Annotated in this window: 58 protein-coding genes, 9 tRNA genes, 1 other RNA gene and 2 pseudogenes (1 of these 70 running past the window's edge); 12 read left to right on the top strand and 58 right to left on the bottom strand. The window is 45.7% G+C overall.

The window, feature by feature from the left end; all coding sequences use genetic code 11:
* On the top strand, positions 1-73 hold the 3' end of the coding sequence (locus tag ASG93_RS15995) for a hypothetical protein (RefSeq protein WP_156410923.1). It extends 287 nt beyond the left edge of the window; the window shows 73 of its 360 coding nt (coding positions 288-360); the start codon falls outside the window, past its left edge; the stop codon is at positions 71-73.
* Between the two features lie 41 nt (positions 74-114).
* A complete protein-coding gene (locus tag ASG93_RS15990; RefSeq protein ID WP_063891888.1) occupies positions 115-492 on the top strand; it encodes a hypothetical protein in 378 nt (125 codons plus the stop codon).
* 335 nt (positions 493-827) lie between these two features.
* Here the strand turns inward: ASG93_RS15990 and ASG93_RS15985 are convergent, their stop codons facing one another.
* The 3 genes from ASG93_RS15985 to ASG93_RS15975 all read right to left on the bottom strand — a co-directional run bounded on the left by ASG93_RS15985 (position 828) and on the right by ASG93_RS15975 (position 2,334).
* Complete coding sequence (locus ASG93_RS15985; RefSeq protein WP_056833553.1) at positions 828-1,268, bottom strand: DUF6526 family protein; 441 nt, start codon at positions 1,266-1,268, stop codon at positions 828-830.
* Positions 1,265-1,492, bottom strand: coding sequence for a hypothetical protein (locus tag ASG93_RS15980; RefSeq protein ID WP_056833552.1), 228 nt, complete (start codon positions 1,490-1,492; stop codon positions 1,265-1,267). Before ASG93_RS15980 ends, ASG93_RS15985 begins: the two co-directional genes overlap by 4 nt.
* Before the next feature lie 86 nt (positions 1,493-1,578).
* On the bottom strand, positions 1,579-2,334 hold the full coding sequence (locus ASG93_RS15975; protein WP_056833649.1) for a GTP pyrophosphokinase family protein: 756 nt from the start codon (positions 2,332-2,334) through the stop codon (positions 1,579-1,581).
* Between the two features lie 248 nt (positions 2,335-2,582).
* Here ASG93_RS15975 and ASG93_RS15970 point away from each other — a divergent pair, with 248 nt between their 5' ends.
* From ASG93_RS15970 to ASG93_RS15960, 3 genes are all read left to right on the top strand, one after another.
* Positions 2,583-3,389: a hypothetical protein gene (locus ASG93_RS15970; RefSeq protein WP_056833551.1), complete on the top strand. Its 807-nt coding sequence runs from the start codon at positions 2,583-2,585 to the stop codon at positions 3,387-3,389.
* A 103-nt stretch (positions 3,390-3,492) separates the two neighbouring features.
* On the top strand, positions 3,493-3,756 hold the full coding sequence (locus ASG93_RS15965) for a hypothetical protein (protein ID WP_056833550.1): 264 nt from the start codon (positions 3,493-3,495) through the stop codon (positions 3,754-3,756).
* On the top strand, positions 3,756-4,157 hold the full coding sequence (locus ASG93_RS15960) for a type II toxin-antitoxin system death-on-curing family toxin (RefSeq protein WP_056833549.1): 402 nt from the start codon (positions 3,756-3,758) through the stop codon (positions 4,155-4,157). Before ASG93_RS15965 ends, ASG93_RS15960 begins: the two co-directional genes overlap by 1 nt.
* A 310-nt stretch (positions 4,158-4,467) precedes the next feature.
* Here ASG93_RS15960 and ASG93_RS36800 read toward each other — a convergent pair whose 3' ends face one another.
* Both ASG93_RS36800 and ASG93_RS36795 read right to left on the bottom strand, forming a co-directional pair.
* Positions 4,468-4,581: a hypothetical protein gene (locus ASG93_RS36800; RefSeq protein WP_268796024.1), complete on the bottom strand. Its 114-nt coding sequence runs from the start codon at positions 4,579-4,581 to the stop codon at positions 4,468-4,470.
* A 59-nt stretch (positions 4,582-4,640) separates the two neighbouring features.
* Positions 4,641-4,817 (bottom strand): annotated as a pseudogene (locus tag ASG93_RS36795) (ATP-binding protein); the annotation flags it as partial.
* 306 nt (positions 4,818-5,123) lie between these two features.
* Here ASG93_RS36795 and ASG93_RS15950 point away from each other — a divergent pair.
* Together ASG93_RS15950 and ASG93_RS35130 are read left to right on the top strand one after the other, a co-directional pair.
* Positions 5,124-5,657: a hypothetical protein gene (locus tag ASG93_RS15950; RefSeq protein ID WP_162262858.1), complete on the top strand. Its 534-nt coding sequence runs from the start codon at positions 5,124-5,126 to the stop codon at positions 5,655-5,657.
* Between the two features lie 114 nt (positions 5,658-5,771).
* Positions 5,772-5,948, top strand: coding sequence for a hypothetical protein (locus ASG93_RS35130; RefSeq protein ID WP_156410922.1), 177 nt, complete (start codon positions 5,772-5,774; stop codon positions 5,946-5,948).
* Between the two features lie 177 nt (positions 5,949-6,125).
* Here ASG93_RS35130 and ASG93_RS33645 read toward each other — a convergent pair whose 3' ends face one another.
* The 21 genes from ASG93_RS33645 to ASG93_RS15845 all read right to left on the bottom strand — a co-directional run bounded on the left by ASG93_RS33645 (position 6,126) and on the right by ASG93_RS15845 (position 28,062).
* A complete protein-coding gene (locus ASG93_RS33645) occupies positions 6,126-7,595 on the bottom strand; it encodes a tetratricopeptide repeat protein (RefSeq protein WP_063891887.1) in 1,470 nt (489 codons plus the stop codon).
* A gap of 59 nt (positions 7,596-7,654) precedes the next feature.
* Entirely contained in the window at positions 7,655-8,083 is a 429-nt protein-coding gene (locus tag ASG93_RS15940) for a hypothetical protein (RefSeq protein ID WP_056833546.1), read from the bottom strand.
* Positions 8,084-8,105: 22 nt separating this feature from the next.
* A complete protein-coding gene (locus tag ASG93_RS15935; RefSeq protein ID WP_162262857.1) occupies positions 8,106-8,546 on the bottom strand; it encodes a UPF0158 family protein in 441 nt (146 codons plus the stop codon).
* 72 nt (positions 8,547-8,618) lie between these two features.
* Positions 8,619-8,882, bottom strand: a complete 264-nt coding sequence (locus ASG93_RS15930) for a hypothetical protein (RefSeq protein WP_056833544.1) — start codon at positions 8,880-8,882, stop codon at positions 8,619-8,621.
* Positions 8,883-9,011: 129 nt separating this feature from the next.
* Entirely contained in the window at positions 9,012-9,914 is a 903-nt protein-coding gene (locus ASG93_RS15925; protein WP_056833543.1) for a hypothetical protein, read from the bottom strand.
* 275 nt (positions 9,915-10,189) lie between these two features.
* Entirely contained in the window at positions 10,190-10,327 is a 138-nt protein-coding gene (locus ASG93_RS35125; protein WP_156410921.1) for a hypothetical protein, read from the bottom strand.
* Between the two features lie 244 nt (positions 10,328-10,571).
* Entirely contained in the window at positions 10,572-10,967 is a 396-nt protein-coding gene (locus tag ASG93_RS15915) for a retropepsin-like aspartic protease (protein ID WP_056833541.1), read from the bottom strand.
* A complete protein-coding gene (locus tag ASG93_RS15910) occupies positions 10,964-11,221 on the bottom strand; it encodes a hypothetical protein (protein ID WP_056833540.1) in 258 nt (85 codons plus the stop codon). Before ASG93_RS15910 ends, ASG93_RS15915 begins: the two co-directional genes overlap by 4 nt.
* 533 nt (positions 11,222-11,754) lie before the next feature.
* Entirely contained in the window at positions 11,755-14,622 is a 2,868-nt protein-coding gene (locus tag ASG93_RS34180) for a PAS domain S-box protein (RefSeq protein ID WP_056833538.1), read from the bottom strand.
* A gap of 386 nt (positions 14,623-15,008) precedes the next feature.
* Positions 15,009-15,372: a transfer-messenger RNA gene (gene ssrA, locus ASG93_RS33635) on the bottom strand.
* 166 nt (positions 15,373-15,538) lie between these two features.
* Positions 15,539-16,021, bottom strand: a complete 483-nt coding sequence (gene smpB / locus ASG93_RS15895; protein WP_047679001.1) for an SsrA-binding protein SmpB — start codon at positions 16,019-16,021, stop codon at positions 15,539-15,541.
* Positions 16,022-16,115: 94 nt separating this feature from the next.
* A complete protein-coding gene (rnr, locus tag ASG93_RS15890) occupies positions 16,116-18,980 on the bottom strand; it encodes a ribonuclease R (protein ID WP_082614923.1) in 2,865 nt (954 codons plus the stop codon).
* A gap of 37 nt (positions 18,981-19,017) precedes the next feature.
* Complete coding sequence (locus ASG93_RS15885) at positions 19,018-19,821, bottom strand: alpha/beta hydrolase (RefSeq protein ID WP_235550862.1); 804 nt, start codon at positions 19,819-19,821, stop codon at positions 19,018-19,020.
* 76 nt (positions 19,822-19,897) lie between these two features.
* Positions 19,898-20,134, bottom strand: coding sequence for a preprotein translocase subunit SecG (secG, locus tag ASG93_RS15880; protein ID WP_029196004.1), 237 nt, complete (start codon positions 20,132-20,134; stop codon positions 19,898-19,900).
* Positions 20,135-20,241: 107 nt separating this feature from the next.
* Positions 20,242-20,952: a M50 family metallopeptidase gene (locus ASG93_RS15875; RefSeq protein WP_056833537.1), complete on the bottom strand. Its 711-nt coding sequence runs from the start codon at positions 20,950-20,952 to the stop codon at positions 20,242-20,244.
* A 47-nt stretch (positions 20,953-20,999) separates the two neighbouring features.
* Complete coding sequence (gene eno / locus ASG93_RS15870; RefSeq protein WP_056833536.1) at positions 21,000-22,292, bottom strand: phosphopyruvate hydratase; 1,293 nt, start codon at positions 22,290-22,292, stop codon at positions 21,000-21,002.
* 34 nt (positions 22,293-22,326) lie between these two features.
* Positions 22,327-23,865: a 2,3-bisphosphoglycerate-independent phosphoglycerate mutase gene (gene gpmI / locus ASG93_RS15865; RefSeq protein ID WP_056833535.1), complete on the bottom strand. Its 1,539-nt coding sequence runs from the start codon at positions 23,863-23,865 to the stop codon at positions 22,327-22,329.
* A gap of 1 nt (position 23,866) precedes the next feature.
* Positions 23,867-24,619 carry a triose-phosphate isomerase gene (gene tpiA / locus ASG93_RS15860; RefSeq protein ID WP_056833534.1) on the bottom strand — a complete coding sequence of 251 codons (753 nt, stop codon included), beginning with the start codon at positions 24,617-24,619 and terminating at the stop codon, positions 23,867-23,869.
* 23 nt (positions 24,620-24,642) lie between these two features.
* The gene (locus ASG93_RS15855; RefSeq protein WP_056833533.1) at positions 24,643-25,824 is read right to left on the bottom strand and encodes a phosphoglycerate kinase; all 1,182 of its coding nucleotides are present in this window, start codon (positions 25,822-25,824) and stop codon (positions 24,643-24,645) included.
* 122 nt (positions 25,825-25,946) lie between these two features.
* Positions 25,947-26,954 (bottom strand): type I glyceraldehyde-3-phosphate dehydrogenase, encoded by a 1,008-nt coding sequence (gene gap / locus ASG93_RS15850; protein ID WP_056833532.1) that lies wholly within the window; start codon positions 26,952-26,954, stop codon positions 25,947-25,949.
* An 85-nt stretch (positions 26,955-27,039) separates the two neighbouring features.
* Positions 27,040-28,062, bottom strand: a complete 1,023-nt coding sequence (locus ASG93_RS15845; protein WP_056833531.1) for a sugar-binding transcriptional regulator — start codon at positions 28,060-28,062, stop codon at positions 27,040-27,042.
* A gap of 306 nt (positions 28,063-28,368) precedes the next feature.
* Here ASG93_RS15845 and ASG93_RS15840 point away from each other — a divergent pair.
* Positions 28,369-28,440, top strand: a tRNA-Arg gene (locus ASG93_RS15840).
* A 398-nt stretch (positions 28,441-28,838) separates the two neighbouring features.
* The gene (gene clpP / locus ASG93_RS15835) at positions 28,839-29,420 is read left to right on the top strand and encodes an ATP-dependent Clp endopeptidase proteolytic subunit ClpP (RefSeq protein ID WP_056833530.1); all 582 of its coding nucleotides are present in this window, start codon (positions 28,839-28,841) and stop codon (positions 29,418-29,420) included.
* A gap of 515 nt (positions 29,421-29,935) precedes the next feature.
* On the opposite strand, the gene ASG93_RS15830 is transcribed toward clpP, so the two are convergent.
* From ASG93_RS15830 to ASG93_RS36365, 24 genes are all read right to left on the bottom strand, one after another.
* On the bottom strand, positions 29,936-31,705 hold the full coding sequence (locus ASG93_RS15830; RefSeq protein WP_056833647.1) for a stalk domain-containing protein: 1,770 nt from the start codon (positions 31,703-31,705) through the stop codon (positions 29,936-29,938).
* Positions 31,706-31,912: 207 nt separating this feature from the next.
* A complete protein-coding gene (locus ASG93_RS15825) occupies positions 31,913-32,182 on the bottom strand; it encodes an HPr family phosphocarrier protein (RefSeq protein ID WP_028555561.1) in 270 nt (89 codons plus the stop codon).
* A gap of 149 nt (positions 32,183-32,331) precedes the next feature.
* On the bottom strand, positions 32,332-33,264 hold the full coding sequence (gene whiA / locus ASG93_RS15820) for a DNA-binding protein WhiA (protein ID WP_056833529.1): 933 nt from the start codon (positions 33,262-33,264) through the stop codon (positions 32,332-32,334).
* Between the two features lie 5 nt (positions 33,265-33,269).
* On the bottom strand, positions 33,270-34,253 hold the full coding sequence (locus ASG93_RS15815) for a gluconeogenesis factor YvcK family protein (RefSeq protein WP_029195993.1): 984 nt from the start codon (positions 34,251-34,253) through the stop codon (positions 33,270-33,272).
* Positions 34,254-34,284: 31 nt separating this feature from the next.
* A complete protein-coding gene (rapZ, locus tag ASG93_RS15810) occupies positions 34,285-35,172 on the bottom strand; it encodes an RNase adapter RapZ (RefSeq protein WP_056833528.1) in 888 nt (295 codons plus the stop codon).
* A 76-nt stretch (positions 35,173-35,248) separates the two neighbouring features.
* A complete protein-coding gene (locus ASG93_RS15805; protein WP_056833527.1) occupies positions 35,249-36,196 on the bottom strand; it encodes an ROK family glucokinase in 948 nt (315 codons plus the stop codon).
* Between the two features lie 223 nt (positions 36,197-36,419).
* Positions 36,420-37,367 (bottom strand): thioredoxin-disulfide reductase, encoded by a 948-nt coding sequence (trxB, locus tag ASG93_RS15800; RefSeq protein WP_056833526.1) that lies wholly within the window; start codon positions 37,365-37,367, stop codon positions 36,420-36,422.
* A gap of 179 nt (positions 37,368-37,546) precedes the next feature.
* Positions 37,547-39,283, bottom strand: coding sequence for a tetratricopeptide repeat protein (locus ASG93_RS15795; protein WP_056833525.1), 1,737 nt, complete (start codon positions 39,281-39,283; stop codon positions 37,547-37,549).
* 320 nt (positions 39,284-39,603) lie between these two features.
* Positions 39,604-40,554, bottom strand: a complete 951-nt coding sequence (locus tag ASG93_RS15790) for a ribose-phosphate diphosphokinase (protein WP_056833524.1) — start codon at positions 40,552-40,554, stop codon at positions 39,604-39,606.
* Between the two features lie 75 nt (positions 40,555-40,629).
* On the bottom strand, positions 40,630-41,436 hold the full coding sequence (gene hisJ, locus ASG93_RS15785; protein WP_056833523.1) for a histidinol-phosphatase HisJ: 807 nt from the start codon (positions 41,434-41,436) through the stop codon (positions 40,630-40,632).
* Between the two features lie 26 nt (positions 41,437-41,462).
* Complete coding sequence (hisIE, locus tag ASG93_RS15780) at positions 41,463-42,116, bottom strand: bifunctional phosphoribosyl-AMP cyclohydrolase/phosphoribosyl-ATP diphosphatase HisIE (RefSeq protein WP_056833522.1); 654 nt, start codon at positions 42,114-42,116, stop codon at positions 41,463-41,465.
* The gene (hisF, locus tag ASG93_RS15775) at positions 42,113-42,871 is read right to left on the bottom strand and encodes an imidazole glycerol phosphate synthase subunit HisF (protein WP_056833521.1); all 759 of its coding nucleotides are present in this window, start codon (positions 42,869-42,871) and stop codon (positions 42,113-42,115) included. The genes hisIE and hisF overlap by 4 nt, the downstream gene beginning before the upstream one ends.
* 39 nt (positions 42,872-42,910) lie before the next feature.
* Positions 42,911-43,516 (bottom strand): imidazole glycerol phosphate synthase subunit HisH, encoded by a 606-nt coding sequence (gene hisH / locus ASG93_RS15770; protein WP_056833520.1) that lies wholly within the window; start codon positions 43,514-43,516, stop codon positions 42,911-42,913.
* A gap of 2 nt (positions 43,517-43,518) precedes the next feature.
* The gene (gene hisB, locus ASG93_RS15765; protein ID WP_056833519.1) at positions 43,519-44,127 is read right to left on the bottom strand and encodes an imidazoleglycerol-phosphate dehydratase HisB; all 609 of its coding nucleotides are present in this window, start codon (positions 44,125-44,127) and stop codon (positions 43,519-43,521) included.
* Complete coding sequence (gene hisD, locus ASG93_RS15760) at positions 44,127-45,413, bottom strand: histidinol dehydrogenase (RefSeq protein ID WP_056833518.1); 1,287 nt, start codon at positions 45,411-45,413, stop codon at positions 44,127-44,129. The genes hisB and hisD overlap by 1 nt, the downstream gene beginning before the upstream one ends.
* 456 nt (positions 45,414-45,869) lie before the next feature.
* The gene (gene hisG, locus ASG93_RS15755; protein WP_029198931.1) at positions 45,870-46,505 is read right to left on the bottom strand and encodes an ATP phosphoribosyltransferase; all 636 of its coding nucleotides are present in this window, start codon (positions 46,503-46,505) and stop codon (positions 45,870-45,872) included.
* Positions 46,506-46,628: 123 nt separating this feature from the next.
* A complete protein-coding gene (locus ASG93_RS15750) occupies positions 46,629-47,846 on the bottom strand; it encodes an ATP phosphoribosyltransferase regulatory subunit (protein ID WP_056833517.1) in 1,218 nt (405 codons plus the stop codon).
* Between the two features lie 206 nt (positions 47,847-48,052).
* Positions 48,053-48,544 carry an acyltransferase gene (locus ASG93_RS15745; RefSeq protein ID WP_056833516.1) on the bottom strand — a complete coding sequence of 164 codons (492 nt, stop codon included), beginning with the start codon at positions 48,542-48,544 and terminating at the stop codon, positions 48,053-48,055.
* Positions 48,541-49,200, bottom strand: coding sequence for a pyrophosphatase PpaX (gene ppaX / locus ASG93_RS15740; RefSeq protein WP_056833515.1), 660 nt, complete (start codon positions 49,198-49,200; stop codon positions 48,541-48,543). Before ppaX ends, ASG93_RS15745 begins: the two co-directional genes overlap by 4 nt.
* Positions 49,178-50,152 (bottom strand): prolipoprotein diacylglyceryl transferase, encoded by a 975-nt coding sequence (gene lgt, locus ASG93_RS15735; protein ID WP_082614922.1) that lies wholly within the window; start codon positions 50,150-50,152, stop codon positions 49,178-49,180. The genes ppaX and lgt overlap by 23 nt, the downstream gene beginning before the upstream one ends.
* Before the next feature lie 41 nt (positions 50,153-50,193).
* Positions 50,194-51,135: an HPr(Ser) kinase/phosphatase gene (gene hprK, locus ASG93_RS15730; protein WP_056833514.1), complete on the bottom strand. Its 942-nt coding sequence runs from the start codon at positions 51,133-51,135 to the stop codon at positions 50,194-50,196.
* 175 nt (positions 51,136-51,310) lie between these two features.
* The gene (locus ASG93_RS15725; RefSeq protein WP_056833513.1) at positions 51,311-52,441 is read right to left on the bottom strand and encodes an ABC transporter ATP-binding protein; all 1,131 of its coding nucleotides are present in this window, start codon (positions 52,439-52,441) and stop codon (positions 51,311-51,313) included.
* Positions 52,442-52,551: 110 nt separating this feature from the next.
* Positions 52,552-53,316, bottom strand: a complete 765-nt coding sequence (locus ASG93_RS15720; protein WP_235550861.1) for a PucR family transcriptional regulator — start codon at positions 53,314-53,316, stop codon at positions 52,552-52,554.
* Between the two features lie 20 nt (positions 53,317-53,336).
* The gene (locus tag ASG93_RS36365; protein WP_235550860.1) at positions 53,337-53,666 is read right to left on the bottom strand and encodes a hypothetical protein; all 330 of its coding nucleotides are present in this window, start codon (positions 53,664-53,666) and stop codon (positions 53,337-53,339) included.
* Between the two features lie 309 nt (positions 53,667-53,975).
* On the opposite strand from ASG93_RS36365, the gene ASG93_RS15715 reads away from it, so the two are divergent.
* The 3 genes and pseudogenes from ASG93_RS15715 to ASG93_RS15705 all read left to right on the top strand — a co-directional run bounded on the left by ASG93_RS15715 (position 53,976) and on the right by ASG93_RS15705 (position 56,528).
* Positions 53,976-54,572: a gluconate 2-dehydrogenase subunit 3 family protein gene (locus ASG93_RS15715; RefSeq protein ID WP_200984488.1), complete on the top strand. Its 597-nt coding sequence runs from the start codon at positions 53,976-53,978 to the stop codon at positions 54,570-54,572.
* A 31-nt stretch (positions 54,573-54,603) separates the two neighbouring features.
* A pseudogene (locus ASG93_RS15710) lies at positions 54,604-56,131 on the top strand (GMC family oxidoreductase).
* Between the two features lie 94 nt (positions 56,132-56,225).
* Entirely contained in the window at positions 56,226-56,528 is a 303-nt protein-coding gene (locus tag ASG93_RS15705; RefSeq protein WP_056833512.1) for an MTH1187 family thiamine-binding protein, read from the top strand.
* Between the two features lie 83 nt (positions 56,529-56,611).
* Here the strand turns inward: ASG93_RS15705 and ASG93_RS15700 are convergent.
* The 8 genes from ASG93_RS15700 to ASG93_RS15665 all read right to left on the bottom strand — a co-directional run bounded on the left by ASG93_RS15700 (position 56,612) and on the right by ASG93_RS15665 (position 57,470).
* A tRNA-Lys gene (locus ASG93_RS15700) sits at positions 56,612-56,684 on the bottom strand.
* A gap of 9 nt (positions 56,685-56,693) precedes the next feature.
* Positions 56,694-56,775, bottom strand: a tRNA-Tyr gene (locus ASG93_RS15695).
* A 46-nt stretch (positions 56,776-56,821) separates the two neighbouring features.
* Positions 56,822-56,894, bottom strand: a tRNA-Phe gene (locus ASG93_RS15690).
* A 44-nt stretch (positions 56,895-56,938) separates the two neighbouring features.
* Positions 56,939-57,015 (bottom strand) — tRNA-Asp (locus tag ASG93_RS15685).
* 77 nt (positions 57,016-57,092) lie between these two features.
* Positions 57,093-57,168: transfer RNA gene (locus ASG93_RS15680), tRNA-Thr, on the bottom strand.
* Between the two features lie 14 nt (positions 57,169-57,182).
* A tRNA-Val gene (locus ASG93_RS15675) sits at positions 57,183-57,258 on the bottom strand.
* Between the two features lie 16 nt (positions 57,259-57,274).
* Positions 57,275-57,351: transfer RNA gene (locus ASG93_RS15670), tRNA-Met, on the bottom strand.
* Positions 57,352-57,378: 27 nt separating this feature from the next.
* Positions 57,379-57,470, bottom strand: a tRNA-Ser gene (locus ASG93_RS15665).
* Positions 57,471-57,671 lie beyond the last annotated feature (201 nt).

Raw genomic sequence — 57,671 nt, 5'->3', positions numbered from 1 at the left:
CGTAAATAAAGCCAAAAATTCGAGATCCTTAAGTCGTTCAGATAGTTGGCACATGACTTTTGTTCGGCGTTAAGCATGATGACCAAATGTTTGATCCTTAGAAAAGAGGATACAATGAAGAGGAAACAAATGCTCATGATCCATACAATGGCCCTTACCCTAAGCATGGGTGGAACCAGATGGATTGATCCTTTAAGAGCTAATCCAATTGCAAATAAACAGAATACTGTTCCTATAAAAGAAGATCTGCTGCATGTACTGGGGCTATCCTCAGAGGAAGACATTTACATTGCCCAGTATAATGGGCTATCTCTTGCAGATATGGCCAAGGCCAACCAGGTTGATGTCCAGAAAGTCATTGAGCTTCAATTAGCAGAGTTAACGGAACAATTAAACTTAAGGCTGTCCAGCGGCAGCATTACGCCTGAGCAATATGAAGCACAACGTGCAGAATTACCTGAAATTATTATCAAAAGTGTATACGCGATGTAATTTACAGGGAAAGCAAAAAAGGATGCAAAACCGATTCACGGTTTGCATCCTTTTTTGCCTAGAATTTTTTGCGGGGTGATTAGAGCTACTTCTTTTGCGCTTCCCCTCGCTGATTGGGCTTATAATGAGCTGAAGTTACAACAACTCTCATCATGCTCCACAGCAGACGCCTAATGAAATTGTACTAGAAGTCCTAGGATTAAATAACTAAGTTAATGAGAGAACCTCTATCGAGGACAATCAAAGGTGATGAGCGACCGCGTTTAATAAGGAGAGAATGTGGTCAAAAAAAGAGACACAGTCCGTTACGGATGTGGCTCTATCTTTTCAAAAAACTATATTCGATAATTGTCGCTTCTCCAGCTCTTGATCGACTTTTTAATCGCGTCAGGTAACAACTGCTCCGCAGCAGCCTTCTTACAAAGTGTAGGAAACTCCTGATCGGAAGCAAAGCGCAAAGCCGCAATTTGCCCTATCGTGAGCTTAGAATCCAACAGCTTCTGGGTCAACACATAGTGTCTGAGACTCTCTTCGGCCCGTATCGCGCGATCCTGCGCTTTCAACGGGTAGGACCGGACAAGTAGGAATACAATGACTAAATTGATAGAAATGAGCAGAAAAATAGTCGCGGGCAGCACGTCTATCCCGGATTGCACTGACCTAACGAGCTGGATAAGTGATAGGATCACTAAACCCAGCGCCAGTACACTGTAAACAAAGTGAAACAGCGGATGCATTCTACGATGATTCGCATAATTTTGATGTCCGTTACTCATAGTTTCCCCACGATCTCATCAATCTCACTTTTTAATAAAAGGTAGCGATGAACACTTCTCATAATTGGCACTTTGGTTAACTTGTTTTTGTCCACATAGAGTTTCATTTGATCTTTGGAGAGACCCAATGATTCTCCTGCCTCCATAACCGTTAATACGACTTCATTACTAGTAGCGTTGAACGTTGTCTTTACTTTTTGATTCCAGTCTTCAAAAGTATTCATTTACTCGCACCCTTCTAATTCCGTTCCTTTGATTATACCACAGAAATTAAAAGGGGCGTCATCCAATTAGCGGATATTAGCGGATACTACTTCACCTCCTCATCATTTAAAAGCTCCAGCAATGCTTGTGGCAGAGCAAATTGCTGATTGTTAATGATAATTCGATTCAACTTATCGTCCATGGATTCCGATTGCTCTTCTTTAATAACTTCAATTTCGGCATGCAAGCGTTCCATTTGCAGATCCAAAGCTGACGCGGCTGCAGCCGCTTGCTTTAATTCATCCAGAAGCCGCGCGGGTACAGCTTGATTGCCTTCATTGAATTTATAATAGATTTTATGCTCCAAACTTGCCCAAAAGTCCATCGCAATCGTTCGAATTTGAACTTCGATGCACACACTTTCTAGTCGATCTGACATATGTACAGGCACTTCGATGATCAAATGAAGACTCTGGTAGCCATTAGGTTTCGGATTCTTAATATAATCCTTCTCATCTAGTACTTTAAGGTCGCTTTGACTCTTCAGCATCTGGCTTATGACATAAATATCAGAGACGAATGAACACGTAATCCGCATCCCTGCGATGTCCTTAACACTCTCCTTAATCCCTGAGAACGAGAGATCGCCGCCCTTTCTGTTGAGCTTATGAAAGATACTTTCCGGTGACTTCAAGCGAGATTTGGTATGTTCAATCGGATTATATTCATGCAGCATTTCGAATTCCTGTACGAGAATTTCAATTCTGGTCTCTATCTCATCCAGCGCGAATTTATACGTCATCATAAATCGTGTCAGTTCGTTCTTGAATCGTTTTAAATCATTCATCGAAAGTTGATTCATCATAAGTCGTTCCATCCTTTGGTCGTGGTTATTTTACCAGTCTTAGCTAGTGTAATTCACAGGTATCGCTCGGTGCAAATTTGGTGTTCTTATTGACACCTGCCGTGGTGGCTTGGTATAGTATTCTTATCATATTCGAGTGAACACTTACGACGGAAGCACCCGTAAGATAAGGCCGATGGCCTTTCTTGCAGGTGCTTTTTTTGTTGTATTCACATCCTATTTTCAAACTTGAAGGAGGTTGTCTATTGAGAAATTTCACTGCTTTGCTCATCGCTTTAGCCCTCGCCTCAGCTATTCCAGCTGAATTGGCATCAGCCGCTTCGTTCGAAATCACAACCACGATTCAAGCCTCTCTCGACAAAACGATTGCCGGCGCAACTCAAACACAAGCGAATAGAATCAATTCGCTTTACACCGAGTTCCTTACCCTACAGAAACAAGAGCAGGACTGGGACACCAAGATCAATACGCTGCATAACAGAAATAAAGACACTTCGGCAGAGCTGGGCAACCAGGCCAAAGAAATCGATTCCGCCAAATTGGCGAAATTGGAAGAGGACATCACGCAAACGAGAGCTCGGCATCAGCCATTATTATCTCAATATACCGCGCTAAACAAACAAATCGAAGCCGCCCGATTGCTGAACAGTAAAAGCTTGAACGTCCTGCTAAGAATTCAAGCTGCTGCTATGAGAATCCCCGTACAACTAGCTCGCATCGACATCAGCGCCAAGGTAAAAGCGTTGCAAACTGCTAAGGACAAAGCATCCAAAGCAACGAAAAAAGTCCGCACTAGTCTGAATGACATAGACCCCATAAATGTTCAGATCAAAGCTAAGCAAGGTGCTATCAAAACAATCCAAACCAGCCTCTCCCCGATATGGACCGCTTTTAAACAAGGAGCAAAAAAAGAAGATACGAATGCTGTTCAAAGCTCACTCACCTCCATAGCTTCTTTATCCCGTCAAACGAATGCGGAAAAAGAAAGCATCTTTAAGCTTGAAATGAAGATAAGTGATGCACTTACTGGGATTAAGGCTCAGATGCCGTAGGATGGATTCATTGATAATGCGCACTTAGGGCTATTCCATTATAATTTGTATAATTGTATAATTGTTATAACAACTGAATAAGATAGTAAGGAGTTGATTATACATGAGCAAGGTGATGGACATGGAGCGTAAGGTTTCGAAATTTGGCAATAGCCTCGGCATAACGATGACGGATGCTCTTAAGCAAATTGGTCTCGAAGTTGGTGATACCGTAAGAATTGATGTGCGAGAAAACGATGGAGAAATCGTCATCAAGAAAGTAAATAAAGTAGCTCTTCCCACAGGGATTAGTCCCGATTTTCTTGACACACTCTCCCAAGTTATGGAGGAATACGACGAAACATTGAAGGGTTTAAAAGATAGATAATGAACATAATTCGCTATTTGACCACCCAAGAAGCTATAGCAATTAATGTTGCTGTCATTCAAAAATATAGTCCTGGCGAACATATAGGTGTAAAAGATAGCCATTTGCTGGAGTCTGCTTTATTGCGCCCGCAATCATCAGCCTTTGGAGACGATGCTTATCCCACTATTTTTCAAAAAGCAGCAGCATTATTCGAATCCTTGGGGCAAAATCCCCCCTTTCAAAATGCGAACAAACGTACAGCCTTTACTGCGCTAGTCATCTTTCTCCATTACAACGGTTATCGTTTCTCAATGGATAACAAGGCTGCGGAAGATTTGACAGTAGACATGGTTAATCATATATATTCTTTCGATGAGGTAGCTGAGATTATCAGGAGACATTCAGTGCCCATTGACTAATGGTGCAGCCTAAAAGTAAATAAACTCACTTATTGTGCAACAAATGAGGTGGCAAATTTCTTGCCTTCTCATTTTTTGTTTTCTGCCGATTAAGGAAAGTCACTTGGCCTTTGTCAGGGAACGTCGATTCGCTATTTTGGGAAATCTGCGCTTGAAATCGAATGAGAGGAACGTGAGTGCGCTATTTGATCAAAAGAATGATCTAAAGGCAAAAAACGGCGAAATAACGCATCGTCGTTCCTCTTCATCATGATTTTGGGTGTTTTCGTCCAAATAACGCATCGTCGTTCCCTCGGTAACTTCTGGATACCTACAAAGGAATACGAACCATGAACGCACTGCCCTCCCCAACCGTACTTTCCACATGAATAGTGCCCCGACCGGCATTCTTAGCGATCGCAAGTCCAAGACCATGACCGCCAATTTGACGCGTTCGCGATTTATCCTGGGGCGGTAGAAACGGTCGAAGATGCGAGGAATTGCTTCGGCCGCAATGCCGATTCCATTATCCTTCACTTCGATCGTGAAATAGTGAGCCCCTTTTTCCTTGCCCTCTGCAATCGTTACTTGTACCGTTCCCTTGTCCGACGTATATTTTATCGCATTATCGATTAGCAGGATGAGCAACTGCGTCACTTTCTCTGCGTCCCAATTCACCATCAGCTCATGAGGAGTATAAAGCTCAATTGTCAAGGTCCTTGGCTTGCGCTAATGGTTGAAGCTTACTAATCACTCTAGCAGCTATCTTACTAACTCCGCTTGGAAAGACGGGCATTTCACATGCATAGACAAGCTAAATGAATCATATTTATCAAAGAGAATTCTCAGGAAGGATGCGATTTACTACGTATGGAGCACCTTTTACCACCACAAATAGAACTAATTCTACAGTTTGGCATCGTCTTTTTTTGGACAATCGCTTATATATGGATCATTTATAAAGGGTTTCGGGATCGAACCTGCGGAATGCCAATAGTGGCCCTATGTGCCAATATCACTTGGGAATTTCTATTCTCCCTCGTCATGCCTTTCCATCCACTCCAGCAAATCGTAACCCTGCTATGGTTTTTATTAGACTGCATCATCCTGTTTCAATTTCTCTATTATTCAAAAAACCAATCTCCAATATGGCCTATAAAACCTATCGTCCTCTCCCTACTAGTCATTGCACTGCTGCTTCACTACGGAATAGCTGCCGAATTTCACGATCCTGAGGGCAAGTATTCCGCATTTGGCATCAATCTAATGATGTCTATCCTATTTATAACAATGCTGCTGAAACAAGATTTACATGGCCAATCCATTGTCATTGCCTATTCTAAAATGGTCGGCACCCTGTGCGCATCTATTTGGTGCTATTCCCTAAACCCGAATTCAATCTTGTTAAATATGCTGTACATTCTTATATTTATTCTAGACGTCGTTTACATCCTCTTAGTTTATAGCAAGTCAGTTAAGACCATTCATAGATCCACCATAACTCACCATGCCTCCTATTAAGGGGCTCCGTTATCCCCGAAAATATTTTTGTAAACGAGTTTACTTAGTGATAATACTCCAATGACATATGTACCCTACAATTAAGTTATCTTATTGTGGCGGAGGCATCGAAATTTGACAACCAAAATAATTCTTGTATTTGCCTGTATGTTATTCCTATCTGCTTTAGGTGTCAGTGCAACAGAGAATCATCATATTATTCGACCGTACTCTCCAGAACTTTATAGCTCTACAGAACAATTTGAATATGAATTTGAGTGGCAAAATGGTAAGATCATAGCCAATCCTTAATAACAAATTATAATTTTTCTACTTAGATTAGAATTAAACATATGCTTGCCGCGAGTCCAGGATAAACGACTCCATTGTCCTTCAGGGACGGGCACGTTTGTCAAGGTAGATGCGAAGCAAAAGTATAAAACTTATACTTTCTTATCTACTTATAAAAGCACCCTCATGGGTGCTTTTTCATTTTTTTGAAGGTGTGCCGATGTGTAGCACATAGCACAAAGAGACACTTATAAAGTGCCTCTTCATACCCTCCTCACAAATTCTGTTATCCTCGCCGCTTGTACCATATTCCGCTATAAACCTCTCCAAATCAAAGTTCTTGATCTTATTGGCGCAACAAAACTTAAATTTCAGCCCGCTGCCGCATGGACATGGAGCATATACATTGGTTGGACTAAGCTTTTGCATTAACGCTTTTCTAAGGTCGGACAAATCTTCCATATATTCAATACCAATGATGCATTGAAGCTCGTATCGCTCGCATAGTTGATAGATTTTCTCGGCTCTTTCTTCTGATTTTACTTGTATGACGATAGGCCTATTCTCAGAGCCTAATTGCGTTGCAGAATGACCCTTTACCTCTGTGACGGCCTCCTTGCGGTGCCCTGGGCCTGGGAGGCATGGATCCAAAGTTCTCTCGCTCGCCGGAATTTCATCCTTTCTGAGCCACATATACATTTCCGCTAAAGGGTAAAATGATTTCCGTTCATCCGGAAAAATCTCCAAATCCGCTAACGAAATAGTAGAAGCTTCAGCCCCTGCAGCCGTTTCCTGATTTGTATCTATAAGCTCAAACTCTTCCATTGTCGGCATAAACGCGATTTTCCGGTCCGATTCCATATGAATGTAATGTAAGTTCTGCAGTCCTGCAGCCAAAATTTCTCTCAAATCAAGGACGGACATCTTTGAGTAGAGACGGGCGTATACCAGCATCATTCTGCCATGATAAGCAGATTTTTCAAGCTCACCAATCTGAAATAAAAGCCCACCGAGTGAATAATGGGACTCCACTTGCGACGGGTCCACCTGAATAGACTTCTCGTACGCCGCTGCAGCCAGCTCGGGTCTTCCCCCTTTCAAATACAGGTTGCCTAATCGGTTCCACAGGAATCCGTCCTGACCATTTTCACGAAGCTTAGCCAAGAAGTTTTCCTCTGCATCGGTTGCCCACCTGGGAGTACTCCCGTCATAAAGGGCTATTTGGCCTACACTGTAACGGGATTGATCTTCTTTAGCTCCGACTAGCAACTCCGTCAAAAAACCTAAACCGAATAAAGGATCCTTAAATCCCCAGTTCCCTGCTCCATTGCATTGTTTACATCGAAAATATCCTGTTGTTTGTACATAATCAATCATATTTCTTTTGGTCTGTTTGCCTGCTGAGTCCTTCTCATCTTTCTGCCAACGGTCTAGGTTGAATGCGACGAATCCGAGATCGTAATGTCCTTTACTCCCGCAATAGCCGCAAATCAAAATCTGCTTGTTAGATTCGAAATGAGGACCGATCTTCTTTTTGTGTTTAACAATGAGCTTGGTAAGAAAGCCGGGCATCAAGGAAGCAGTCGGTTTCTCAGGAATACTTGATAAAGGTTGTCCTGTCAGGGTGGATATAAGCAAAGGATTAATAGCAGCATGTGGAGTCGGCATGTAAAGACCTGCCTTTCTAGAATTATATCGGCTAATTGATTTTTATTGATAGTTCAGTTTCAAGCTTCGTCACTTTCTTGCTGTTGATTGAATTCACCTGAAGCGTGTTTATAATCGGCTTGTTCTTGTTTGGGCAGCTTTATATAATGGGTGGAATAGTGTCGTTCAACTTGGTAATCACCTGTTTTCGAGAAGCGCAGCTGCTGTTTCGCCCCTTTTCCCCAGGACATATAGGGTCTATAAGATTCCTTAAGGTTCAAATCCCTTGCCGTTTTCCGGAATTCTTTCATGATGAAGCTGAGTTGACCCAAATTCCCGTTAAGGACCCTCTCTAGGTAGGGAACCCTTCGGAATCGCCATTCCTCTACAAGCTTTGGGGAGATCTTCTCCATCTTCAAGAACAAATCCAGTGGGCTCGCATACCCTTTTTCCCAGATTAATTGATGCACCGTATGACGAACTTTTTTCTGTAACTCTTGTCTATTCAAAACGAACTACGCCCTTTCATGGTCAAAAAGCGTTATTATTTTTGTGCTTTTCGCTCAATTCATTGTAATCCAGCTCATATTGATTCATCCACGTCTGGATTTCTTCTTCTGCAAGTTTTTTCTCGAACTTGTTCCACTCATCCCAAATATCCAATTCATAAAGAGTATCCTTAAACCTTCTAAAAGGTTTATTACCATCCAGAGCATCAAACAATTTATCTTCAGGATCGGATTCGGTACGCTGAGCAAATTTTGTCATCACATAAAATGCCTCATTTGAATCAATCTTTGGAATGTCAATATACCGTTCTTCGTTTTCCTCATCATCCAAGTCGATGCCCGGTTCCCCTGTGTATGCTTCGTCCATATCTAGAATGACTTGCCCCGTTTGCAGATCCAAATAGTAAGGATGCTCAATGTTGTTATCCAAGTAAGCATCAATAAGCTCGTCTAATAGATTCATTTCGATCAACCTCTCTTGAATTTTATGATCCCATTTTATCATATCGTACTTCTTACTTCATTCTTGGTAATTTCATGACTTAATCATCTGCAGTTCATCCATGAAAGCATGTCTATTCGGATAAACAAGACGAAACTGTTGTATTAACTTTTCCGCATGAACCGATCCATTGGCTTTGATTAGTTGACGGATAATTTGACACACCTTCTGATACGCTTTTCGATTTGTTGCTCGAGCTGCTTCCTCCACAATGTGCTCAACAAACAATTCAAAAACTTCTTCTGCATACTTACCCACCAGATGCGTATAGAAGTTTACTACATAACTTTTGTGCATTTTGACATAATTCAGCAGTCTCCGTGTTTCTTTCTCTTCTATAAGTAATTGGGTGTATAAGGAATTTACATGCCAATTTCCTCTTTGATTATTTTCCAGATCGCTTAAGATCCTCTCATATACAGATGACTATTCATCCTTGCTAAATAATTCTTTTAATTGCGCATAATAGGCATACTCACCCGATACTAGAAATTCCTCCGCCAGCTTTTTTTGATGTTCAACTTGGTGTGTAAGCTGATATATGTCATAGCGATACCTTTTCCACTGATCCACCAGACCCGGATAACCTTTACGTGTATCGTGACGCTCGCCTTCCTCGGCTAACTGCAGCGCCTTATCATATTGCTGATGATTCATAGCAGTAGCAATCGGCATTTTACGAAAAGCGGTAAAGTCGAGATGATCTTGTACAAATTTCGTTGCTTGTTCATCACCATCAAACTTCTGAATCATTTGATACCGGAGCCTAGCAATATCTTCAGCAAAATACGATCCATATGAGGAATTTCGTTTCTCTTTCTCTTCTAATTTCACTACTTGCTGTTCCCACTCTGTCCTCTCCTTATCATTCTTTATCAAACATGCACCACTTTGCAAAAGAGATAATTGCCACTCACTCCATTCTTCAAGGTCCGGATGAAATGTCTCTTTGAGAAGCAGCTCCAACATGGCGGGTCTATCTATTTCGGAATTGCTTTCGAGATCACAAACTGCATTATGAACTAAATTCAAACACTGCTGAATCATCCCGCCTACAATGCCATCAGAATCGTCACACGACCGAAGCAATTCCCCCATCTCATGCAAAATGCAAAAGCTTATTTTAACAGCAGACAGACGCTGTCCTTTTTCCAATTCTTCCTCGGCCTTTTCCATAACCAGTTCAGCACCAGTTACAGCAGAGGACACATTGCGATAAGGCACAAAACCATGTCGATCGGAGTTCATCTTCACATAGGATCGAATCGTTTTTTTATACTGGGCCAAACCCTCGTCACTGCTGGCGTCATGAAATTTCAGAGTAAGCATTTGCTCTACTTCCTGAATTCTCTTTCGAAAAGTGGAGAAGTAACGCAACCAGCTCCTCTTTACTAAGCTTAGACAGTTCGTCAGATAAATCTACTTTACTTGAGGGCTTAGATTTAGAAGAATCCGAAACTGTTCCCCTATGAGATAACTCGTCTCTAATTTCTAAAAGCACAGCAGCTTCATGCTTACATATTGCCCCCATGTCGTAAGGACAGTCGCACGCCGTATATACCACTTCACCGCGGGAGCCAAGCTGAACCTCCACATCATAAAGTTCATTCCCCCTCAACTTCAGCTCGGTACAATCCTGGCCCCACCTCTTCAATGGATAGAATATGACCGTTCTCTCGATACCTTGCCCCGCGCTCAAGAATGATAGGATCTATGCTATTCTCAATTTCTTTCAATTTCATTTATGTATCCCTACTTTGTTAAATGATTTGAGTTGTTCATGCTTTCATTTTCTCAAATTTGTCTCTTCTTGCCTACTATTGCTTTTCTCAAATCAACAATAAAGAAGCCTGCCAGGATGACAGCAAATCGAATTAACCAAAAGAAAAAAAGCACCCTCTCGGGAGCTTCATTTTGTATGGAGGTGAGCCGTAACGTACACAATGCGCTGCCGCGTGATGCTGAAGATGTAATTGAAGGTGGCCACTAGTTATTATCATGGTCAACTGAGTAGACTTGCATTCTGATCGTATCTATGATTAGTTTTGCAGCTTGGATAAAATCAAATCCAATAATTCCGTCAATTTCCATTCCATAGTCCATATTGCCGACCTCAACCTGAAAATTATTTAAACAAACGCTATCAAGATAAATAGCATCAAAGTTCTTTGTATACACGTATTCAACTCCACCGACACCTCGAATAGTATCAACTATATCTTCAGATTCAGGGATTACTCCAATTACTCCAACCACATCAGAATTGAAAATTGTTCCAGCAGATCCCGTATCCAACAGAATTTTTTCAAGTATCAGTCTCGTTCCACGAAATTGGATTGTAACAGTCACAAATGGGAGGCCATATTGTATATTATAATTCATCTAGGTCCTCGTACTCCAACGTATCTTTCACGGGCTACTAAAGTGGGACGAGACGTATGAAAAAAACAGTACTCACGTTGAGGATCTTGCTTGTGTAATTCGCTATATCGACGCATTGCTGCCGTTGAGTCATCGAACTTGTCAATAACCACAACTTCTTCAATATAACGACTGCCCTTTTCAGAATGAGCCTTCGTCGCTTCAAGTACAACCCATTCATTAGGGAACCTCTCTTGCACTTCTTCCCAACGCATCTCATCACCTCCATTAATATCCTTACACTAATTATATCATAAATAAAACCCGATTGGACAAGCGTCCAATCGGGCTTAAAACCTCACGGGAACAGGGATTAGCACCCACCGCATACGCTACAGTCTGCGCGGCTGAACACTCGAGGGGTCTCCTCCCGAAACCCATACAATGAATGAGGATGTCACAAAAGCACTTTTGGGACACCCTCTTCAAAGGTCTTGTATAACTCCAACAGATCAAATTGATTAAGATATGAGACTATTCTTTCCAACGTTCCAATTGCCCCCATGTCGTAAGGGCAGTCACACTCTGTATATACCACTTCGCCGCGGGAGCCAAGATGAACCTCCACATCATAAAGCTCATTCCCCTCAACTTCAGCTCGGTACAATCCCGGTCCCACCACTTCAATGGATAAAATGTGACTGTTTTCCCGGTACCTTTGCCCGCGCTCAAGAATAATAGGATCTATGCTTTTCTCAAATCAATTGCAGGTATAAGACTTATTCGACTTCACGAGGATAAACGTTCGTTATAACATTTCCCGGTTAAAAGGCAAAATAATTTCAACGGTTGTTCCTCGACCCATTTCACTTGTAATTTGTATGGTTCCGTGATGCTCTTTGATAATTTTGTGGCAAATCATTAACCCTAGGCCTGTCCCTTTTTCCTTAAGGCTGTAAAAAGGTTCCCCAAGGTGGGGAAGTCTGTCTTGCGGTATTCCGCATCCTTGGTCAATGACTCGAACAGATACTGATTCCGTATTGAGTTTGATCACAATTTCAATTTGTCCACCTTGCGGCATCGCTTCTATGGCATTTTTCACAATGTTGATAAAGACTTGTTTCAGCTGATTTTCTTCGCATTCAATGAGCGGCTCTCCAGAGTCCGAATCTATCAAAATTTGCACATTGTGCATGGTCGCAAGAGGAAAGAGAAAAGAAGAAACCTGCCGGATCACAGTTTCCAAGTTGTTCCTTTCGAGTTTCACTGTTTGCGGCTTTGAGACGGTCAAAAATTGGTTAGCGATCCATTCCATTTGTTCAATTTCGGATAGCATGACTTCCAAGTACCGAATGTTTTTATCGTTTGCTTGAGGCTTCATTAAACTAAGGAACCCTTTAAGTGCCGTAAGCGGATTGCGAATTTCGTGGGCAATCCCTGCGGCTAGTTGACCGACAACGGCAAGCTTTTCCGTTTTTCGCAGCAATTCTTCCGTATGCTTCAGCTCTGTGATGTCACGTCCGATAATGATAAGTCCTTTGCGTGTACCATCCGCATGATAAATTGGAATTTTGATTACATCCAGAATCGCAGAGTTGCCATTGGGATTTGGAATGATTTCTTGGATTCGAATCTGTCTGCCTTCTTCCCAAGCCTGATGATCAGACACCATACATTGAAAATAGATATCATGATAGAACTCATTGCTTGCGGCAAGCTCATTATCCGTCATTCCCTGGTAGTCGGTACCCTCTAACTGAAAAGAAGCTAGTGCATTATCGTTGGCTTCGATCCACCTTCCTTGATCGTCCTTGAAGATAACGAGGTCCGGAATGGAATTAATCAACGTCCGTAACCGTTTCTCGCCTTCTATTAGCCTTTCTCCCATTCGTTTTAGTTCCGTAAGATCTCTTGAAATTAATACATATGCGATGGCATTGCCTTTGCTGTCAAAGAGAGGAAAGGCGGAATTGCTGACATCGATCAGACTGCCATCTTTGCACTGACTAACGGTTTCATAAGGAAGGACATATCGGGACCATCGCATGTTGTCGCGAAGGTCATCGGTTTCCTCTTTTAGGTGGTCAGGAATCATTGGAAGCTCTTTACCGAGCAACTCCTGTTCTATCCAGCCAAATACTCTTTCAAAAGATTTGTTGGCCTTTACAATATGAAGATTGGTGTTAATAACTAGCATCGCATCATCGGCATTGCTGAAGAAAGATTCGATCTGTTCTTTTGCAGCCCTCAAGTCTTCGAGATTTTGTTGATGATCTAGCGTGATATCTCGCACGATTTCATATACGCCGACGATTTCGTTTTCTACAATGATCGGAAAGCTTTTTAGCTCGACATCAAGACTATGCCCTTGCTTATGTTGTAAAGCAGCTTCCCACACTTGATGTAAACCATTCGAAGAGTTGGTGAAAACTTGTAATTTACGTTCTTTGCGGTCTGGGAGAGCTAAGTCTTGTACCTTTATGTTGTTTAGTTCACTCGCATTATAGCCAAGCATTCTTTCTGCCGCCGGATTTGCTTCGATAAGAATTCCTTGTAAATTATAAGAGAAGATGGCGTCCGGATGATGAACGAATAGCGATTTGTAAAAATGGTCTTGCGTTGAAATTCTTTGAGTTTCAACAGCTTCTTCTTTTTGGAACGATGATGAGGGTGCCTGGTGCTGTTGAAAATCGGGTAAATTTTTGAAAGAGGCAATATCCGGCGGAAAGACATTTACAATGGATCCGATTGCCCTTCCGCCATAATAGTAAGGTGAGAGTTCAAATAACCACATCTTATTGTTGGACTCAATTTCCCAGGTCATTTTTGATGGGAAAAATTCTTGTTCGAGGGATGGATGTTTCATCCGATGATTGGGTGTTATCCAGTCTTTTTCATATAACAGTTGGGAAGCTTTGATGACTCGTCCTCCACGGTCTAGGACCGCTAGCGGTAGGGTCATTCTTTTGGTTAGCTCAAGAAAATACTGAGACAGCCGGAACCGCTCGATTTTCAAGTGGTTGTAAAGCATGTTCTCAATATCTTGGGTCGCCCTAACAACGGCATCAAGCGCTTTCAGATCATTAACCGTCCAAAAGCCGGTTAAATCGATTATACCGAGAACTTTGCCTGTAGCGGGATCGTGGATGGGGGCGGCGGAACACGTCCAGCTATGAAAATCCTGGCAAAAATGCTCGCTTGCAAACACTTGATTCGGTAATCCGGTGACGAGGGCTGTTCCAATTGCATTTGTCCCTGCGTTGCCTTCACTCCAATTTGAGCCGGGCGAGAAATGAATGTCTTCAGCTTTTAGTATTAGGGACATATCGCCGTCATAATAAATCATTTCGCCGGCCCCATTGAAGTACGATACAAGATAGCCGGTATTTGAGGCAAGCTGCTTCAACTTTTTTAAAAACGGTTCGACCAATCGAAATAATGAATGAGACGTCATATACTCTCGAATTTGATCCATTCCTAAGGTGTAAGAGGCTTTACTATTGAGAGGATCGACTCCTTGTTCTATGCAACGCTGCCATGAGTTGTACATCGAAGCCCTTACATTCAGCTGCGAATACTCTCCGGACATAAACTTTTCCCATTCACGTTCAATCGCCGTTTTATCACTTTTCGGAGAACTAATATAATTAAAAGTGCCGTAATTGCTTTTTGACATGAATGCCTCCTAGTAAAATAGTTGATTATTACGGCGTTGAACAAGATGAATTAATTATATTAGGAACCAATTCCAACATCAATATAAAAAATAAGTGACAAGGAGCTTAGCCGATTGAATTTTGGCCGGGCTCCTTTTTGCTTATAAAGTCTCGATAAGGCTTGTACGGAGGAGGAAATTTCCTTGTATGGAGGTGAGGGGGAGTATTGAAATGTCTATTAATTGACTAACGATGCCTAATCACGATGATAACCTTAGCGGTACATTTCAATGCCGTGCTCCCTCCGCTTACGCTTCAGTCCGCGCGGACTGAACCCTGAAGGGGTTCTCCTCCCTGCTCACACCACTATAAAAACAAAAGACACCCGATAGGGTGTCCTTTATTTTTATGGAGGTGAGGGGAGTCGAACCCCTGTCCGAAAATATCGCAACACAGGCATCTACGGGTGTAGTCACAGTTTTGATGTCACCCGAGCAGCGCCCCGTAACCGGCTATGCGTTGGGTCAGCCTGATTATCTTCTTACGTCGACCCCAGGCGGAGACCGAACGTCGTATCCCACTATAGTTGAGCCCCTATCCCAGTCACATGGGCGATGCTGAGGAGGAGCACGCTAACAGGTTATTAAGCTGCTAAAGCGTAGTTGTTTTGTGTTTTGCCATTTAATAGGCTTTAGCGTTTTATAGTGGACGCGGCCCCACTACCCGCAACCCGTGCCCAAACTATCCCCGTCGAATCCAAGAACACCCCCGGATTGCCTTCGTTGCCGTCATCATAGACGGTGAAGGTAAAAGACGTGCAGTTGAGCCAAATTGCTTTCAAATCTTTGCTGCTAAATTAGTATAACACATGCCGATGAAAAAGGAACGACTAGGTTCATGGAATTCGAGGAGCCGCCTTCCAGTATGGCTGGCCACCTATCTGGCAATCTTCTGCTTCTCACGCAGAGCACGTTGAATGTCTCGTTGTGCATCCTTTTTCGCGGCAGATTCACGCTTGTCGAACTGCTTCTTCCCTTTGCCTATGCCGACCAAAAGCTTGGCGTAACCATTTCGGATATACACCTTCAATGGAACAAGGGTATAACCTTCTTGCTTTGCCTGCCCTAGCATCTTGGCAATCTGCGCCTTTTTTAAGAGCAGCTTCCGCGTCCGTGTTGGATCTTCCGGATTGCTTCGGTTTCCTTGATCAAAAGGACTGATATGCATGTTGTGTACAAATGCTTCGCCATTGCGAATAGTCGAAAAGCTATCGCCTATGTTTGCTTTACCTGCCCGTAAGGATTTGATCTCCGTGCCGGTCAGGACAAGACCGCATTCATACGTTTCTTCGATAAAGTAGTCGTGTGAAGCCTTTTTGTTCTGGGCGAGCAATTTGCCATCTGCCTTTTTCGTTGCCACGTGAGATCCTCCTCCCGCACGTTCAATGCAGGTAAAACTGCTACAATGTGCATCCTATTGTAGCAAGATCAAGGCAGAAAAGCAAGAAGCGGCGTTATCTCCGCCGCTTCTTGCTGCCATCGCCGTCGTCACTCCGACGACGACCACCCTTGGCGAGCGCGTTCACGCCGCTCGCCCAATCACTGCCGCCTGTGCTGCGCTCAACAGGCGAACCGCCACCCGCTTGGGCTTCGCCCCTAAGCGCAATCCCGCGCTTGCTTTGGCCGCGGGCAGCACCGCTCTCTGTCCGCCCTGCGCCGACAGATTCAAGCCTTGCGCTCAAGCTGCCGCCTTCGCTCAGCTTAGGACCGCCCGCTTTGCCGCGGCCAGCTCCACCTCGGCCGCGTTTCTCGATCCACGGCGTGCTAGCCTTCCCGCGCCGCGAATTGCCCTGGCCTGCACCGCCATCTGCACGTCCCGCTCCACCTTCTGCGCGTCCGGAGCCTTCTCCGCGCCCTTGCCCTGCTCCGCCTTCAGCACGCGCTGCGCGTGCTGCGCCCTCAATCCTACGGGCTGCGCCACCTTCAGCACGTCCCGTTCCTCCAGCCTCTCCTCTTTGCCCTACTCTTTCAGTTCTTCCCTTGCTGCCCTCTCCTCCAGCAGCACCAGCACCCTGTTTCTTCGCATAGCCGCCCTTACCCTTATCGGCGCCCTTGCCTTTTTCAGGTTTACCTCTATCAGATCCCCCGCGGAAGCCTTTAAACCCAGCAGCACCCTTAAATGGTTTTCCACCGCGGTTTGAACCTCCGCCGCCGCGACTAAACCCGCCCTCTTTGCGAGGCTTCATATCGAGCAATTCAAAATCAATCGTATGCTCATCCATATTGACACGAGCTACGCGAATTTTGATCTCATCACCGATTCGATAAATCTTGGACGTACGTTCACCGACGAGAGCAAACTGTCTCTCATGGAAATTATAATAATCGTCGGTCAAATCGCTAAGACGAATCAAACCTTCAACGGTATTGTCGAGCTCCACGAACATTCCGAAACCGGTAACGCTGGAGATAATACCTTCGAATTCCTCGCCGACTTTATCCAGCATGTACTGAGCTTTCTTCAGCGCTTCGGTCTCACGTTCCGCATCAACCGCAATACGCTCACGTTCCGAGGATTGCTGTGCAATATCACTCATCCGCGACGACAAATATTCATGACGCTTATCGGATAGCGTACCGCCGCTTTCCAGCACCTCACGAATCACCCGATGAATAATTAAATCCGGATAACGACGAATTGGCGATGTAAAGTGGGAATAAAATTCAGCCGCCAAACCGAAATGCCCCAAACTCTGCGCATCATACCGAGCCTGTTTCATGGAGCGAAGCATAATCTTACTAAGAACGGTCTCTTCGGGAGTCCCTTTAATCTCTTCCAAAAGCGCCTGCAAAGCCCGTGGATGTACGGAATTCCCTTTGCCTTTCACCGAATACCCGAAGTTCGTCACAAACTCCATGAAATTCATCAGCTTCTCAGAATCAGGGTCTTCATGAACACGGTATAAGAAAGGTACTTTCATCCAAGAAAAATGCTCAGCAACCGTTTCATTCGCAGCCAGCATGAACTCTTCGATCATCATTTCAGCGACGGAACGTTCTCTTTTTACAATATCCGTAGGTTTGCCTTCGGAATCAACGATTATTTTGGACTCCTCGAAGTCAAAATCAATCGCCCCGCGCTTCATCCGTCTGGAACGCAGCCTTGCAGCCAGCTCTTCCATTCGTTTGAAATCTTCCATCAAGTAAGCATATTTTTCGACAATCTCCGGCTCTGCTTCACCTGTCAGAAGCTTACGTACGTTCGTATATGTCATGCGTTCACTAGTTTTAATAACACTCGTAAAAATTTCGTGGTTTACCACTTTTAAATTCTCATCAAACTCCATCTCGCAAGACATTGTTAAACGATCTACACGAGGGTTCAATGAACATATCCCGTTTGACAATCTATGAGGCAGCATTGGAATAACACGATCAGTCAAATACACGGAGCAGCCGCGGTTATATGCTTCAATATCCAGCGCAGTACTTTCCCGCACATAATAGCTCACATCAGCAATGTGCACGCCCAAACGGAAGTTGCCATTTTCCAAAAGCTCCACATTTACCGCGTCATCCAAGTCTTTCGCATCTTCACCGTCAATTGTTACAATGCGCTTGGACCGAAGATCACGCCGTCCTTGACCAATTATTTCTTCTTCCGTAATGGAATCCGGTGCGGCATCCGCCTCCGCCAGCACTTCTTCTTGGAAAGCCTCTGGCAGTTGGTGTTTACGTACGATAGCCAAAATATCCACACCCGGATCATCCTTATGACCGAGAATCTCAATGACTTCGCCTTCCGCCGCAGAGCGTCCCTCTGGGTAATTAACGATCTTCACGACGACCTTCTGCCCCGTAACAGCGCCCATGAAGGCATGCTGAGGGATGAAAATATCCCGAGACACACGCTTATCATCCGCAATAACGAAACCAAACGTCTCCTGACTCTGAAAAACACCAACAATTTGCGTATTCGCACGCGTAATAACTCGCACGACTTCGCCTTCTAACCGGCCTCCGCCTTGACTCCTCGCGGTCACCTTGACGAAAACAATGTCCCCATTCATCGCGGTATTTAGATCATGTGCATTAATATATACATCCGGGTGGTCCCGATCATCTGGAATTAAGAAGCCGAAGCCTTTGGCATGAGCTTGCAGCTTACCTCTCACCAAATTCATTCGTTCAGGTACGCCATAGCGGTCATTTCCGCCTCTGACAATGTGACCACTTTCCTCTAATTGATTTAACAATTTAATAAAATCCTTAAACTCATTCGCACTCTCAATTCCAAAATGTTTCTCAAGTTCTTTATAGGACATAGGCTTATAAGCTTCTTCTTGCATCAAATTTATGATTTCTTTATCTGTCATCATACTCTCTTCACCTTCTTGTTGTTGTTGAGCCTAGCTTCTAATGCGCCGTACTTGTTTCCTTTACTCCATAGTATGCCACTTTCAGAGAAAGGATAAACGCTGTAATATCGGCATAGATAAGCTCTCTCTCTTGATCCAGCAGCAGTCCATGGGATGACTCTGGATAATAACGCAGTTCTTTCACTTGTGAACTAATGCGCTTATGTAAAAACGCTGCGCTTCCCTGATGGACCACACCATCCTTGCTCCCTTGACCGATCCATATCGGTGCTTCAACCTCAGGCAGCAAGCTTTTCACTTGTTTTAACAGCTTGCGTAGGCTTACTACGCATCGAATCGGCGTCTTGGTATATGCACATGACTCATCTAATAACGTGGAGATTTGTTTGGGCTTCTTGGCTACATATTTGATAAAATATTGCAGCAGTACGGCCAGCGCCGACTTCCTTGATGTCAGAAAAATAGGCGTCGCCAGCGATATTACCCCAGCCGCACGACGTTCCACAGCCAGCTTCAAGGCGAGCAGTCCGCCCATGGAATGTCCCATAACAACAACGCTTTTGCATTTCGCCGCAAGTTCGTCATAACTCTCCAGCACATGCCCATACCAATCCGTCCATCCGGTTTGCATCATTTCTTCAGGTGATGTACCGTGTCCTGGAAGCTTGACAGCTTGGATGGTGTAACCTTCATCTCTGAGGACATAGCCAATCCGTCTAAACTCCGAGGGCGACCCGGTGAACCCGTGGATCATCAGTATGCCTGTCTCTTGATTATCTCCACTTCCTGACCAAAAGAATGGTTCTGTCGACTTGTAAATTCTGCTCTCGATGGTAACCAACTCCTACTCCTAACACCCGTTTAAAATGAAAAAACAGCAGGAGTAGATTTCCCCTGCTGTTATCGTTTTATGTGTGTTAGGCCTTCACAACGTATGCTACGACAATGGAAAGAATGAAAAATGCAGCAGCAAGCCCCATCGTAAAACGGGACAAAAACAGTTCCAAACCGCGTGCTTTTTGCTTACCAAATAAGTGTTCTGCACCACCGGAAATGGCACCGGACAAACCTGCGCTTTTACCTTTTTGTAAAAGTACAATCGCAATTAATCCAACCGAAGCTATGATTAACAAAATTTTCATAAAGATTACCATGTTATTAGCACCCCAATTGCCTGATCTTTGCTTTATACAACTAGCATGAGTATTTTACCACAGTTCGTCCTAGAATACAACAAAGTGCCACTCTGGTGGTTTCTTTACTAGTCACGGTAGGATGGTGTTGGTGATTGTCGGCTGGAGCTCCTTGCACGCTTGTTTCGTCCAAGAAAAGCTTGCACAGCCTGTTTCGCACACAACAAAGCAAAGAGTGTAAACCCAATGGCCCATACTATTGCCGGAATACCGGTATTCAGTGCCAGATTCGTGGCGTCACCCGCTTGACGTGCATCGCCCCATGCATAGATGATCAAAGAGAACGGGCCAAACACAGACTCTTCTAAGCACAAGAATGCAAGCAGTAAGTAATAGAAATCACTTAACCACTTTGGCGTAAGCGCCAAAATAATGATCGTCAGAGCAATGAAACCAACTAAGAACGTGATTCCAAAACTATTTCGCACGAACAATATTAACGAAAGGCCGGAAAGGAGAATCATGACCTGCAAGCCTAAACGCTGCTTGCCCCTCGAATAAGCTGAGAACAGGAACCAAGCAAAGAGTGATGCCGTTATATAACCTGCTAAGGCTACTGGAATGATCGCCCATTGCTTCGTAATTGAAGAATAGGTAACCCCGCTATGATCCTGATAGAGCTCAATGTACATCACCTTTCCTGATAGGGCCAAAGTGACTACAGCATGCCCAAACTCATGAACCATCGTGTCTAGGTTGCGAAAAAAAGAAGAAGGGATCCAGTGCGTGAGCAGCGCGGAACCTATCAGAAATAAAATAGTTTTCACCCAATTGCTCATACAACAGACCCCCAAGGTAATATTTAATTATTTATTACGAAATGAACTTACTTAAAGTTTCTCAAGTTGTAGAATGCTTTTTTACCAGCGTATTGAGCTACAGTGAACAACTCGTCTTCGATACGAAGAAGTTGGTTGTATTTCGCTACACGGTCCGTACGGGACGGAGCACCTGTCTTGATTTGACCAGCGTTGGTAGCAACAGCGATGTCAGCGATTGTGCTGTCTTCGCTCTCACCGGAACGGTGGGAAATAACTGCTGTGTAACCAGCGCGTTTTGCCATTTCGATCGCATCAAAAGTCTCAGTAAGCGTTCCGATTTGGTTAACTTTAACCAAGATGGAGTTACCGATGTTTTGCTCGATACCTGTGGATAGACGCTCAGTGTTCGTAACGAACAGATCGTCACCAACGAGTTGTACTTTGCTGCCCAATTTCTCAGTAAGCAATTTCCAACCTTCCCAATCATCTTCGGAACAGCCGTCTTCTACTGTGATGATTGGATATTTATCAACCCATGCAGCAAGGAAGTCAACCCACTCAGCGGATGTGAAGGATTTGCCTTCGCCTTCAAGGTGGTATTTACCATCTTTGAAGAATTCTGTGGAAGCAACGTCCATACCCAAGAATACATCAACACCTGGTTTGTAGCCAGCTTTTTCAATGGCAGTAAGGATCGTAGTAATTGCTTCTTCGTTGGATGTGAAGTTAGGAGCGAATCCGCCTTCGTCGCCAACAGCTGTGTTAAGGCCTTTTTCTTTCAACACGGATTTCAAGCTATGGAAAATCTCAGCGCCAATGCGAAGAGCTTCTTTGAATGTAGGCGCGCCTACTGGCAAAACCATGAACTCTTGAACGTCAACGTTGTTATCGGCATGTGCCCCGCCGTTGATGATGTTCATCATAGGAACTGGAAGCGTCTTAGCGTTGAATCCGCCAAGGTATACGTAAAGCGGAACATCCAAAGCGTCAGCAGCTGCACGAGCTACTGCCATGGAAACAGCTAGGATCGCGTTAGCGCCTAATTTTGCTTTGTTAGGTGTACCGTCAAGCTCGATCATTTTGTTGTCGATGCCAACTTGATCAAGAGCGTCTAGACCAATGATTTCTGGAGCGATGATTTCGTTCACGTTCTCAACAGCTTTCAGAACGCCTTTACCAAGGTAACGGCCTTTATCACCATCACGAAGCTCAACAGCCTCGTATGCGCCTGTGGAAGCGCCTGAAGGAACGATAGCGCGGCCGAAAGCGCCGGACTCTAGATATACTTCTACCTCTACAGTTGGGTTACCGCGGGAATCCAATACTTCGCGTGCATAAACATCAGAAATAATCGTCATTGTTAGAAAACACTCCTTTAATATTATGTTTGAATTAGCGCTTTATGATGGTTGTCCCGGTCATCTGCTCCGGTTGTTTAACCTCTAAGAAGTCCAGCATCGTTGGGGCAATATCTGCCAAAATTCTGCCGTCTCTTAGTGTAACAGATTTGTCCGTAACAATAAAAGGTACCGGATTTGTTGTATGGGCTGTATTGCGTGATCCGTCTGCATTCGTAACCACATCTGCATTCCCGTGATCTGCTGTGATGCACACCACGCCGCCTTTGGCGAGGATCGCTTCTACAACTTGTCCTAAACAATCATCGGTTGCTTCGATTGCTTTCACTGTAGGCTCCAGCAAACCGGAGTGACCTACCATGTCAGGGTTAGCGAAGTTGAGAATGATCACGTCATGACGCTCCGCTTCGACTTCCTTAACGACAGCAGCCGCCAACTCATATGCACTCATTTCTGGTTGCAAATCGTATGTAGCTACTTTCGGCGAAGGAATGAGAAGACGGGTTTCGCCTGGCAGTTCAGCATCCCGACCACCGCTGAAGAAGAACGTAACATGCGGATATTTCTCGGTTTCTGCTGCACGAAGTTGCTTCAGACCATTCTGAGCCAGTACCTCGCCGAGTGTATTGTCCAGATCCTTAGGCTTGTAGGCAACGAAGCCTTCTACGGATTCACTGAACAGCGTCAGACACACGTAGTAAAGGTTCTTTGCTGCTTTAGGACCACGGTCAAAACCGCGGAAATCTTCATTCGTGAAGACTTGCGAAAGCTGAATCGCACGGTCAGGGCGGAAGTTGAAGAAGATAACTGCATCCCCTGATTCTACAAGACCTACTGGCTTGCCATCATCGCCAACGATAACTGTTGGCATAACGAACTCGTCAAACACGGATTTCTCGTAAGACTCAACAATTGCTTTCATCGGATCGGTGTAAGTTGGGCCCTCGCCATAAACCATGGCACGGTACGATTTCTCCGTCCGCTCCCAACGTTTGTCGCGGTCCATCGCATAATAGCGGCCTTGAACGGTCGCAATATGCCCTACGCCGACTTCCATGATTTTGTGCTGCAAGCTCGCCATATAACTCTTCGCAGAATCGGGAGCAACGTCTCGGCCATCTAAGAAAGCATGGATGTATATATCATCAAATTGTTCTTTCTTAGCCAAGTCCAGCAAAGCGAACAAATGCTGAATGTGACTATGTACGCCGCCATCAGAGAGCAGTCCATAGAGGTGCAGCTTTTTTCCGTTCTCTTTTGCATGATGAAATGCGCCTAGAATCGTTTCATTCTCGTAAAATTCACCATCACGAATCGATTTGGAAATCCGCGTAAGATCCTGATAAACGATACGGCCCGCACCGATGTTCAGGTGTCCCACTTCAGAATTCCCCATCTGGCCTTCCGGCAAACCTACGGCCTCACCGCTAGCGGTAAGGGTTGTATGTGGATAACTCGACCAGTAACGGTCGTAGTTAGGCTTTTTGGCATGAGCAACCGCATTCCCCTGCTCTTCCGAGCGGAGTCCGAAGCCATCGAGAATGATGAGTGCTACCGGTTTCGGTCTGGACATGTTACTTCGCCCCCTGGACGAGCTGGATGTAAGAAGCAGACTCTAAGCTTGCTCCACCGACAAGTGCACCGTCAATGTCAGGCTGTGCCATGTACTCAGCAATGTTGTTCGGCTTCACGCTGCCGCCATACTGAATGCGAACTGCATCTGCTACGGACGCGCCATATAGACCGCTCACAAGCTGACGGATGTAGCCGATAACATCTTGTGCATCTTCAGCAGTGGAAGATTTACCTGTACCAATAGCCCAGATAGGCTCATAAGCAATAACAACTTGCGCTGCTTGCTCGGCACTAAGACCAGCAAAAGCTGCTTCTGTTTGCACTTTACAAACATCTTTCGTTTGACCCGCTTCGCGCTCTTCCAGCTTTTCACCTACGCAAAGGATCGGAGTTAAGCCGTGTTTGAAAGCCGCAACGACCTTCTTGTTCACGATTTCATCTGTCTCAGCGAAGTAAGCTCTACGCTCGGAGTGACCGATAATGACATACTCCACACCAAGATCCTTCAACATAACGCCGCTGATTTCGCCTGTGAACGCGCCATTGTCTTCAAAATGCAGGTTTTGTGCACCCACATGAACATCAGTACCTTTCACAGCTTCAACCAGAGCAGGAAGATTTGTGAATGGGGAGCAAATTACGCTCTCAACGCCTTCTACCGTGCTGCCTTTCACTTCGTTCACGAAGCTAACGGCTTCGGAAACGGTTTTGAACATTTTCCAGTTACCCGCGATAATCGGTTTTCTACTCATTGGATAGGCTCCTTTACAATCAATTATTTATCGTTCAAGGCTACTACGCCTGGCAATGCTTTACCTTCCATAAACTCCAAGGAAGCTCCGCCGCCTGTAGACATATGGTTCATTTGATCAGCCAAGTGGAATTTCTCTGTTGCTGCAGCGGAATCGCCGCCACCGATAACCGTGTAACCGGAAGTTGTTGCACAAGCCTCAGCTACGGCACGCGTACCGTGGGAGAAAGGCTCGATTTCAAAAACACCCATCGGTCCGTTCCAAACAACTAGTTTGGATTTCGCGATAACATCTGCGAATAGCTCGCGTGTTTTCGGTCCGATGTCAATGCCTTCCCAATCCGCGGGAATACCGTCTACGCCTACGATTTGTGTATTCGCATCTGCGCTGAATTTATCAGCAACAACGACATCGACTGGAATCAAGAAGTTAACGCCTTTTTCTTTCGCTTTTTCAATAAAGCTAAGGGCCAGATCGAGCTTCTCGTTATCCACGAGAGATTTACCGATTTCGTGCCCTTGTGCTTTCAGGAATGTATAAGTCAGACCACCGCCAATAAGGACGTTATCTGCAATGTTCAGGAGATTCTCAATGACAGCGATTTTGTCTTTCACTTTGGATCCGCCAACAATAGCTGTGAAAGGACGTTCAGGATTGTTCAGAGCTTTACCTAGAACATCAAGCTCTTTCTCCATCAATAAGCCGGATACCGCTGGAATGAAGTGTGCGATTCCTTCTGTTGAAGCATGTGCACGGTGAGCAGCGCCAAATGCATCATTGACGAACAGGTCTGCAAGCTCAGCAAAAGCTTTTGCAAGTGCAGGATCGTTCTTCTCTTCGCCTTCATTGAAACGAACGTTTTCAAGCAAGAGAACGTCGCCATTTTCAAGAGCATCTACTTGCGCTTTCACGATTTCGCCAACCGATACATCCGCTTTAATGACGGATTGACCCAGTAATTCAGCCAACTTTGCGGCTACAGGTGTCAAACGCAATTCTTCGACGACTTGACCTTTCGGACGTCCGAAATGACTCGCAAGGATGACTTTTGCGCCTTTTTCTACTAAGAATTTAATCGTAGGCAGAGTTTCTCTGATTCGTGTATCGTCGGTGATTTGACCATTTTCTACAGGTACGTTGAAATCAACGCGAACAAATACTCTTTTACCAGCTACTTCAACATCGCGAACACTTTTCTTACTCATTAGTCAAAGCCTCCTGAACGTGTAGGGTATACTTGCGGTCAACCTTTTATATGGGAAAATCGCACATAAAGAGGAGAATCTCTTCTCCCCTTCATGTGTTTTTCAAATCTGTGATTAGTAAATTATAGACCTTTTTTAGCGATGAAAGCTACTAAGTCAACAACACGGTTGGAGTAACCCCACTCGTTATCGTACCAGGAAACCACTTTCAGCATGTTGTCGCCAACTACCATTGTGGAAAGAGCATCAATTGTGGAGGAAGCTGGGTCACCATTGAAGTCGCTGGATACAAGCGGCTCTTCGGTGTAGTTAAGAATACCTTTAAGCGGGCCTTCGGAAGCTTGTTTCAGAGCTGCGTTTACTTCGTCAACGGTTACGTTAACTTTCAATTCAACAACCAAGTCAGTAACGGAAACGTTAGGTGTAGGAACACGCATAGCCATACCGTTCAATTTGCCTTTAAGTTCTGGAAGAACAAGACCGATTGCTTTTGCTGCACCAGTGCTGGAAGGAATGATGTTCTCAGCTGCTGCGCGAGCACGACGAAGATCTTTATGAGGAACGTCAAGCACGGATTGGTCATTTGTGTAAGAGTGAACAGTTGTCATCATACCTTTTACGATACCGAAGCTATCATTGATAACTTTCGCGAAAGGAGCCAGACAGTTTGTTGTACAAGAAGCGTTGGAGATAATTGTGTGAGCTGCTGGATCGTATTTATCTTCGTTAACACCAAGTACGATTGTGATATCTTCGTCGGAAGCTGGAGCGGAAATGATAACTTTCTTAGCTCCGCCTTTCAAGTGAAGGGCTGCTTTTTCTTTAGCTGTGAAAATACCAGTAGATTCGATAACGATTTCTGCGCCTACAGATGCCCAAGGCAGGTTCCCAGGGTCACGCTCAGCAAAAACTTTGATGGAACGGCCGTTAACGATCAATTCGCCTTCGCCGGCTTCAACTGTTGCGTTGATTTTACCGTGAGTTGTATCATATTTGAGCAAATGAGCCAATGTTTTCACGTCTGTCAAATCGTTAACTGCAACGATCTGTACTTCTGGATTGTTCAAAGCTGCGCGAAACACGTTACGACCAATACGTCCGAAACCGTTAATACCTACTTTTGTTGTCATAGCCAATTCCTCCTAAGATTAAATAAATAATTATATTTCAAAACGCAGCTGATGAAGGCATACGTTATGATGTCTTTCGTCTTTGTTAAACATGCTTCATAATTTCCAAAGCTGCTGCCTCATCGGTCACAAGCACATCTTCCTGTCCATGACGAAGCACGGAAGCGATCGCTTCCCCTTTGCTCTTCCCGCCGGCTACACCAATGACGACTTCAATGCGCTGAAGATCCTCCAGACGAAGTCCTACGGTTGGCATCTTGTGAACCACATTTCCTTGGCGGTCAAAATAGTACCCTAACGCCTCTGCGAGAGCACCCTCGGCTTCCAGACTGCGTGTCGTCTCGGCGTCGACCTTACGTCTGCGTGCCATGACCATAGCATCCCCGATACCGTGTACAACGATGCGACAACTGCGGACTGCATCAACAACTTCCTGAATCTGCGGATCTTGCATGAGGGTTTGATACGCTTCCTCCCCAAGATGATCAGGTACATGCAGGAGTCTGTATTTACCGCCTGTTTTCTTGGCCATAATAGAGGCAATGGTGTTCGCCTGCATATCCACACTTTCACCAAGTCCGCCGCGAGCAGGTACGAACCAGCTGCCTTTCATCGATGACGATATCGCCAGGTTATTGGCAATCTGCGCCATCGTAGATCCGCCGGTTACAGCGATGATATCATCCTTGGACACGTACTTGCGGAGTGCTGTTGCACCTGCACGTCCTAGCTCCTTCTTCGTAAAGACCGAATTGTCGGAGTCCCCTGGAACAACAATCACTTGCGAGATGCCGTATGCCTTAGCAATACTATCCTCCAAGTCCGTTAATCCAAAAGCCATCTTAATGATGGGCTGCATGTCTTCAAGCAATTGACGCCCCGATTCACTTATCTTCATCCCTGTTGCATCCGATTCGAGAAGTCCAAGCTCCTTAAGGAAATCAACTTCCCCGCGCAGCACGCGTTCGGTCATATCAAGCGAAGAGGCTAACGTTCTGCGTCCGACAACACCGGAGACCAAGATATGATGTAGAATCGAGTACCGCTTCTTCATGATGTCCATTAGGTCCGGCAAGAGCTGTTTCTGAATGTCAAGAATTTCTCTCATATGACGACTTATAACGCTCCTGATCCGTCCATTGGACGTTTTATGTCCCGGGTATACATTTTGTGTCCCACCCGAGCGAAAAAAAAGTTCCTTACCCAATTCCCAAATCAGAAAGTTGAATTCACTGAAAATTGTTTCATCTTGAATGCTTTCTGATAGCTTACTTTTTCATTATAACCAATTCTCTTCCCAGATTCAACATTTGTTCAAACATTTTTCACCAATATGTGCTGAAAGGGCTTACTGTCTTGCTTTTTCTGGGCGGCTGACATATAATAACCCTTGCTTCACTTTTTTAACTTTTATGCGCCCGTGGTCCAATGGATATGACGTAGGCCTCCGAAGCCTGAGATAAAGGTTCGATTCCTTTCGGGCGCGTCCTAAGAAATGCAGCAAAATCAGCTTCAAATCAACACCTCAGTAATATTAGAACAACAGAGTAACACTAGATCAACAGAGTAACACTAGATCAACAGAGTAACACTAGATCAACAGGATAACTTTTAGAACAAAAGAGTAACATTAGATCAACACAGATACGTATCAGATCAACACTAGATCAAGCATCAGATCAACTCAAGAATGGCCAAAATCAGCATCCTTGCTGATTTTTTTTGTTCTTAGTTTGACCTTTCTTGACCTTCAGAGGTTTTTTCGTTATCATACTTGTAGATACTGTAAACAGTATGTACACAAGAGATCAATTTCATTATTCTATGATGACATTGACTCCACGTTCTTTTAAACCATGTACCCACCCCAAGGAGGTCATTCTCATGAGTTTTATTCCTATGGTCGTCGAACAGGACGCGCGCGGTGAAAGAGGGTATGACATCTACTCTCGCTTGCTGAAGGACCGCATTATTTTCTTAGGCACGGGTGTCAACGATGTTGTGGCTAATTCCATCATTGCTCAGCTACTTTTCTTGGCCGCACAAGATCCTGATAAAGATATCTCGCTTTACATCAACAGCCCTGGCGGTTCGATTACAGCCGGTATGGCCATCTTTGACACGATGCAGTTCATTAAGCCAGACGTATCCACGATCTGCGTTGGTATGGCTGCTTCTATGGGAGCATTCCTCCTCACAGCAGGCGCCAAAGGCAAACGTTACGCATTGCCTAACAGTGAAGTCATGATTCACCAACCACTGGGTGGCGCTGAAGGTCAAGCCTCAGACATCGAAATCCGCGCTAAGCGTATTTTGAAAATGAGAGACAACCTGAACAAAATCCTAGCCGAGCGCACGGGCCAAACTTTCGAGCGCATCGAAAAGGATACAGACCGCGACAATTTCATGAGCGCTGCGGAAGCGGCCGATTACGGACTCATCGATAAAGTCATCGAGCGCGTCTAATTTGTAATAAACGACTCCGTCGTCTTCAGGGGCGAGCGTGTTTGTCAAGGTAGATGCGAAGCAAAAGTATAAAATTTATACTTTCTTATCTACAAATAAAAACCAGCCTGCATTGACCGCTCTTACAACCGGCCGTGCGGGCTGGTTTTTTTATTAGATCTTACACGCTTCACTTACCACCGCTGCTGTAAGCACGGAAATCGGCTTCTCAGCATTCGCAACCCAGCTTCATCGTAGTTTTGGGTGGTAAGCCCGATTTCTGCGCCGCTTATTTCAGTCTCTCTTCAACAATAAGCTCTGTTTCCGCGCTTAATCCTGATCCTGCCACACATATTCATTACTTAAGCATGTTTTTCATCGTTAAATTGCTACTCTCTCTCATGCGAATCAGTCGATTTCCGAGCTTATTCCCCATCTCTACCGCCGACACAAGTTCATAGAAAAAGAGCCTCCTGAGATCCCAGTATAATGCTGTACGCATCACTAAGATCACCAAGGGCTCTTATCTTTTCATTTTATTTCTTCTCATCCAATGGATAGAAAATCAGATCAATCGGAAATGCCGAACCCGCCGGAGGCGTGAACTCGATATCCAGCGCGTCTTCCGTACCCGTCGTACGAGCCAGCACTTCCATCCCGTCAAACGCCGTAATGACACCGGAATAAGGAACCGGAATGATCTCACCGTTTATTTTGAACGGTCCTTTGAACACGCCGCCTTTGGCCATAATCATAACAGCCATCTTGCGCGGCTTATCCGCATGGATTTTATAGACCACGCCATAATTGCCGCCGTTCTCCACGTTCTGCTTGCGCATCACGTCATACCCTTTAACGAATGGATCCGTCTTGTTATCCCCAATCGTAAGTACCGACGTTTTCGTGAAGCTTGTGGCGTCTACATCCCATTTAATTTCCGATATCGGGAACGTCCCCCGCACATGGCCTGTGAAGCCCAATAACGGAAGCTCTTGTGCTATCGTTGGCGTCAGCATGCGATCCGTCACACCGAATGAAATTTGCAGCTCACCGTCTGTTTCCACATCGTAAAATAAGTTCACACCCTGCCCCGGATAGAAGTCCGGAAGCTTCGCATACACGTAAGTCTCATGAGGAGGCACCGTTAGTTCGTCCGTGTATACATTGTTCAGAAGGAAGTCTACGGACGCTTCGCTGCCAATCAAATTCGCATAAACGGAAGGATACACCTCTCCTTTATTCGTTGTCTTGATCTTAACCGGTTTATCTGAGTTATTCGTTGCGAAAATGGCCATGGTCATCTTTTGCTTCGTACCGTTGATATGATCGGCATACAGTCGAGCCTTACCATTGATGTTATCGCGGTACAGAATACCACTCTCTGTAAATTCCTCCGGACTATCGCTCACTAGAAGCGTACGTCCTGGAACTTCCGTTACTTTCTTAGGCAATGGAGCCATCTCATTAAAATGAGCCCAAATTGTGCCCCAGTCCGACTTGATGAAACCACCAACCGGCTTCGTATAAATCGGGTATTCTACTTCAGTCAAATAAGGTTCATTAACCACTGTTACAAAGCTTTTGAACAATTTACTTACATGTCCGTGACCATCTTTAACCGTCAAAGTAACCGGATAATTACCTGGTTTGAAAAAGGCTTCCTGATTGCCTGCCCAATCATAGGACGCAATACCTTCCGCATCAGGATCGTAGCTAAGATCGAGATACTTCACAGGCTCTCCAATACGGTATGTAGGCTTTGCTGTCGTAAACTTAGCTACAGGTCTGGAGTTGCTATCCTGGTCAATGTAGATGCCCTCAGGCGTCTTAAAGTGTACGATTTCAACTCGACGAAGTTCATTGTTATATTTATACTTCGCGCCCATATAATCTGCTAACCAAGTCAGCTTTACCAGAAGCTTTCCATTTACGATCGCAGCAACCGAGTTAAAAGGCGTATCCACCCCATTGGTCGTCACGGTCTTATGATCAGAATCAAGAACGATGTTGTAACCCGGAGGAGTCATCTGAATGGTCCGTGAGGCATCATTCCACTCCACCTTAAAGTCCATCGTATCCCCAAGAAACTTGGCGGGGACGAACGTGCTGCCGTCGATAATGGTAGATGGAGACTCCAAATGGATTTGCTGATCATTAACGAATGCTTCTGACTTATCGATATAAAGTAAAATGAAGGACGAGCTTGCCGATACCGCGTAAGCTGCCGGTGCTGTTATCGTACTAGCAAGAAACACGATTAGCGCAAGCAGGAGGGTAACCTCTTTTTTTAGCGAATTCAATATCATTCTCTTCTCTGGCTCCTTTAACATTTGAATACAGTACGGCAGGAATGGCAAATAGCCCTTTCCTTCGTTGACCACGTTCATTAGACGCCGCCAAGAGAAAAAGGTTGCTAATTCCCCTAATTGTTAACAAATTTGACACTTATTAAACTGCACTGTACGACCGCTTCACTGGCAAAAAAGCCTCCTCGAAAGGAAGCTTTTGAAGGATTATTGGTTTTCCAATTCTTCCTTGCTAACTAATGTGACTAAAGCGTTTACAGCCTGCTCGGCATCCGAACCTTCTGCACTTATGAAGACTTCGGTCCCTGTACTGATCGCAAGACTCATAATTCCCATGATGCTTTTCGCATTCACTTTCTTTTCATCTTTCTCAACAAAGATCTCGGATGAAAATTTATTCGCCTCTTGAACAAACAATGCCGCAGGTCTGGCATGAAGTCCTGTTCTCAACTTCACAACGACTGGACGTCTGGACATGGAACTAATTCCCCCTAATATGGAGCTTATATGAATTACTATTGATAACAGCGCTTATACCTTATGTTTTAACATTATAGCATTTTTCCCTGAAGTACACTAGAAAAAATGAGAAAAACTTATAGATGCGCTGTACAGCGGCTTCATATCTACGAATTCCGCTGTTTTTCAGCCAATTCGTCGATTTTTCGCAGACGATGATTGACACCGGATTTGCTCACACTGCCCTTAAGCATGTCGCCAACTTCCTTGAGATTCAGATCGGGATGCTGAAGTCTAATTTCGGCAACCTCTCTTAGTTTTTCAGGTAAGCTATCCAGTCCGACTTCCCTTTGTAGGAGACGGATATTTTCGATCTGTCTAACTGCTGCACCAATCGTCTTATTAAGGTTCGCAGTTTCACAATTGACAATGCGGTTCACCGAGTTGCGCATATCCTTCATGATCCGGACATCCTCAAAGCGCAGCAGCGCTTGATGTGCTCCAATGATACTTAGAAACTCGATAATCTTCTCGCCTTCTTTGATATACAAGACGAACCCTTTTTTGCGTTCGATGCAGCGGGCATTCAAATCGAATTTGTTCGCAAGCTGAGATAATGCCTTGCAATGCTCCTCGTAAATCGAGGCAATCTCGAGATGATAAGAAGAACCCTCGGGATTATTCACCGAGCCTCCAGCCATGAATGCCCCACGAAGATATGCCCTTTTGCAGCAATTGCCTCGAATGATCTCTTTGTTAATTCCTGTGGTGAAGATGAACCCTTCGGAAACAATTTTCAGATCACTGAGCAGCTCCTGGACCTGACCGGGAACTCTAACAATATACACGTTATTCTTCTTCAAACGCATTTTTTTACGCACGAGCAGCTCGGTGTGCAATTTGTACGTCTTTTTGATGAGCGTGTATATCCGCCTAGCAATAGCTGCATTTTCGGTGGAAATATCAAGTACGACGCGTTGGCTGGTTAGCTGCACAGATCCATTCATTCGAATCAAAGCCGACAGCTCCGCTTTTTCACAACATGCTTCCGCATCTGCAATTAACGTTAATTCTTTTTTGGTTGTTGCCGCAAAGGACAAGGGACTCACTTCTTCCTTAACATCCAGCTTTCGACGAGCTGATAAATATGGTCACTCAATTTCTCTGCATCATGACGAAGGTAGGTACGAAATAGCACGAGTCGATCAGCAATGATCCGATACCCTCTCTTCGTGACTTCTTCTAGGTCCAAATGAACCGCTTTCGAACCCTTTTCCGCATATTTTGCCTGAACTTGCGGAGGGATTTCTCCGTTGTTCACAATCACATAGTCAAACAAATGTTGGCCTAGGTGATCATAAATGGCATCCAGATGATCGCTGACCGAATAGTCGTCAGTTTCGCCTGGCTGTGTCATCACATTGCAGATGAACAACTTTACAGCATTCGATTTCACAATCTCTTCCGCGATCCCAGGGACAAGCAGATTCGGCAGCAAGCTGGTATATAAGCTACCTGGGCCGCATAATATGGCATCTGCTTCGCGTATAGCTTGAACAGCTTCAGCTAGCGGTGTCACATTAGCCGGCTCGATGAATACACGCTTGATGCGTCCATCTGCTTTTGGAATCTTGGACTCGCCTACGACTAAGGTACCATCTTCCATGATCGCTTTCAATACGATAGCTTGATTCGATGCGGGAAGCACCCGACCTCGAACAGCAAATACACGATTCATTTCTTGAACCGCAGTGACAAAGTCACCTGTAATATCCGTAAGTGCTGCTAGTATTAGATTTCCCAGACTGTGTCCAGCTAAACCTGTACCCACTTGAAATCTATATTGCAAAATAAGCGATAGCAAGGGCTCGACATCAGCAAGGGCCGTTAGCACACTGCGAATGTCACCCGGAGGCGGCATCTGCAATTCATTCCGGAGAATACCAGAGCTTCCTCCATCATCCGCTACCGTTACAATGGCTGTAATATCAACCGGCTTCTCCTTCAATCCTCTAAGCATAACCGAAAGACCTGTTCCACCGCCAATAACGACTATTCTGGGCTTGCGTTGTAATTCAACATGTTCCATACTTCTTTCACCCTCTTAATCGTAGGACTGCTTATACACGGTCCCGCTCGGCGTCTCGATGACTCAAACGCACGGTTTCGGTTTCGCTGTTCCCCATCACTTTACCGAGATATTCCGTGATGGCGACGGATCGGTGTTTACCTCCAGTACAGCCTATTCCCACAACAACCTGACTCTTGCCTTCTTTCTTATACTGAGGCATTAAGAAATGGAGCATATCGAGCAGTTTATTCAGGAACTCTTGCGTCTCGGACCACTTCATCACGTAGTCATAGACGTCGGGATCTTGACCCGTCTGTGGACGAAGTTGTTCCACATAGTGTGGATTCGGCAAGAAGCGAACATCAAAGATTAAATCAGCATCAATTGGGACACCATATTTAAATCCGAAGGAAATTACATTTATAGATATGCGGTTTGTTTCCAAATTGGTGAACCGGGAAATAATTCTTTCTTTGAGCTGCACCGGCTTAAGCGTACTTGTGTCAATAACCTGCGTGGCTAAGCCTTTCAGCTCTTCCAGCAGTTTACGCTCAAGACCAATACCTTCAAGCGGCGCTCCATCGGGAGCTAGCGGGTGACGGCGGCGACTTTCCTTATAACGCTGTACTAGCGTCGCATCGGTAGCATCTAGGAATAGAATTTCATAACTAAGCGTGTAATTCTCTTGGATATAACGAAGCGACTCCTGAAGTGCAGTGAAAAATTCACGCCCTCGCAAATCAATCACCAGTGCCACTTTGCCGATTTTCCCCATCGACTGCTCGATCAACTCAGCAAATTTAGGAATCAACACAGGAGGCAAATTATCGACGCAGAAGAATCCTAGATCTTCTAGACTCTGTACGGCAATCGTCTTACCTGCACCTGACATTCCTGTAATTATGACCAGTTTCGCTAAAGGGTGGTTTTCTTCCATGAATGACACCTTCCTTTGGAGTGCTTCTCGCAGGCCAACTCAGATCCGCTAACCATACGAACAGTACGTATTACGTCTATCTTAAATTCAAACCAGCAGCGCCTACGATGCCCGCGTCGTTACCAAGTGTTGCAGCAACGATCTCAACACCTTCAGAGGCTGTCTCTGGTGTGTATTTCTTAAAGGTTTCACGAATCGGTTGGAATAAAATTTCCCCGGCTTTAGAAACACCACCACCGAGTATGAAACGTTTCGGATTAATAATAACAGCCATCGCAGCCATCGAACGTCCAAGATAATAGGCAGCACGGTTCACGATGCGCAGGGATACTTCATCTCCGCTCTTAGCAGCATCGAAGACATGCTTCGCTTCAATCTTCTCGTGAAGAGCTAATGACGTTCTCTCGCCGCGTTCAACCGCTTCATTCGCCATACGAACGATGCCTGTCGCCGATGATACCGTTTCTAGACAACCCATTTGTCCGCAGCCACACTGAATTGCTTCAATGTCAGGCACTACGGACATGTGACCAAGTTCTCCAGCCATACCCGCAGAACCTTGATAAATTTTCCCGTTAATAATAATCCCGCCGCCAACGCCTGTTCCAAGCGTATAGCAAACTACATTCGGAATGCCTGCCCCGCTGCCTGCCCAAGCTTCGCCTAAAGCAGCTACATTGGCATCGTTGTCAATCTTAACCGTTTTACCAAGAAATCCTTCCAACATTTTCTTCGCAGGAACATTATGCCATTGCAAATTGGGAGAGAATTTGACGAAGCCTTCCGGAATATCCATGAATCCGGCTAAACCTGCACCAATACCAGCCACTTGCTCCCATTCAAACGGAGACTCTTCAACAATTTGGCGTACATACTGCGCAATTCGCTCAATGACAAAATCAGAACCATTTTCAGCGCCTGTAGGGCCTTCAAACGTTTGTAGCAGTTTCCCCTGCTCATCGCAGATTCCCACTTTGATATTCGTACCGCCTAAATCTACACCGATATAAATCTGATCTGACATTGCAAGGTCACCTCATGAATATTCATATAATTTTCGGATATTTTCCGGGGTCCCCGCAAAGTAATATATAAACTCATATCGAAGTACTTTGTGGGGTTTACTTATGCTCCTGTTCCAACTATAAGTCAAGCCTTTAAACTGGTCAAGATTCAACAGCTTCCAATGAAAAGAGAAAACGTGGAGAGATTAGCCCTCCACGTTTGCTGTAAAGATTCCAAACCACTTACAGCGACTGGCTCCAATCGTGTACGATGCTGCCTTCTAAGAACTTTTCAGCTTCCAGGGCAGCTGCGCATCCACTTCCTGCCGCCGTAATCGCTTGGCGATACTTCGTGTCTTGCACGTCACCACAAGCAAATACGCCAGGGATATTCGTTTCCGTCGTGCCCGGCTTCACAATAATATAGCCTTGCTCATCCGTGTCGATTTGTCCACCTAAGAACTTCGTATTCGGTGTATGGCCGATAGCTACAAAGATACCGTCTGTTTCGATGATTTCATCTTCACCGGTTTCGTTATTTTTGACTTTCAGGCCTGTTACGCCTTTTTCACCAGCAATAACTTCAAGCGGTGTATTATTCAGTGCCCATTTCACTTTCTCGTTGCCGCGAGCACGATCCTGCATAATTTTCGACGCGCGAAGCTCATCACGACGGTGGACCAAACGGACTTCCGAAGCAAAGCGAGTAAGGAAATTCGCTTCTTCCATGGCGGAGTCACCGCCACCAATGACAACAATCTTTTTGCCGCGGAAGAAGAATCCGTCACACGTTGCGCAAGTACTTACGCCGCGTCCGATGTTTTCTCTTTCATTGGTAATTCCTAGCAATCTGGCAGAAGCACCAGTGGAGATAATCAGTGTCTCTGTCTCGATCTCGCCAAGACCTTCAACTTGCAGTTTAAACGGACGATTCGTCAGCTGGACGGAGTTCACCCAACCGGTTTTGAATTCGGCGCCGAAACGCTCTGCTTGCTTACGCATATTCTCCATTAATTCAGGACCCATAATCCCTTCAGGGAAGCCGGGGAAGTTCTCTACTTCGGTAGTAGTGGTAAGCTGTCCGCCTGGCTCTGGCCCCTCAATAACGAGTGGGCTAAGGTTGGCGCGCGCTAAATAAATGGCTGCTGTTAGACCGGATGGTCCTGTTCCTACAACGACTGATTTGTACATATGGTTTCCCTCCTAGGTGCTTTCCTCAAGAAAGCTATCTACGTAAGCATCGCTGCGTTTTGCTTCAGCAAGACAGCCTTCGTATGCTCCGCTTTATTGTGCTTCAATGCGAGCAGTCGAAACCGCCGCTATATTTATGTATGAAAGCCAGGTCTTTCGACGAGGCAAAAGACTGGCTATCAAATATTCGTGAATTTGTTGAAAATAGCTTCCATTTTCTCACGCAAGCCACATGTGTCATCAATTAGCTTTACATTGCGGCTTACTGTTGAGACTGTTACGCCATAGCGTGTAGATACTTCCTGATAGGAAATAGCTCGGCGATGCATTTTGGCGATCAAATATTCCAATGCTGCTGCCCAGCCCTCAGATTTATGAATCTTAGGCACTGCCGGGTAGATTTTCGTCAGAAATTCAACCCATAGGATTTCCAAATCATACTGTTGAACCATATCATAACGCTTGTGCATATGCGACAGCGCCGTTTCCATTACACTCTGCCATTTGGCATCCCAAATGGGCAAATGCGGCGAGTAGGGCGAGGCCTCTACCATAATCTCTTTATTCTCAAGATAGGCGGGAAGTGACTCTCTGATCCCCATACTGCGAAGCACGAAAATCGCGACTCTCTTCAAGTAGTCATCTTCTTGACGATCTAGGATGAAATCCTGCAAAGCATCTCTCACTTCATTATCAGCAATTAAGCCGAACGCTTGGATCACCTGCAGCTTCGTCTCGATATCACCATGACGCAAAGCCCAGAAGAAGGAGGATCGTACTAGCGGATCTTTCTTCAATTGGTCTGGAATTCCTTGCGTGGATTTCTCCAACACCCTAAACTGCTCTTCGAAGGGCAGGTGGTAGTGATAACTCCAAGTTAGCGGCCCTTGAGCCTTCTCACGCGAGCGCAGCTGCTCCAAATAAAACTTGGAGATTTCGGCGCCGGGATCAAGCTTCTCGGCTTGCTTCCAATAACGGTAAGCTTCGCCGAATCGACCGATATGGCTGGCTGCGACCGCTGCGTAATGATAGAGGCAAGGGTCTGCAGTACCGTCCCCTGCTTTAAGCAGGCGCTTAAACAAGTGGTATGCCTTCTCATGCTCAGAAAGGATACCCATCGTTGTAGCAAGCTTGAACACATGATCCTGCTGAAAAGGAAACGTCTTGCACAATAGAGAGGTTAGCTCAGCTAACTCCTCCTTGTTGCCAAAATGCTGATGGAAAATGGCCATATTACACAGCGCATGCAGATTTCCGGCATCAATGTCGAGCACCGCACGAATCGTTTCCATCGCCTTCTCAAACTGACCCATATAGTAATAAGCAAGGGCCAGATTGTTGCGGGCAGCTGTGAAATCAGGCTGATTCTTCACCAATTTCTCTAACTGCCTCACCGCTTCAGCGAACTTACCCTCTTCGAGAAGCGCACGGGCTTTATCATGCTCGAAGAGCCCTTCTCGACTCTTAATGCTAGTGAGAGGGGCGGGACGTTCAAGCTCGTAGCTCAGCATTTCCATCATTTCTTCGGACTCATCCATGAATTGACCTGTGGGGTCAGTCTCCAAATATCGAACTAACGCTTGTTCGGCCTGCTCGAAATTTTCCATGTTGGCATAGTTGTTTGCCATATAAAAGTGACATTCTGTCATCTCGGGATCGATCGTATCAAGGACATGCTGCAGAATTTGGTTCGACTCGTCATAATTGCCCATTTCGGAGAGAACTCCCGCGAGATTGCAGTGATTCACAGGGTTATCCTGCTCATACTCTGCAGCTCGCCGGAAATATTTCAATGCCTTATCATAATGAAACCGATCCAAAGATTGAACCGCTCTCTCGAAAAAGAATGCGGCATCCATGTTAATTGAGATAACTTTAGGCTTTGGCGCTTCGGACACACGCTTAATCTTTTCCATAGCAAGACACCTCCGGCAATTTGATTACACTCAAATTATACCATAGATCGCATGGAAGCCAAAAACATAATCCGAAGGTAAGATCTGGTCCTGTAAAATTCTTGAATTTGCTCTTGAACTTTTGCTGTAGATCCTGTTCCAATAGTGGCTTTAAAAGCTGGCTTTCAAAACCGAGAAGGTTGGACGAAATCCGGAGAAGGAGGAACGGAGCGTAGGTAAGCCTACGTGAGTACCGGACTTCCCGGATTTCGTTCAAGATTCGACGCCGAATCCACTTCCCTGCTAAATCATCGTTTTCAAAGTCAGCTTTTAAAGCTTCCTTATACGCCGCCGTATTTGAAGAGGGAGGATAGGGAACCACCTTCATTGATAATGCGAATCGCATCAGACAACAGCGGAGCTACGGAAAGCACATTGAATTTATCGGAATGTCCTTCCGGAATCGCAATGGAGTCCGTGATGATGACTTCCTTAATGCTAGGGTGATCTAGGCGCTGCAGGGCAGGTCCAGAGAACACAGGATGTGTCGCACAAATATATACGTCATGCGCTCCTCTTTCCTTCAGGCTCTCAACAACGTTGACAATCGTCGTACCGGTATCGATAAGATCCTCGATAATAATCGGCGTACGGCCGGCTACATCACCAATGACATGGGTAATCACTGATTCATTATGTTCTGGGCGCTTCTTGATCATCATTGCGAATGGCGCATCGAGAATGTTGGCCATTTTCTCAGCAGTTGTAGCACGTCCCGCATCCGGAGATACGATAACTGGGTTTGGCAGATTTCTCTTTTTGATGTTGTCGCTGATAAGATCAAGCGCTGTCAAGTGGTCCACTGGAATATTGAAGAAGCCTTGAATCGCAGGTGCATGAAGGTCAATCGTTACAACACGAGTTGCACCAGCTGCACTGAACAAGTCAGCTACTAATTTAGCAGAAATCGGCTCGCGCGGAGCAGCTTTACGTTCTTGACGAGAGTAACCATAGTAGGGGATGACAAGGTTGATCGTTCTTGCAGAAGCTCTTTTCGCCGCATCCATCATGACCAGAAGTTCCATCATGTGCTCATTAATCGGATGGGAAAAAGTTTGTACCAGGAATACGTCACAGTTACGAATCGTTTCTTCGTAAAGGCAGTAAATTTCTCCGCTTTTAAAACGGGAAAGCTTAATTTGTCCAAGCGGCTGGCCGAGCTCTTTACAAATACGTTCCGCAAGCTTCGGATTCGAAGATCCGGAAAAGATTTTAACATTGTCGCTATGCATGGTTAATGGTTACCTCCGAAGGTTCATTAAATAGATTATACAGTTCCTATTCATTATACATGAAACATGTCGAATTTAAAAAGTCACAAGATGTCGTTTTCGGGCAGAAAATGTGGCTATTTCGTTAAATCCAACGGATTTCAAGAGCTCCCTGGCTTCGTCCAAATACTGAGACAACCGATCCGGCTGGTGCGCATCCGAACCTATCGTGAGTGGAATTCCCACCTTATGACAATATTCCAGCATTCGGCGGCTCGGGAACATCTCTTTACACGGATGGCGCAAGCCCGAAGCATTCAGCTCGATCGCAAGATCACATTCTTTCACAGTGTCCAGTGCCGCCTTCTCAAGCTCCCATGTATCACGATCCGGGACGTAACCAAATCGCTTAATCATATCGATATGACCGATATAATCATACAGTCCGGTTCGGACTGCTTTCTTCACTGCATCGTAGTATTGGGTATAAACTTCATAAATATCCTTACCTTCCCAACCTGCAAGCTGCCTAAAATCAGAAATATCCCACTCGCCAAGGAAATGGACAGAACCGATGACATAGTCCCATGGGTACGCTTTGATAATTGCAGCAATCTGCGTCTCATAGCCTTCGACATAATCGCCCTCCAGTCCGACACGGATATCAATCTGATCTTTGTACTTCTCTTTAAGATAGAGACACTCCTCGACATAGCGAGGCAATTCTTCCATCGGCATGGCCATTTCCGGCCAATAAGTCGCAGGGTCCACATGCAAAAGCGGCATATGATCCGAAAGCCCCAACTGTGTGAGCCCGATCTCGATGCCGCGTTTGACGTAGTCCTCCAGTTCCCCAGAGGCGTGACCGCAGCGCACATGATGTGTATGATAATCAATCAACATCGTGAATTCACTCCAGGTCGTTTTATTTATTTTTTGACGTGCCGATTAGCCAGCTCTTTCATAATATCATCCAAAGGCAGCTTATTATTACGCAAAAGGACCATTAAGTGAAAAATAAGATCACTCGCTTCATAGCGAAGCTCATCGTTATCTTTATTTTTGGCTGCGATAATCACTTCGGCCGTTTCTTCGCCGACTTTTTTGAGAATCTTATCAACGCCCTTTTCGAAAAGGTACGTTGTATAAGCGCCCTCAGGACGCTCCGCGTCACGCGAAGCAATAACAGCTTCCAACTCGCCAAGAATCGCGAAACGATTGCCCTCTGCGGCAGGTGCGGCTTCTTGAGCGGCCCCATCCACAGGGATACTTTCTGTGAAACAAGTATAAGTGCCGTTGTGACAAGCAGGTCCCACTTGTTCCACGAGAACCAGCAGCGTGTCTGCATCGCAGTCGTAACGCAGTGATTTTACCTTTTGCGTATGACCGGAAGTTGCTCCTTTATTCCACAACTCACCGCGGGAACGGCTCCAGAACCAAGTATCACCCGTTTGAATCGTACGCTGCAATGACTCGCTATTCATGTAAGCAAGCATGAGCACTTCTTTGCTGACTGCGTCCTGTACGATGGCAGGTACCAGACCCTGTGCATCATAAGTAATCTGATCTATTGAAAATGTCATCGGATTTCAACCCCTTTACCTTTAAGGTCGTCTTTGACCCCTTGAACCGTTAACTCTTTATAGTGAAAAATGGTTGCTGCCAGCCCTGCATCGGCTTTACCTTCCGTAAATACATCGTAGAAATGCTCCGCTTTGCCCGCTCCTCCGGAAGCAATCACGGGAATCGTGAGCAGCTCGGACACGGCACGCGTTAGTTTCAAATCAAAGCCATCCTTCGTCCCGTCTGCATCCATGCTGGTAAGCAAAATTTCTCCTGCACCAAGCTCTTCCATACGCTTCGCCCACTCCAACGTCTTGATACCGGTGGCGTTGCGTCCGCCATGCGTGAACACTTCCCATTCTCCCCACTCTGCATTAAATTTCGCATCAATGGCAACGACAATACACTGGGAACCGAACTTCCGTGCTCCATCCGATACGAGCTGAGGATTGCGAACCGCCGCTGTGTTGATACCGATCTTATCCGCTCCGGCGCGAAGCAGGCGTTTCATGTCGTCTACATTGGAGATGCCGCCGCCAACGGTGAAAGGGATCGTAATCTCCCCTGCCGTTTGACGGACAACCTCCACCATCGTTGCCCGTCCTTCCACCGAAGCCGAAATATCGAGGAACACCAGCTCATCCGCGCCCTCTTTATCGTAAATCGCTGCCAGCTCCACCGGATCGCCTGCATCGCGCAAATTAACGAAATTAACGCCCTTGACCACCCTGCCATCCTTGACGTCTAGGCAAGGAATAATTCTTTTGGCTAACATGATGGGCACCTCCTTCCTAAGCTAAACTTTTTATTACCCCTATTTGCACATTTTCAGAAAATTATCTAGCAGCTTCATGCCAGTATCTCCACTTTTTTCAGGGTGGAACTGCATGCCGTATACGTTATCTCTGCCTACAATAGCCGTCACTGGCTGATGGTAATCCGTTACCGCTAACAAGTCGCTCTCACGCTCCGGCTTCGCATGATAGGAGTGGACGAAGTACACGTGTCCTTCTTCGATACCTTGGAAAATAGGACTGTCATTTTGCTTGTTGACTAATCGATTCCAACCCATATGCGGCACCTTGTAGTCCCCCTGAAAGCGAACGACCGAGCCAGGCAAAAGGGCAAGCCCCTCATGATCCCCATGCTCCTCGCTGCTGGCGAACAGCAACTGCATGCCAAGGCAAATACCTAATAGCGGCTTACCCGATTCGGCATAACGGACGACGACATCATTCAGCCCCGACTCGCGCAGCTGCTCCATCGCATCCCCGAATGCGCCTACACCTGGCAGGATAGCGCCCTCAGCTGCTAAGATCTGATCAGCATCACCTGTTACAACTGCTTCGTAACCAAGACGCTCGACTGCCTTGCTTACACTGTGTAAATTACCCATTCCATAATCAATAATGGCGATCATTCCTACAGCACTCCCTTCGTCGAAGGAACCCCCTGCACGCGAGGATCGATCGATGTCGCTTCATCTAACGCTCGGCCTAACGCTTTAAACACAGCTTCAATCATGTGATGCGTGTTTTGTCCGTAATGTACGATAACATGCAGCGTGATACGCGCCTCTAGAGCCAGCTTCCACAAGAATTCATGTACAAGCTGCGTATCGAAACTGCCAACAGTTTGTGAAGGATACTGCGCGCGGTATTCGAAATGCGGTCGGTTGCTAATATCGATGACCACTTGAGCAAGGGCTTCATCCATCGGAACGAATACGCTGGCATAGCGTTTAATCCCTTTTTTATCACCTAGTGCTTCACGAAGGGTTTGACCTAAGCAAATACCGATATCTTCAACCGTATGATGATCATCGATCTCGATATCGCCTTTAGCGACAACATTCAGATCGAAATGTCCGTGTTTCGTGAACAAATCAAGCATATGGTTCAAGAAAGGTACATCCGTTTGAATCTCAGAAACTCCAGTCCCGTCTACTTGGAACGCGAGGGCAATATCGGTCTCATTTGTTTTGCGGGCTACACGCGCTGAGCGGGCAATCCCTTTATCTTGTTCAGCCATTATTTCAACTTCCCTTCCTTCTTGAGTCGGATCTCAACCGCTCTTGCATGACCTTCCAACCCTTCGTTACGGGCCAGCGTCATAATCATTTCGCCGTTTGCGATCAGCGCTTCCTTGCTATAATGAATAACGCTTGATTTTTTTAGGAAATCGTCCACATTCAGCGGCGATGAAAAACGGGCTGTGCCATTCGTCGGCAGCACATGGTTAGGTCCAGCGAAATAATCGCCTACGGGTTCCGTGCTGTAGGCGCCGAGGAATATAGCTCCTGCATTCTCTATGCGCGGCAGCAGGTTGAAAGGCTCTTGCACCAGCAGCTCGCAATGCTCCGGCGCCAAGCGATTGACAACGTCAACGCCCTCGTCCAAGTTATCCACAAGCAGTATAGTTCCTTTGGTTGCTGTGGATACAGAGGCGATCGCTTTCTTCGGCAGCACATCCAGTTGCCGCCACAGCTCTTGCCGAACCGCTTCGGCAAGCTCTCTCGAAGGTGTCACCAGAATCGACGGTGACATCTCGTCGTGCTCGGCCTGCGCCAGCAAATCAGCCGCGACGTACTCAGGGTCGGCGTGCTCATCCGCCAGCACGACGATGTCCGTTGGCCCGGCGATCATGTCGATATCGACGACGCCGAATACGAAGCGCTTCGCCAGCGCGACGTAGATGTTGCCGGGCCCGACGATCTTATCGACCGGCGGGATCGATTCCGTGCCGTAGGCCAGCGCGGCTACCGCCTGCGCCCCGCCTACGCGGTAGATCTCTTTCACACCCGCTTCGGCTGCCGCCACGAGGATATGCGGGTTGATGCCCTCTTCCCCCGCGGTGGCCGGAGGCGTCACCATCGCGATCTCCGGCACCCCCGCGACGATCGCGGGGATGGCGTTCATAAGCACGGAGGAAGGGTAAGCCGCCTTCCCTCCGGGCACGTACAATCCGACCCGCTTCAGCGGTCGGATGATTTGGCCCAGCAGGCTGCCGTTCGCCTGCAGGTCCATCCACGACGTGCGTTTCTGCTTCTCATGAAACGCACGAATGTTAGCGGCGGCTTGTCGCAGCGCCGCAAGGAACTCGGCGTCGACCTCTGCGTACGCCGCTTGGATCTCCTCGTCGCTGACGCGAAGCTCAGCGACGGTGACGCGGTCGAACTGCTGTGCCATGCGCCTGAGCGCGGCATCTCCGTCCTGCCGCACCTCATCGATGATGCGGCGGACGGTCTCATTTTGCTCGGGTGATCCGTATTCGACCTCGCGGTTCAATTGAAATTCCGAGGCGGGAAGTATCCGCATCTTCATCATCCTCTCTTGATCGTCTATCTATATCAATTGCAACATAGCTACTTATTAGCTCCATTTTCCGAGCTTTTCGATAACAGTTACTCCGTGGGGGGAACCTGATCTCTGGGTGCGTATTTGCCGGAAAACAGCTTTATTTCATAAATCCGAGGAACGAGGAGCCTCATTTGTCAGAGAAAACACCTAATTACATGAATTAGCGGAACGAGGAGCCCTTATTTGCCGAAAAACAGCTTAATTTCATGAATTCGAGGAACGAGGAGCCCTTATTTCGTTGTTTCTACCTCTTCGAACCCTAATTTCGCTCAAATAGAGTCCTCACGTTCCGCTAGTTTGATTTTCTCAACATTTTCGCTCAAATAGAGGATCGTCGTTCCTCTAAGGTGCGTAAACTTAAGCTGCATAACAGATTCAACCTTAAATGTGGGTGATCTAATCCCTATGTTTCTTCTAGACCTTCATCACAGGTAAAACAGCCTGCAGCATATCACATAACCGCTGAATGGACTCATTCTTCATGCGGTAACTCACTCGATTCGCAATTAAGCGGCTCGTAATTTGAAAAATCTCCTCTTGTTCCACGAGTCCGTTCTCCCGAAGCGTCTCTCCCGTTTCGACCATATCTACGATACGGTCAGCCAGACCAATCAGCGGCGCAAGCTCGATAGAGCCGTTTAGTTTGATAACCTCAACCTGCTGCCCCCGCTCGCGAAAATACTGAGAAGCGACGTTCGGATACTTCGTCGCAACCCGCGGATTGATCTCTTGCTTCCAATCCGGCAGTCCAATAACCGACATCCGGCAGCGTGCTATACCCAGATCCAACAGCTCATACACGTTGCGGTTCTCCTCCATCAGGACATCCTTGCCGACAACCCCAATATCCGCTACGCCGTATTCGACATAGGTAGGAACATCAACCGGTTTCGCCAAAATGAATTCCATTCTTGCTTCATGAACAGGAATGATTAATCGGCGTCCTTCTTCCAGGTCTTCTGGGATCGGCAGACCCGCTTTATGAAAAAGCTTCGCTGCTTGTTTATAAATACGGCCTTTCGGCATCGCTACTTTTAGAATATCATCCACCGTTCCAACCTCCTTCAAACTTCCAACTAACTGAGCGAGACAAACTCATTCATTTGATTCTTACTCTTACTCTTACTCTTACTCTTACTCTTTGCTATTGCTCTTCACTTTCACTTGCTCGTATCACACCGCTATATCAATCATCGTAATAACATCACTATAAACCGTTCCACGAAGCTCGTACTGGCCGTCTCCCTTGTTCAACAACTCGTTCGACCAAGCTCCATACTCGCTCACCAACTGTGTGATAATGATAGCCTCATCATCACTGCTGCGCATAGCCTTCGCCAGCTGAAGCGCTTCTTCACGATGCTCTGCATCGTAAGCAATCAGCACACGACCTGGCTGCTCCACGTTCTCTTTGCCTGTAACCTCTAGGATTCGGTTCGTCTTGAGCGCAAACCCCGTCGCCGGAGCCGGACGCCCAAACTGACTCAGCAGATTGTCATATCTACCTCCGCTGCATACCGGGAAGCCTAAATCGGCTGCATAGCCCTCAAACGTCATGCCTGTATAGTAGGAGAAATCTCCAATCATCGTTAAATCTATGACTACATGCTCACTTACCCCATAGGCTTTCAATACATCCCACACTTCGCATAAATGACGAATCGCATCCTGCGCGATTGGATGCTGAGATACCATACGAGCTTGCTCGCAAATTTCATCTCCGCCTCTAAGTCGCAGCACGCCAATCAGCTCACGCTCTACATCAGGTATAAGAGCTAACGACTTTATTGCTTCGCGGTAACCAACATAATCACGACTGAGCAAATGCTCTTTCAGTGCAAGCTGAGCATCACTGCGTCCTTCCAGCGTTTCCTGGAACAAACCGTTCAAGAAGCCTACGTGACCAAGCGCAATCTTGAACGCGCCTACGCCAGCCGCCTGCAATGAAGCAATCGCTAACGCTACTACCTCAGCATCCGCTTCGGATGAAGCATCTCCAATAAGCTCAACGCCCGTTTGGAAAAACTCGGAATCCCGTCCAGCTTCCTCTTCAATCGAACGAAACACATTCGAATGATAGGATAAGCGCAATGGGAACGCATGTTCTTTGAGTAAAGAAGAAGCTACACGCGCTATCGGCGCTGTCAATTCAGACCGCAAAACAAGCGTCTTTCCCTTACGATCGAGCAACTTGAACAGCTTTTTGTCTTCCGTGGAACTCGCAACACCAACCGTATCGTAATATTCGAGTGTAGGCGTAATGATCTGGTTATAACCCCAGCGTTCCATACAGGCCAATACACGGAATTCTATATTTCGCAACTTCGTAACCGCCTCGGGCAAATAATCTTTAACCCCTAACGGTTTTTCAAATACTTTTGGCTTTGACACCGTCTCACCTCAACATGTAGGAATTCAATTTCCTTTTTATTCACTTTAACACAGTAACGTGCTACCATACTACCAAAATAAAGAATGTACGGTTATTTTATCACGTAAGCTTAGGACCGTCAATCGTCTTTCACCTGATTCCCAACTCTGGATATCCTCATTCATACGCAAAAAAAAGAGCTGTACAGCTCTATAGCATACAACTCTCATTTCTCAATTCTTTCACGAATCGTCTGAAGTGGATTCCCTGCCACAAAGCTATACGGCGCTACATCCTTGTGCACAACCGAACCCGCTCCAATAACGGCATAGTCTCCAATCGTCACACCGGGTAGAATCGTTGTATTGGCACCTACCATCACATGCGATCCAATATTTACATCCCCGAGTCTATACTCTTTGGTTAAATATTCATGGGCCAATATCGTCGTGTTATACCCAATAATCGTATTGCTCCCAATATGAATCTTCTCTGGAAAAAAGACATCCACCATCACCATCAAAGCAAAAGCGGTATGCTCACCAACCTTCATACCCAATACGTTTCGGTAAATCCAATTTTTCATACGCAGCGAAGGCGAGTACCGCGTTATTTGAATGAATACGAAATTCCGCATCGCCTTCCATTTGCTAACGGTATGATAGATTTGCCACAAAGCATTTGGTCCATCTACCGGATACTTATCCGTTTTTCTCAAACAGCATCCACATCCGACGTCAGCCCCACAATAGGAAGCAGGTCAAGCATATCGTCGATCAAATGATCCGGGTTATATTGCTCTAAGTAGGAGCGCCCTTTCCATGACCAAGATACGCCAACAGATATAACACCCGCATTTTTGGCTGCCTCAATGTCATAATGGCTATCTCCAACCATCACCGTTTGGTCCGCAGTACTTCCTAACACCTTAAGCGCTGCAATTATGCCTTCCGGATGCGGTTTCGGCTCTTTCACATCTTCAACGGTCACGATCGTACTAACGAAAGAATCCAGCCCGCACAGCTTCAGACCCATCAGAGTGGTTTGCCGAATCTTGCTCGTTACTATTCCTATTTTAATCCCATTTTCATGCAGCTTAGCCATCGCCGTGCGTACATTCGGGAATTCTTTGACCAGCTCATCATGCTTAGATAAGTTGAAGGTCCGATACTTCTTAATGATCTCTTCAACCTCTTTCCTGCCTGTAAAAAATTCCATTTGTTCCACAAGCGGGCGCCCCATATTCGGAATGATGAGTTCCCGACTAACTGGCTCAGCCGTCTCGCCTTCCAAACTATGCAAAAAAGATTGCACAATTAGCTCGTTCGTATCAACAATCGTTCCATCCAGATCAAACAGTACGGTTTGAATCATAGTCTGCTCCTTTGTCTACTTCTTGATCTTTCATTACTTTGTTCTTCTCTTCAGCTTTCGTAGAAACAATCGGATCCGCATAGCGCACATTCGCGTATCCCTTTTTCCTTCTCACGATAATAATAATAGCCATCCCAATCACGATCAGAAGGGCTAACAGCTGCGAGAATCTTATATTGCCGCCATATGTCAGTACGCCAGGTTCAAATACAACTCTCATTGGTGACCACAATACATTCAAGAACGACGCAAGCCACGTGGGACCCGTGAAATCAAGACTATCTGTACGCACACCTTCGATAAAAAAACGACCAATGGAATACCAGATAAAATAACTGAAAAATAGTTCCCCCGCCCGTAGGAAAGGCCTGCGACGAAGCCATAGTAGAACCAACAGCCCTAAGAGATTCCAGACGGATTCATATAGAAATGCCGGGTGATAAAAAGTACCTTCAATGTTCATTTGATTCACGATAAAATTAGGTAGGTGCAAGGTATTTCGTAAGAATGACTCCGTAACAGGGCCTCCGTGGGCTTCCTGATTCATAAAGTTGCCCCAACGTCCTATCGCTTGTCCCACAATTAAACCTGGTGCACAGATGTCCGCGATTCTCAAGAATGAGTACCCTTTAGCTCTTACGTAGAAAAAAGTACCGATAATCGCACCAATTAGTGCACCATAAATGGCAATACCGCCGTGCCAGATCATAAAAATTTCAGCTAAATTATTCTTATAATCGGACCATTGGAATGCTACATAGTAAAGTCTAGCGCCAACAATCGCTGAAGGTACCCCAATTAACAATAAATCCATGAAAAAGTCAGGAACGATTCGGAACCGCTTCCCTTCTCGGATTGCCAGTAATAAACCTATTAACGCGGCTGTACCTAAAATAATGCCATACCACCGGACATGTATCGGCCCTAAGGAAAACGCAACACTTTCGAGCATGGTTTCACTCCTTCATTGTCATGATATAAATTACTGCTCAATCAATCGAAATCCTCAAAATCTTCGTTCAGCGACTCCGTCAGTTTATTCGTAAACTGAAGTGCCGCGTTATATCCCATTCGTTTTAAACGATAGTTCATCGCAGCCACTTCGACGATAACCGCTAAGTTTCGTCCCGGCCTGACAGGAATCGTGACGAGCGGCAGATCCGTATCAATGATGCGTGTCAATTCTTCATCGAGGCCCAATCGGTCATACTGCTTGTCCTGCTGCCAATTCTCCAATTTAACAACAACCGAAATCTTCTTCACATTACGGATAGCACCAGCTCCGAATAAAGTCATTACATTAATGATACCCACACCGCGGATTTCAAGCAAATGACGAATAAGTTCAGGCGCATTTCCTGTCAGCACCTTATCGCCATTTTGACGAATTTCTACGGCGTCATCCGCAATAAGCCGGTGGCCTCTTTTAACAAGTTCAAGCGCTGTTTCACTTTTCCCGATACCGCTGCTCCCTGTAATGAGCATGCCAATTCCGTATACATCGACAAGCACACCATGGATAGTCGTACTTGGAGCTAATTTATTCTCTAGAAACCCTGTTAACCTACTTGCAAAAATCGTCGTAGACATTTGGCTTCGAAGTACGGGGAGGTCACGCTTTCTCGCTTCTTCCAGTAATTCAACAGGAACATCTAGTCCTCTTGTCACAATGATACAAGGTGTTTCCTCTGGCGAGCATAGCTGCTCTACCCGATTCCGTCTAACACCCGTTGTTAACATTTCCATGAAGGTGACTTCCGTCTTCCCTAGCACCTGAATACGTTCCCTTGGATGGTAATTGAAATATCCGGCCATCTCGAGACCTGGACGGTACAGATCACCGGTTGTTATGGGACGTTTCAGTCCAGACTCACCTGCAAGAACCTCCATATGGAGTTGTTCCACCAATTCGGAAACCTTCACTTTTTTGGCCATCGTCCTGTCTCCTCCGAGTTTTGCCTGTGCAAAACGTGCTTCATCTGCTATTATTCATTCTTTTCAATAGTTTCATCGTAATGGAATAGTTAGTTGAAATCAACTAAAGTGTTCATGAAACTATATCTACAGACAAAAAAGGCCAGCCGATAACGGCTGGCCTTACTGTTAAAGCTTATAGATTAGGGTTAACCAAGATGGACAATGTTGTATCTTTATCGAAGAAATGAACTTTGTTCATGTCTAGAGCCAATTTAACATTTGTGCCTTCTTTGATTCCTGAACGACCGTCAACACGTGCGATTACTGTGTTAGCGCCGATACCGTTCAGGTATAAGTACATTTCGTGACCCAAGTTCTCAGTCAACTCAACGTTAACGTTGAATACTGTCTTCGGGGATGCTTCCAAGAATACTGGCTCTTCGTGAATGTCTTCTGGACGAACACCCAGAATCACTTCTTTACCAACGAAACCTTTATCTTTTAGCACTTGTGCTTTACCAGCTGGAACTTCAACATTTACAGTACCTGCTTTGAAGAAAACACCACTGCCTTCTTGTGTCAATGAACCTGTCATGAAGTTCATGGATGGGGATCCAATGAAGCCCGCAACGAAGATGTTCACTGGGAAGTTGTAGATTTCTTCAGGAGTAGCTGCTTGTTGAATGATACCTTTATCCATAACAACGATGCGATCGCCCATTGTCATTGCTTCGATTTGGTCATGCGTTACGTAGATCGTTGTAACACCAAGACGCTTTGTTAATTTTGTGATTTCCGCACGCATTTGTACACGAAGTTTCGCATCCAAGTTGGAAAGCGGCTCATCCATTAAGAATACTTGTGGCTCACGAACAATCGCACGACCCAAGGCAACACGTTGACGTTGACCACCGGAAAGAGCTTTTGGTTTGCGATCAAGCAAATGAACAATATCCAAGATTTTCGCTGCTTCACGAACGCGAGCATCGATATCTGCTTTTTTGAATTTACGAAGTTTCAAGCCGAATGCCATGTTTTGATAAACAGTCATATGTGGATAAAGGGCGTAAGATTGGAACACCATCGCGATATCGCGGTCTTTTGGAGCTACATCATTTACAAGGCGGTCACCGATGTAAAGTTCACCTTCAGTAATTTCCTCTAATCCTGCGATCATACGAAGAGTTGTGGATTTTCCGCAACCGGATGCTCCAACCAATACAACGAACTCTTTATCTTCAACTTCAAGATGGAAATCTTTAACTGTGGATTCTTCTGCACCAGAATATCTTTTAACGATATGGTTTAAACGTACACCTGCCATGGTTCATTCCCCCTACGATTTATCGATCATATGCTTGCTGATCAACTTTTCAATATACTCATCTTACCCTACGAAGTCCGGACTGACTATGCACAATCCCTACAAAAAAATCACTTTCTTTTCGTTACTTTGTACAATAGTAATGCAAGTCTCACTAAAACCGCATGATTGAACGTTCTCACATCGAGTCCAGTCTCATTTTTAAACTTGTCCAAACGATAGAGTAAGGTATTTCGATGTATATATAACTTCTTCGCCGTTTCACTAACGTTGCAGTCCAGTGTGAAGAAATGTTCCAACGTAATTACTGTCTCTGCATCCAGCACATGATCTATGCCGCGAAGCACCTGCTCTAGGAATTCTGCCTTTTCCTCTTCGTCAATCAAGTGCAGCAGCTTCTCTAGACGAAGCTCCCAACGAAGATGAATAAAGCTGCCTACATGAAAGGAACGCCCTAACATGATGGTCTCCCTCAGTTTGAGGATCGTGGCGAATAGTGATTTCGAAGGCTTTACAGGATAATCAATGGCCAGATGGCATTCGCCAACCCACTCATTAGCCAGCATTTCATACAGCCCAGAACCGAGAGCGTCGAGTATCTGCTCTACGCTTTCTTCCTCATCCCCTTCTCGCTCTTCGCTGCCACTGGTTAGTAGACCCTCGGGTGCTAGGATCAGCCACTCTTTTTCTAGTAAAGGAATCAGGATAATCTCGGATTCAAAAAATGACTCCAACAGTTTCTTTAGCTCCGCATAGGAAACGCGCTGGTTTTGAGAATAGTCCCCGTACAACAACAACGGAATTTTCGTTGAATACAGAGAGGATTGTGAAGCAAGCGCATCCGGCAGCTCAGCATGGGTTGAACCGCGTTCCATCTGCTGCAGCAGCCAATCTCTTAATTGGTGCGCCTTTCGTTCATCTTCAGATAAAAAGATTCCCCACTGTTTTTTTCTAATGTCATCTTAGACTCAACAGTTAACTCCACGAGCTTGCGCTCTGAAGAGGTTAATTTAGCTTTGGAAACCTGCAGAATGCGAATATCTTTATGTTCTTTGGATAAATAAAAAAGCACATCCTGTCCACGCACAACACTTCGACTAAAGCTCTCAAGATTTTCTGCCTGCTCTTCCGCCAAATGCTCCCAATCTGCCTCGGGTATCAAGCTAATCTGCATAGGTGACTGTAAAACCGCTTCCAAACGCTCTTTTACACGCTCCCAATCCATCTGCCTCTCTCCTTACTCCTATATAACTTCTATATCTATCTCCTTATTGTAACATATGTGCCCTCCCTCATGTGAATGCGAGAGCTCCCTTTCACGTCTTAATAAAACCAACTCATAATCTTTGGCAATTTGGAAATAATTGTACTAGGGTGATTTCATCCTATTGGAGGTTCAGACAAATGTGTTCAGAAACGGATAGGCAGCTTAGCATTGCGAAACTTTCTAACGGGTCCGCCGGTGATGATGCCTTTACTATTTTCAGTTATAAGCATTTTTGCTCTTACTGCTATCTATGGAGGTTGATTTACCTTGAAGAATCATAGTTATTATCCGACCTATAACGTCATGGATGAGCAAAAGGAATGGGATTCCCATACACAGTCCATTGTGACCTCCCGACTGGTGCGAGAACATTCATACCATTTTCTAACTCCGGTAGAAACGGAAACATTACGGGCTTGGTGCGCTCTGCTCATGGATGATCATCGAGGAGATGTTATCCAAACGATCCTTACTCATATTGATCAAACGTTGGCAGAAAATAAAGGGGAAGGACAGCGCAAGGTCAATGTACCTCCCATTCAAAACCTCCTTCGTCAGGGACTTAAAGCTATTGACGAGACTGGGTGGATAGCCGATAGCCGACCTTTCTTCCAATTAGACGAAGCTGCTCAAAAGCACATCATGCACCAAATCAGTGATGCCAGCTACCCTCTAACGGAAGCTTGGGATGACATTCCACAAAAAGCACTATTTCATAAACTGCTTCAGTTAAGTGTAGAAGCCTATTCCTCACATCCTTTGGTTTGGTCGGAGATCGGTTATGGCGGCCCTGCTTATCCTCGCGGATATGTAAGAACTGAACCTGGCCAACTTGACCCTTGGGAGGCAGTGAGGAAGCCATGAAGTGGAGACATGAACACGACGCGCTGTCGATATCGCAATTGTAGGTGCAGGAGAAGCCGGCGGTGTGCTCGCCAAAGAGTTAAGCGAAGCTGGCCTGAGTGTTGTTGTTCTCGATGCGGGCCCTGGGCGGGATCCCCAGAAGGATTTTGCTTGTGACGAGTTGAGCATGCGGAGCTTAGCATGGGAAGATACACCTATCGTCGATTGGACGGAACCATTTGGAATAGGAAGGTATCATTCGGGCAGGGGCATAGGCGGTGGGACGCGGAACTTTACCGGTGTTTTTTTGCGCTTCCATGAATCAGATTTCAAAACAAAGTCCATTGACGGCGTTGGTGAAAATTGGCCCATTCATTACAAAGATCTTGAGCCTTACTACAGCAGAATCGAAAAAGAAATTGCGGTTTCCGGACCGAAGCATTTCCCCTGGGGAAATTTCAATGGACCATATCCTTATCCAGAGCGTGACCCTTTAAGTCCTAATGCTTATTTATTTCAAAAAGGCTGCGAAGCACTTGGTTCAATCCGTTCTTACACCGCTTGCTATTCTATCTGCTCCTTTTGAAGACCGTCCTCCCTCCACCAATCACGGCTTCTGTATCGAAGGCTGTATGCCGAATGCCAAGTTTAGTACCTTGATCGTTCACATTCCAAAAGCCGTTCAAGCCGGGGCTGAAATTCTCCCAAATTGTATGGTTACACAAATCGAAGTCAATAGAGAAGGGCATGTCAACAGTGTTCTCTTTGTTAACGAGGGTAAGACCTATCGCCAACGTGCCAAAACTGTCATTTTAAGCGCCCATGTTGTCGAGACCCCTCGCCTGCTGCTTCACTCAGCCACTCCTCAATTTCCTGACGGTCTGGCGAACTCCAGCGGCTGGGTAGGCCGCGCGATTATGACGCATAGCAGTAATGATGTCTACGCCAAATTTGAGCAAGAGATACGTTTATACAAAGGCACACCTGTGTTTGCCTCCACACAAGATTTCTATGAAACGGATCCGCGCAGAGGCTTTGCTCGTGGCTACACGATTCACTCTCACGGCTCGAGACCTATAGATATGGCTCAAGGGATCAGCAAATTCTCTCACGAGCCCGTCTGGAGGCCGCAGCTTAGGCAAATCATGCTTGAATACAACAACTATGGTTGTTTAACCATGGTTGGCGAAGTGCTTCCGCAATGGGACAACCATATTTCCTTATCCGCTGAAAAAGACGAAAACGGAATGCCTCGTGCCTCCGTGACTTTCAAATATGGAGCTAACGATCTTAAATTAATCGATCACGCTGTAGAAAATTTGAAACTCATTCTCAAAGCAGCCGGAGGCGAGGTTACCTACGTTGTACCCGACACACAGCATCTTATGGGCGGCTGCCGAATGGGGAAAGACCCAGCTACCTCCGTCGTCAATTCTTATGGTCAAAGCCACGATATTCCAAACTTGTTCATTTGCGATGCGAGTCTCTTCGTAACTTCCAGTGGAGTGAATCCCACCAACACCGTCATGGCGATTGCAGCAAGAACAGCCGATTATATTATTGACCTTGCCAGCTCTTAATTGGCGGGGCTAGCTTCATTGTAAATTGCATTGCCAGTAGTCACTCATCTACAATGAAAGAGAGCTTTACAAAATGAAAGGAGAAGTGACCTCCATGGCTATCGCAGAATTCACCATTATCCCTATTGGAACAGCCACCACCAGCCTCAGCGGTTATGTCGCAGATTTGCACAAAGAACTAGAAAAACATACCGATATCGCTTTTGAAATGACGCCAATGGGCACCATTCTAGAGGGCCCCTTAGACCGCCTGCTAGAAGTTATTCGTGCCGTCCACGAAGTCCCATTTACGAATGGTGCAGAGCGAGTCTCGACATCTATCAAGATCGACGATCGCCGTGACAAACAGGCCTCTATGAAGCAAAAAATGAAGTCGGTTGCAGACAAATTAAAATAAAAAAAAGCATCCTGCTTATGGATGTTTTTTCTTTATATAAAACAAAAAAAGACCTCACGGCCTTCTACGTTTACTTATAAAAGTGAGTCATGTAGGATTCGAACCTACGACACCCTGATTAAAAGTCAGGTGCTCTACCAACTGAGCTAATGACTCAAGGTAAGATGGAGGCTGATGGATTCGAACCACCGAACTCGAAGAGAGCAGATTTACAGTCTGCCGTGTTTAGCCACTTCACTAAGCCTCCAGATGAGAGATAACCATGCTGCATTGTTGCAGCACAACCATCTCAATGGCTCGGGACGGAATCGAACCGCCGACACGAGGATTTTCAGTCCTCTGCTCTACCGACTGAGCTACCGAGCCTTATGTAATTGTTTTTAGCTTGTCCTAATTCACTAAAAAATAAATGGCGGAGCTGACGGGATTCGAACCCGCGGTCTCCTGCGTGACAGGCAGGCATGTTAGGCCACTACACCACAGCTCCATGCTAAAAATTATCGGGGCCCCCGGAAAGTAATCGGAAACTCCATCATTGAACCATCTTCACCTTTTGGGATAGAATGGTGCCGTCGAGAGGACTTGAACCCCCAACCTACTGATTACAAGTCAGTTGCTCTACCAGTTGAGCTACAACGGCGTAAATGATAAAGATGGTGGAGGCTGACGGGATCGAACCGCCGACCCTCTGCTTGTAAGGCAGATGCTCTCCCAGCTGAGCTAAGCCTCCGACTGGATTGGTTTTATGGTAGCGGCAGAGGGGCTCGAACCCCCGACCTTACGGGTATGAACCGTACGCTCTAGCCAGCTGAGCTACGCCGCCACATAAAAGGTATATATATTTGGAAACTGGCGGAGAGAGAGGGATTCGAACCCTCGCACCACTTACGCAGTCTAACCCCTTAGCAGAGGGTCCCCTTATAGCCACTTGGGTATCTCTCCAAGATATATATACACTCAGGAAATATTATTCCCTGAAAACTAGATACGAAACTTGCGTAAAGGTTTGAATTTCTTAGGTTTTCTGGGACCTTAGGGGTTAAATCCTTTGGGCCCCGTTAAAGTACTTGAGTCCACTTCGGAGCTCTTCATCACTTTAATGGGAWTWGGTTAAGCCCTCGACCGATTAGTATTCGTCAGCTG

It is taken from the genome of Paenibacillus sp. Soil787, from assembly GCF_001429545.1.
Classification (GTDB): Bacteria; Bacillota; Bacilli; order Paenibacillales; family NBRC-103111; genus Paenibacillus_E.
Note: the sequence above shows the minus strand (reverse complement) of the source record. Positions and strands in the feature narration are given on the sequence as shown.

Excerpts from the sequence above, each read along its gene's own strand:
- ASG93_RS15990 (WP_063891888.1), top strand. The coding sequence starts at position 115 with ATGAAGAGGAAACAAATGCTCATGATCCATACAATGGCCCTTACCCTA.
- ASG93_RS15985 (WP_056833553.1), bottom strand. The coding sequence starts at position 1,268 with ATGAGTAACGGACATCAAAATTATGCGAATCATCGTAGAATGCATCCG.
- ASG93_RS15980 (WP_056833552.1), bottom strand. The coding sequence starts at position 1,492 with ATGAATACTTTTGAAGACTGGAATCAAAAAGTAAAGACAACGTTCAAC.
- ASG93_RS15975 (WP_056833649.1), bottom strand. The coding sequence starts at position 2,334 with ATGAATCAACTTTCGATGAATGATTTAAAACGATTCAAGAACGAACTG.
- ASG93_RS15965 (WP_056833550.1), top strand. The coding sequence starts at position 3,493 with ATGAGCAAGGTGATGGACATGGAGCGTAAGGTTTCGAAATTTGGCAAT.
- ASG93_RS15960 (WP_056833549.1), top strand. The coding sequence starts at position 3,756 with ATGAACATAATTCGCTATTTGACCACCCAAGAAGCTATAGCAATTAAT.
- ASG93_RS15950 (WP_162262858.1), top strand. The coding sequence starts at position 5,124 with ATGCCAATAGTGGCCCTATGTGCCAATATCACTTGGGAATTTCTATTC.
- ASG93_RS33645 (WP_063891887.1), bottom strand. The coding sequence starts at position 7,595 with ATGCCGACTCCACATGCTGCTATTAATCCTTTGCTTATATCCACCCTG.
- ASG93_RS15935 (WP_162262857.1), bottom strand. The coding sequence starts at position 8,546 with ATGAATCTATTAGACGAGCTTATTGATGCTTACTTGGATAACAACATT.
- ASG93_RS15930 (WP_056833544.1), bottom strand. The coding sequence starts at position 8,882 with ATGCACAAAAGTTATGTAGTAAACTTCTATACGCATCTGGTGGGTAAG.
- ASG93_RS15925 (WP_056833543.1), bottom strand. The coding sequence starts at position 9,914 with ATGCTTACTCTGAAATTTCATGACGCCAGCAGTGACGAGGGTTTGGCC.
- ASG93_RS35125 (WP_156410921.1), bottom strand. The coding sequence starts at position 10,327 with ATGAAATTGAAAGAAATTGAGAATAGCATAGATCCTATCATTCTTGAG.
- ASG93_RS15915 (WP_056833541.1), bottom strand. The coding sequence starts at position 10,967 with ATGAATTATAATATACAATATGGCCTCCCATTTGTGACTGTTACAATC.
- ASG93_RS15910 (WP_056833540.1), bottom strand. The coding sequence starts at position 11,221 with ATGCGTTGGGAAGAAGTGCAAGAGAGGTTCCCTAATGAATGGGTTGTA.
- ASG93_RS34180 (WP_056833538.1), bottom strand. The coding sequence starts at position 14,622 with ATGTCAAAAAGCAATTACGGCACTTTTAATTATATTAGTTCTCCGAAA.
- rnr (WP_082614923.1), bottom strand. The coding sequence starts at position 18,980 with ATGATGACAGATAAAGAAATCATAAATTTGATGCAAGAAGAAGCTTAT.
- secG (WP_029196004.1), bottom strand. The coding sequence starts at position 20,134 with ATGGTAATCTTTATGAAAATTTTGTTAATCATAGCTTCGGTTGGATTA.
- ASG93_RS15875 (WP_056833537.1), bottom strand. The coding sequence starts at position 20,952 with ATGAGCAATTGGGTGAAAACTATTTTATTTCTGATAGGTTCCGCGCTG.
- eno (WP_056833536.1), bottom strand. The coding sequence starts at position 22,292 with ATGACGATTATTTCTGATGTTTATGCACGCGAAGTATTGGATTCCCGC.
- gpmI (WP_056833535.1), bottom strand. The coding sequence starts at position 23,865 with ATGTCCAGACCGAAACCGGTAGCACTCATCATTCTCGATGGCTTCGGA.
- tpiA (WP_056833534.1), bottom strand. The coding sequence starts at position 24,619 with ATGAGTAGAAAACCGATTATCGCGGGTAACTGGAAAATGTTCAAAACC.
- ASG93_RS15855 (WP_056833533.1), bottom strand. The coding sequence starts at position 25,824 with ATGAGTAAGAAAAGTGTTCGCGATGTTGAAGTAGCTGGTAAAAGAGTA.
- gap (WP_056833532.1), bottom strand. The coding sequence starts at position 26,954 with ATGACAACAAAAGTAGGTATTAACGGTTTCGGACGTATTGGTCGTAAC.
- ASG93_RS15845 (WP_056833531.1), bottom strand. The coding sequence starts at position 28,062 with ATGAGAGAAATTCTTGACATTCAGAAACAGCTCTTGCCGGACCTAATG.
- clpP (WP_056833530.1), top strand. The coding sequence starts at position 28,839 with ATGAGTTTTATTCCTATGGTCGTCGAACAGGACGCGCGCGGTGAAAGA.
- ASG93_RS15830 (WP_056833647.1), bottom strand. The coding sequence starts at position 31,705 with ATGATATTGAATTCGCTAAAAAAAGAGGTTACCCTCCTGCTTGCGCTA.
- ASG93_RS15825 (WP_028555561.1), bottom strand. The coding sequence starts at position 32,182 with ATGTCCAGACGTCCAGTCGTTGTGAAGTTGAGAACAGGACTTCATGCC.
- ASG93_RS15815 (WP_029195993.1), bottom strand. The coding sequence starts at position 34,253 with ATGGAACATGTTGAATTACAACGCAAGCCCAGAATAGTCGTTATTGGC.
- rapZ (WP_056833528.1), bottom strand. The coding sequence starts at position 35,172 with ATGGAAGAAAACCACCCTTTAGCGAAACTGGTCATAATTACAGGAATG.
- ASG93_RS15805 (WP_056833527.1), bottom strand. The coding sequence starts at position 36,196 with ATGTCAGATCAGATTTATATCGGTGTAGATTTAGGCGGTACGAATATC.
- trxB (WP_056833526.1), bottom strand. The coding sequence starts at position 37,367 with ATGTACAAATCAGTCGTTGTAGGAACAGGACCATCCGGTCTAACAGCA.
- ASG93_RS15795 (WP_056833525.1), bottom strand. The coding sequence starts at position 39,283 with ATGGAAAAGATTAAGCGTGTGTCCGAAGCGCCAAAGCCTAAAGTTATC.
- ASG93_RS15790 (WP_056833524.1), bottom strand. The coding sequence starts at position 40,554 with ATGCATAGCGACAATGTTAAAATCTTTTCCGGATCTTCGAATCCGAAG.
- hisJ (WP_056833523.1), bottom strand. The coding sequence starts at position 41,436 with ATGTTGATTGATTATCATACACATCATGTGCGCTGCGGTCACGCCTCT.
- hisIE (WP_056833522.1), bottom strand. The coding sequence starts at position 42,116 with ATGACATTTTCAATAGATCAGATTACTTATGATGCACAGGGTCTGGTA.
- hisF (WP_056833521.1), bottom strand. The coding sequence starts at position 42,871 with ATGTTAGCCAAAAGAATTATTCCTTGCCTAGACGTCAAGGATGGCAGG.
- hisH (WP_056833520.1), bottom strand. The coding sequence starts at position 43,516 with ATGATCGCCATTATTGATTATGGAATGGGTAATTTACACAGTGTAAGC.
- hisB (WP_056833519.1), bottom strand. The coding sequence starts at position 44,127 with ATGGCTGAACAAGATAAAGGGATTGCCCGCTCAGCGCGTGTAGCCCGC.
- hisD (WP_056833518.1), bottom strand. The coding sequence starts at position 45,413 with ATGCGGATACTTCCCGCCTCGGAATTTCAATTGAACCGCGAGGTCGAA.
- ppaX (WP_056833515.1), bottom strand. The coding sequence starts at position 49,200 with ATGATTCAAACCGTACTGTTTGATCTGGATGGAACGATTGTTGATACG.
- lgt (WP_082614922.1), bottom strand. The coding sequence starts at position 50,152 with ATGCTCGAAAGTGTTGCGTTTTCCTTAGGGCCGATACATGTCCGGTGG.
- hprK (WP_056833514.1), bottom strand. The coding sequence starts at position 51,135 with ATGGCCAAAAAAGTGAAGGTTTCCGAATTGGTGGAACAACTCCATATG.
- ASG93_RS15725 (WP_056833513.1), bottom strand. The coding sequence starts at position 52,441 with ATGGCAGGTGTACGTTTAAACCATATCGTTAAAAGATATTCTGGTGCA.
- ASG93_RS15720 (WP_235550861.1), bottom strand. The coding sequence starts at position 53,316 with ATGGAACGCGGTTCAACCCATGCTGAGCTGCCGGATGCGCTTGCTTCA.
- ASG93_RS36365 (WP_235550860.1), bottom strand. The coding sequence starts at position 53,666 with ATGGATTGGGAGCGTGTAAAAGAGCGTTTGGAAGCGGTTTTACAGTCA.
- ASG93_RS15705 (WP_056833512.1), top strand. The coding sequence starts at position 56,226 with ATGGCTATCGCAGAATTCACCATTATCCCTATTGGAACAGCCACCACC.